Genomic DNA, 57671 nt, shown 5'->3' with positions numbered 1-57671 from the left:
CCTGTCGTCAAGGGCATATTGAAGGAGTTTTCCAAACGAATGCAGTGCCAGATATCCCTCGAGGGATCCTGACCGGAATCCTCCTGGCCCTGATAGCGGGATAAAATACGCTGATTGGGGATTTCCCACGTATAAACCGTCGTGTAGGGCACTTCGCCGCTAAAGAGAGGAAAAGTCACCGTCTCATTTCTCTTGCAGGTAAAATTTTCTACGGGGTAGTAGAACAAATCCTCCGTACGGACGGAATCGGAGGGATTCTGCCCGCCAAACCTCCCAGCCTCCGCAAAACCTTCCGGTAAAAAATTGGCCCTCAAATCCACCTGCTGCGCGGTCATGGGTATCGGCCGTCCGTTACCGAAACCGGCCAGTCCATTCAGGAATCCCTTCAAATCAAGTTTCATGGCGACCGGTGAAGGCAACGAGGGATATTTCAGAGTCGGTACTCCGGTAATCAGATCGAGTTTGACCCCGTCCAAATCCACCAATTCATTCATAACCGATGCCTTGACGGACATGATCGCTTTCCCGGGATTCGTCATATCCAGGTGGTAGGACGGAATCCAGGAAATCCCCGAAGAAATGCTGGTCGCCGTCAAAATGGCGCCGGGGACCGGTTTCTCCAGGGCCAATTCGACGCAAGGAGTCTTGACGTCACGCATGGGCAACAAAGCATTCAAGGAAGAGAACTCAATCTGTTTGATGCGATCCTGAGAAAGAACCACCAGGGTTCCGGCAGTCGTCTTGACTACCAGATACGACTCACCCTGATCATGATCCTCATCCCTTCCACCAATTAGATTGGGATTTGGAGCAGTTTCTTCATCCTTCTTCAGCCCCACAACCATGCCTTCGACAACACCGCTGTCGGTCACGACGCGAATCTGCTTGCCGGGATTGGCATTGGCTACATCCACCATACCGGCTCCCCTCACCAGGCGTTTCTCCGTCTTCTGGCTACTGACAAGGCAGGCAATTTTAGCTGGATGTGAAGCGGAAATCCAAAATGTTCCGAATGCCGGCACAGGCAGATTCTTCAGCTCCATGGCAGCCCCTTCTCCGGTTTTACCCCTCATCGTAATAAAGCCGTACCCATTCTTGAACAGAGAAACCCGCACTGGCTTCATTGTCACGGCATCCGCACTCTCCGCTTGCGCCATGCCTCCTCCCACGCCCAATGCAGACAGGAAAAGACCTGCCGCAACCAGTTTCTGAATTCGAGAATCTGTCATTCTCTTATCGTATGCGCTGAAAGGGTTCCGTCAACAGGTAAAATCGTCTTCGTCAGCCTTGGCACCGCAATTCATTCAGAAATAATCGCCACATTCCCCTCCGGGAGCCCCTGGCTTTTGGGGGTGGTCGATCTCACGATACGCAACAATCAGGCTTTCTCCATTCCACAGATTCCTCCGAGAATGGCATCGGCATCCAAATAGTCCTGACCATGAATCAGTTCTTCAAGGACAGGCACATCGACCATTTCCTCCAGCATGGCACGGTTCGTAATGCTGGCAGTATCCCATTCTTCCTGGACATTGTTGAAAATGATCCCGGCACAGCGAATCCCCTGTGCCTTCATGGCATTGACTGTCAAAACGGCATGATTCAAAACACCGAGCTTGTTGTTGACAACCAGCAAAACCGGCAAATGCAACTCACGAGCATAGTCACTGAAATTGACACCGGGAGCCATCGGTACCTCCCAGCCTCCGACTCCTTCCACCAGCACGCAGTCATGCTCGGCTGAAAGACGTTCATAAGCTTCATGGACAAGGTCAAAGTCGATCTCCGTATTCTCAAGCCGCGCGGCAACACAGGGAGATGTGGCATTCTTGAGATATACCGGGTTGATGCGCTCCAGCGTCAACGCCTCCAAACCGGAAGCAGCCCGGAGCTGGCGCGGATCCTCCCGGCTGCCGCAAGCAACCGGCTTGAATCCGGCAATATCGATGCCTTTCTCTCTGAGAGCTTTAATGATCAGGCAACTGACATAGGTCTTGCCCGCGTCGGTATCCGTACCGGTCACAATGAAATTCTGCATGGCGGCAATTTTGAAGGAAGAAAATTAGGGATGGGAACGACGGATTTCATCCCTGCGGTATCCGGGATCCTGGGAAACGTATTGCTGTTTGACGAGCGTCCAGACTCCAAGCGCCAACAGCAGGCACAACAATTTTGCCGGCCAGTTTTCAATGAGTATCTTGATGTTCCTGATCATGGGAAGTTTTCTTTTGAAGGAGGAGGGATTCGAGACGTTTTTTCAATATTTCCAAGTCGACGTTGCGTTCCAACTTTCCGCCGACGGCAATGGATACACTACCCGTTTCCTCGGAAACCACAACGACAACGCTATCCGTCTCATCCGTCATGCCGACACCGGCACGGTGGCGCAATCCCAGCGAACGGTCGGACATCTCCCGGGAAGTCACAGGAAACACGCAGCCGGCAGCCACCATGCGCTCGCCGGCAATCACCACTCCGCCATCGTGAAGCGGGGTTTTCGTATAAAAAATGGAAAGGGCCAGCTCCGGTGAAAACAGTGCATCGATAATGACCCCGGAATCTTCAATAGACTTCAGGCTGATACCACGTTCGAAAGCGAACAAAGCCCCCAAACGTTTATTGGAAAGCTGGGAAACTGCCTTGCAGAAGGTATCCAGGAAATCCACCCGCTGGATTTTAACATACTTGGACAGCAAGGGATGGCTACCCAGTTTAGCCAGCCCGCTACGCAGTTCCGGCTGGAAAATCACCACCAGAGCCACAGCCAAGCCCGGAGCCAGTACACGGGTAATCAGGAAGCCGATTACATTCAGATGGAAAAGATAGGTAACCAGCGTCAGAGCGACAAGACTGAGGATCAGCCCCACCATGATCCGCGCCCCGCGCGTCGCATGAAAGGCCCGGTAGATCTGGTAGAAAAGAGCCCACAGGATAATGATCTCAACGATGGCGCGCAGCACATCCTTGATATCTTCCTGATTCTCGACAATCCATTGCCACATGCGCGTAAAGTATAGGAATCTCTATCCGTTTGCAATAGCAGAGCCAGACCGTATTCATTCCTGTCGCTGCGCATCCCCCCTCCCGCCGTGTTGATCACACACCGCGGAAATGAGGAGAGCCGCCCATAAAAACAGCAGGATTCTTCAACACGATTGTCTCAATATCACTGCGCGACCATCCGCGCCGGGCAAGCTCCATACCCAGACGAGGTACCGCCAAGGGATCGGAATCCCCCCAGTCGCACGCGGAATTGACCCAGACACGGTCATGCCCGTATACTTCCAGCATGTCCGCGGCACGGGACAGCGTCAACTTGCTCGTCGGATACAGAGTCAGACCGGCCCAGTAACCAGCCTCCCGGACAAGCGGAAGGGTATGTTCCTCACAGTGATCCACCAAGACACGGTCCGGAGACAAATCGGGACGGTTCTTCAGCGCGGACAAAATAATGCGCGTCCCTTTCAGCTTGTCTTCCATGTGCGGCGTATGAATCAGCACCAGCTGACCTTCGGCAATAGCGAGATCCATGTGTTCTTCCATAATCTCAACCTCATGAGCCGTATTGCGGTTCAGTCCAATCTCACCGATACCCAGCACATTAGGTTTCTTCAGGAATTCGGGGATCATCGCCATCACCTCCCTCGCAAAAACGGGATCCTCCGCTTCCTTCGGATTCACGCAAATCCAACAATAGTGGTCCAGACCGAATTTGGATGCCCGGAGAGGCTCGTATTCTGTCAACTGCATGAAATAATCCCGGAATCCGTCCGGGGAACAACGGTCAAATCCAGCCCAGAAAGCAGGTTCGCCAATCGCGACGCAACCGGCCAAAGCCAGAGCCTTGTAATCATCCGTCGTCCGGCAAACAGGGTGTGCGTGAGGTTCGATAAATCTCATGGCTGTCAACAGGTTCAAGCATTCAAATCAGGGGCGCCACAAGCGGCCTTGCCAATAGCGGACTCAGTTGGCGTCTCGCCCGGGAAGGATAAAGCCTCCAGGATGCGTCGCGTCCTCTCCACTCCCGCATCCTCTAGCAAAGGCAGGGCATTCAACAACGCATCCCAGCGGAAATCACCCTCACCGCCGGCACGCTCAACCCGGTCCAAAAAAGCAGCCAAATCCAACAAACTCGCCCGAGCTGCTGCGAAATCGCGGTCCAGCACATCAGTTTTCCTATACATGCTGCATATTCTATGTTCTGTCTCAGCCAAGGCAAGATTCAATCCCGGATTAGAAAACAAAAGTTTGTCAAATCTAACTCAATATATTCCGACGGTAAGATAAAGCCCTCTGACACAACCATCACACCATGCCGATTTTGGCGTTTCTCCCTTGATCTTTTCTTGCCTCAATTCAAATTTCCAAATTCATTCCAATAAGTTCAACATTGACATCGCCGTTTCATACGGCTTATTCTATTCTGAACTTTTGTATCCTCATGAGAATAGCAATCATCGGTACCGGCTATGTGGGCCTTGTTTCCGGAGCCTGTTTTGCAGAAATGGGAGCCAGTGTCACCTGCCTGGACAAAGACGCCCATAAAATCAACCAGTTGAGGAACGGCATCATCCCCTTGTACGAACCGGGGTTAACGGCCATGGTAACACGCAATCTCTCTCAAGGCAGGCTCGCTTTTGAATCAAAACCGGAGCAGGTGCTCAATAACGCCGATATCTTCTTTATCGCAGTCGGCACCCCTTCCCAGCCCGACGGCCAAGCCGATCTTAGCAGCATCGAAGCCGTGGCGCGGCAAATCGGACAAAATTTGCAGCACGACACCGTCATCGTTGTCAAAAGCACCGTCCCTCCCGGAACCTGCCATCGCCTCAAGAAAATCATTGAAGAAGAGATCCGCCTTCGCGCCGGCGACGCAAGTTTTGAACTCGCCTTCAATCCGGAATTCCTCAAAGAAGGCTCCGCCATCAAGGACTTCATGAGCCCGGACCGCATCATCATCGGGGCAGATACATCCAAAGCCGTTCGCATATTACAAAAACTCTATGCTCCTTTTATGCTGAAAAACGACCGCCTTTTGGTCATGGATACGGTTTCGGCAGAAATGAGCAAATATGTCTCCAACTCCATGCTGGCCGCCCGCATTAGCCTCATGAACGAAATATCAAGACTCTGCGAAGCAGTCGGAGCAGATATTTGCCGAGTCAGGGAAGGAGTCGGCAGCGACACGCGTATTGGCAACAGCTTCCTCTACGCAGGATGCGGCTACGGAGGCTCGTGTTTTCCAAAAGATATCAGGGCATTGATCCGCACGGCAAACGAACACGGAGTGACCATGGACATTCTTGAAGCCGTCGAACAATGCAACCAGCAGCAAAAACGTTTCCTCATCGGCAAAGTCAAGAAAGCCGTCGCCCAAACCTCCCGTGACCAATCCTCTACCGTCGCCCTTTGGGGACTTTCCTTCAAACCGGAAACGGACGATATACGGGAAGCTCCAGCCATGGCGTTAATTGAGGAACTGCTCAAAGACGGCATCCGACTCCGCGTATACGACCCGGCAGCCATGGATTCAACCCACCAACGCTGGGGAGAAGCCCTCTACTATGCGGACGATATGTACGATGCGGCCTCCGGAGCCGATGTGCTTGTCCTCACAACAGAGTGGAAGGAATTCCGCCTTCCCGACTGGAAAAACGTCTACCGTTCCATGGCTTCCCGCCACATCGTCGATGGCCGTAATATCTATTGCCGCTCCGATCTGGAGGCTTGGGGGTTCACCTATCAGGGGATCGGTTGTTCCTCGACGGTTGACCTACCGTAATCCTGCCAGTTCCCAAGTGAAGGTATTCCTCTGCCCCCGGAAAATCCCACCAGTGAATGCGGAAGACTTCTTCCCCCTCCGAGGCTATACCGATTCCCCCGCCTGCAGGCGCCAGCTCCCCCAAATGCCCACGGTGGTTGATCCACCCCCGCTCCAGATCCAGCTCCACCGTATCTCTCCACCTCGGATGGATACACTCGAAAATGCTGTCCTTGTACGCCCGGCCCGGCAACTCCACATTCACGAGCAAATGTCCGGCTTCCCCCGCTTCCTCCAGCCGGTCCGGTTCAACACGGGGAGAAAAGAAGAGATAACGGCTCTGTTTTTTCCCCTCACAGTCCAGTTCAGTCTTTGTTTCCAATGAATCATAAACGCGTTTCAAAACGAATTCGTCGGCAGTCCGATCAAAATGTTTCCGGTCACAGCCTTCCCTGACATAAGCTTCCGTAAAGGCGGCAGCCCTCCACATCAGGGCTGGTTCGCCTCCGAAAAAACCGCCCGCCACATGCGCCCTCCACGGTACATTGATCAAAAACAACGCAGACGCCAGAAGCTCTCTCCCCGCATGGCGCGCAAAACACATATCCGCATCAATGAAGTAAACGTAATCGTAGTAACGGTATAAATCGTGTTCCTTCAAAAACCTGTCGATAAAAAGCATTTTGTTGAAGGCAGTAAACGGCCAGACCGTCTTCCGGGCCGGGTGGAAGAAAGCACCCCGCAATTCCAGATCCAAATCGCTGAAATAATGAAAATCCGTCTCCATGTCCGGAAAGAAAAATCTTTGGTTGAACGGCAAACTTATCCGGAGAAAATCATGGTAGCTATTTCCGAGAGCCAAAGTAAATAGAGCAATCCGGTGCATTGAGGTCGGGGGGCAAGATTCTTCATTCTTTTTGTGCCGGGCGGCATCTCACGCCAATCGGCATAAAACTAATTTTGTCCTTATACCATACACCTCTCCCGGAACAACGAGAAAAACATACGAGCCCCCCCATGTTCCCGGTACCTTTCCGGTTGCATCCATGGAAATTCTGGATTAGTCTGTGAAGATAGTCTTTCAAGTATTTCCTAGGCAGCAACACCATTTCTTTCTCCTACCTCCATGCCAGCGCCATCATTTAAAATACTCGTCGTCAGCCTTCCCGGCTCTCCCAAAAGGGATGTTATGAGACAGAGGCTTTCCGCGCAACACCTTACCTGGGAATGGGTCGATGGAGTTCGCATCGCCACGATGGAAGAAATACCATGGTGGGAACAGGAGGGGCTGGAGGCCTACTGCATCGCACGACTCAAAACAACTCCCGAGTACGTATGCCGGGCTGTCGGATGCAAGCGGGCGATGCGCAAAGCAATCGCCCTGGCAGAAACATGCAGTGAAGACTGGGTGCTGATCCTTCAAGATGACGCAGTCCTCGCTCCGGCCTTCCGGGATCGACTGGAAGGGCTGCTCTCCCTGGTGCCCTATGAAGCCGGCTGCGTCATGCTGCATCGGGGAGGCAGCCGCGTTGCTGAAATCGACGGCTGGCAACGTGTCACCGGCGACGTCCGCAGCATGACCGCCTTCGCCATCCGCCCATCTTTTGCCCTAATCATGTCCCGAGCCTTAGAGAACTGGAACAGTGAAACAGACCGCATCTGGGGCCACCTGGTTCGCCAGGGAGAAATCATTCTTTCCCCCATCCCCATGCTCGTCACCTGCTCCCAAAAACAAAGCGACATCATCGGCGGCATCCCGGAACTCCGATGGCTATGGAAATAACCCCCGTCATCTTCCGCCAGCCCCCTCTCCCCCTCGCACTGAAAACTCCGGCAAACAATCCTCCCCCCTCCTTACCCCGCTCCCACCTCATGCCCACCTCCGTCCCTCCCCCACTCCGATGCGTCTTCCTCCAGACTCAAGGCGAAATCCTTGAAGCAGCCGACAGCCTTGCCCAACTCGGTTACACGGCGGAAGCATACCCATCCACACAAGACATATCCTGCCTCAAAGACACCTACCCCAGAAAAATACTGGACTTTTTTTACCCCGGCTGGAAAGACCACACCCCGCCCTATGTTCAATCCTTGAGAAGCTCTTTTGCCGGAATGCTACTCGACGAACGCTTCATGGATGACGACTTGATCATCTTCGGAGAAAGCGATGCCGCTTCCGTCACAGAATCCGCCCTGCTCCGTAACGCTCTTGAACGTGAACTCCGGGAACACCCGGAGACCGATATCTTTCGCCTCTACCACCATACCATTCTCTCCCAGGGTCCTCCGCCGTCCCATCCGGAAGATTTCCAATTTGAACCGTTCCGGACAAGCTCCCGGACCAAAGGCTCCCGCTACGTATGGGGTTCCCACGCACTCGTCATCCCGGCATCCAAACGACAAAAAATCGCAACTCTTTTCCGGGAATGCGCCTACCCGATCGACAATGCCATTGAATTAGCCGCCTCCATGGGACATATCAATGTCCGCGTTGCCTCATTCAACCACTTCTACCAGCAACCCCGGACGCACTATCGGGACAAAACCGTCTCATTCGCATGGAAACAGCGGGAATTTGCACTTTGCCTTTCGGCATATTGCCCGGAACATCTGGACCGCCTGCTCACTTGGGCTTTGGCGGAACATTACCCCGGACTCCGCATCTTCGCAGCCGTCAAAGGCATAACCGAGCCGGTCTTTCACAAACTGATCCTGCCCCGATGGCAGGCCTCCATCGCCTCAGGCACAGTGTCATTACGGCTGTTTCCGAGTAAAAATCCGGCATCCGATGTACTCGACTCAGTTCGAGGCTTGGAAACAGGGCGTTTCGACCACTTCCTGATCATCCGGGAAACGGACATGCCTGCCCCCGGACTACTCCGCATCTTGAACGATTTCCACGCCACCATCCCCCAGCACGACTCCGTCTACTACAAGGGGAGCGTCTGGAAACATCAAAAAAACGCCCCCCGCCCATGGAAGGAAGAAGAAACCCCGCCGACATGCTTTTCACTGACGCAGGAAGCATTCGAAGCTTTCCGCCGACTTGAATCCAGCACCCCGCCGGAACCCTGCGGAGAATCCATCGACACGATTCTCTTCCCGCTCGTCTCCCGCCTGGGAAGCCGCAACATCTCCTCCGGACTCCCTCCGGACTTAAGGTCTGCATTCCTCTGGAGAGACACCCCGCCCTCCCTCCGAGGCCCGGAAACATACCGGAAAGCACATGCCGGCAGACTCCAGTACTATGCTCCGGCACCATCCCTGCAGGAACACGTACTGGAAATCCGCCACCCTTCATGGAACGATGCCTTTCGTATCATCGGCCACGACGGCTGGCGCACCCCAACCGGGGCTCACGCCACCATCCTCTCATACGATGAAGAAGAATTGAACATCAAATGGGATTCCTGGGGATACGAGCGATTCATTCGCGACGAAAAAGGGATTTTCCGTCTGGCGGCACCGGTCTCTCCTCCCGCAGAAAAGGATGTTCCTCAGCAAGCGGCCTCCCCTTCACAAACAAACGCACCCAACAACCGGGAGGATCTTCATCAGAACAACTCTCCGGACGCCCTCCCCCCGCTTCCCGAGCCCCCCGCATTGCGCTGGGGCGTTTGCGCCGTTGCCATCCTCCGGGAATCATATTATTGGCTGCAGGACTGGATTGAATTCCATCTGAGGGCCGGAGCCTCTCTCGTCGTCATCTACGACAACACAGGAAGCACCGCCAGCAAGGATCCCAACTCCAACCCGCGTTTTATCAATGGCTACTTCCAAATTCAACAAATCAGCAAGAGAGGAGAAGAATATGGACGCCTCACGGCTCACCTGACCGATGCCCAGATCCTGGAAGAAGCCCACGCCATCGCCAAACGATTCGGAGAAGAGCGCGTCCGTATTGTTCCCTGGCAACCCAGAGATCCGAAATCAGGGCGCATCATCCATGGACAAATCGAATCATACGAAGATTTTATCGCTCAATCGGGCCATGAAGTAGACTGGTGTGCATTTATCGACATTGACGAATACCTTTACTGCCCTCCGGGTCATTCCATCGGTAAAATCATCGAACAAACCGAACGGGAATCGCCCGACATCGGACGCTTCCTCATGAAAGGCTATCGGTTCCAGCAAAGATGGGGAACCGACGGACCGCTCAACATCGCTTCCTTCCGGCAGCATCTCCCCGTCACAAACGCCGCCAAAAAAAATCTGGTCCGTGTCCGGGATTCCGCCAAAGCATCCGTCCATTGGGACTGGAAAATGAAACCGGGAATCCGCACTCTGGAACCACCCGAATCCTATCTGGCCTACTGCCATTACAACGTTCCGGAAGATCAACTCATCAACACCCAAGCGCTGATAGATCCGAGAGGGTTCCTCAAATAATCAAACCCAAAACATCCAACCCTGTGGCCAAGTCTCTTTCACAGTCAATCGATGATTTCTTTCGGATAGCAGTTACGTCAAATCCAGTAAAGAACGCCACTTTTCTTGTTAAAACAGGGATAGCTCCATTCTTAGAATATTTTTCTGCATCCATTTCAATTCAATCCTTATAATAGAAATCATCTTTTTCTGAAAATGAAAACTCGGAATTGAATATCTTCATCCATTTTTTATAAAATTCAAAAGATCGCCTCGCCGAATCATCACGATCCATTATTTCTTTATACCATTCAGCTGAATCGGTAGCCATTGGAGAATACCAGAATGAATACGATTCCTTACCTATCACAAAATATAATATAATAAAATGACTATCAGGAATAAACACATCTCGAATCTTTTCTTCCTTTAACAATTTGAAGGATTCCACAAAATCATTTTCAAATTTGTTTTTATGAAAAAAGTGAATTCGTATTTCTCTATAACCATCTTGATAGGCGACATACCTACGTGCAGAATTACCTGTTTTTTGCGAAGATGATAAATAAGCAATCATTATCAATGCAACTATGATAAGGGATGTTCCTATTACAATGCTGCTAAAAATACTGCGCTTCATTATTTAGTATTCTTGGTTCCATGATCTGTTGCAAGGCAACGTTCAAGATTTTTTTTCGCTTCAGGATTCCCTTGCCGAGCTGCTTTTTTATACCATGCAAGAGCTTTTTTGATATTCGCAGGAACACCTATTCCGTGCTCATAGCATAATCCCAGTCGGTTTTGTGATGGACTATACCCACGCGTTGCCGATTTCAAGAACCATTGCGCGGCCAACCCGGCATCTGCCTCAACTCCATATCCATCTTCGTAGCAAATGCCAAGGTTATATTGAGAATCAACATTTCCCTGTTGCGCCGACTTGTTCCACCATTTCAGAGCCATGCCTTTATCCTCACAGGCCATGGCTCCCAACCCATTTTTATAGTAATGCCCCAGAACATTTTGCGCTACGGAATGCCCCTGCTCTGCTGCCTTTTGGAACCATCTTAGAGCTTCCTGATCGTTTCGAAGCACGCCTGTTCCTTTCAAATAGCGAACGGCAAGTTCAAACTGGGGATAAACATACCCGTTATTCGCAGCTTCCAACAATTCATTCATTGAAAAATTCGGGGACCTCACATCAGGCAATCTCTCATTACTGCTTCCACCCCTTCTTTGATCGCGATCATTGATAAGCTGATCAAAATCCTTCTTGAGCTTTCTGGTCGCAGCAGAAGTCGCCAAGGTCAATTTGACATTATTGTTCAATTCGCACATTAGCAAAGGAGCACTGACCAATTTTCCTTGGCTAACAATAGCCACACGAAGAGGACAAGCACTTGTCATGCTGGACAATTTCTTCGCTCCGCCTTCTTCGAAAACAAGCATTATACCCTCTTCATCCGGCAAATGTAATTGATTGATATTGCAAAAAACAGGATCAGCATTTCCCTGACTATAAAACATATACACATCCTTCACATCTGAAAAATCAATATAGGTTCCTTTCTTCTTCAAAACATCCCTCGATTCAAACCATATATTTTCATGCAAAATTTTCCCCGAGGTAGTTTCAAACGCATAATCGAGCTTTTCATATCCATCCTTTGGCATATCTCTCGACTGCTTAAAATCCAGAACAGGAAATATCTCAAATACATCATTGGAAATCTCCTGAGGCCACAATTGATGTGACACAAATAAACAACAAAAAATAATTGATAAAATTTCCATTTACACTCCTCTTTTCTCCATAAAAAAATCGAAAAATATCACACCAAACATTGTATAATTAATCTTCTTTGCGAATAGTTTCTTTTTTCGTTTTCTTTTCCTTCAGAACTACTTTTTCATTCAGCCATTTTTCAAAATTCTCGGACATTGCATCTGTAGACTTGCAATAACTGCTTGGCAGATAGTAAAGAGTTGTTCTCAGCAAATAAGTACTATCATCCAAAAGTTCATATTTTACATTCCCTCTTTTGAGTTCATTCAAACATTTTCCCCTAATATCCTTATCATATATTATGCTACATTCATTAACATTTTTTTCAAACTGAAGACTTTCCCGAATAATTTTGTTATCGATACAAATCCAATATGAAAACAATGTCCTCATTAAATCATAATATAAATATCCGCAATCGATATTTTCCCTATTGAGTGCCTTGGTGATACAATTTAATAGATCGATATATGATTTCAAAAAATAATTCTCATCAACAAATTTTTTCCTTGTTTTTATTTTAAGCGCATCATTGATTTCATTAAATTTCAGATCTTCCTTTTTTTGAATATATTCATTATATAAATCAAATCTAGGCGACTTTTTGAGTACATGAAAAAAGTCATCGATTACCCACGTACATATATAATCCTTATCCTTATAAAAATTGTAGATGTCGATTATGTTATTACCAATCAAGGAAATCATTTCCGTTTTCAATTCATCGCTGCGGCAAGGTAAATCCTTAGTTTTATTTTTATCCAAGGAAAAATTCGTATATCCCATCACAATAGAGTCTGGTATATAAAAATAATAAATCTTGAATTTACTCCAAAAAAAGTCGCTATATATTTCTTCTATTTCATCTTTATCCGAATATTTGAAATCATAATATTCGCTTTCTCCGAATAATTTAAGTCTAGTATATATAAGTAACTGATCCATCCCCGACGCATCAACCACAGAAATGAATACAAAACAAAAAAGTAATGACAAAATTTTCATTTTAATGAATTGCATATACCTAACCTTCTTTGCACATAGTCTCCTTTCTTTTTTCCTTCAGAACTACTTTTTCATTCAACCATTTTTCAAAATTCTCAAACATTGCACCTGTAGACTTACAATAACTGCTTGGCAGATAGTAAAGATTTGTTCTCAACAAATAAGTACTATTATCATCCAAAAGTTCATATTTTACATTTCCCTTTTTGAGTTCCTCCAAGCATTTTTTCCTAATATTCTCATCATATATTATAATACATTCATTAATAATATCTTCAAATTGAAGACTTTCCCGAATAATTTTGTTGTCGATACAAATCCAATATGAAAGCAATGTCCTCATTAAATCATAATACAAATATTCGCAATCAATATTCTCCTCATTGAGCGCATTAACAATGTACTTAAATGAATCAATATACAACCTTATTAAAAAATCCTCACCAACCAATTCATCTGTCTTTTTGGTTTCGAAAGAATCATTAATCTCCTCAACACTCAATCTCAATTTTCTTTGGATATATTTATTATATAAATTGATGTTCGACGACTTTTTTAGTCTTACAAAAAAATTATCTATCACCCAAGAAGGAATATTTTCCTTGTTTTTATAAAAATTAAATATTTTAACTACATTATCGCCAATTAATTTAATCATATTAATTTTCAATTCATGGCGACAATTATATATAGTCTGATTTTTAGATTTATCTAAAGAAAATTGCGTATGACCAAGCACAATGGATTCAGGGACAACAAAACAGAAAATAATCAATTTTCTCTCAAAAAAATTGGCGTATTCATGATTCATTTCATATTCATCTGATCCTCTAAATTCATAATATTCATACCCGCCTAAATATTTAATCTTATTATATATCCATATTTCAGAAATTTCAGATGCATTTAGATTGAAAATTAAAATAAGCAAAAAAGCGAATAATAAAATTTTCATTTACTCACAAACTAAACATTAATATTTACGTGTTCATCTTTATTATCACAGTTTATATCTCTCATTCTTTCCCCCAATTGTTTAGACATATCTTCTATTGCTCTTTCCAATCTTTTTGCTTCCTTACTGAGGGATCTATCTGAAGATGTTAATGGATCTAATATATAACTATTATTTTCTGTCACCTTCCCATTGATATCATAGACCTTATAACCACCTTTAGAATCACAACAACATATTTTCCCTTTGACTTCTATAACTATACTTCCTATATTACCTTGTTTTTTTATAGCACTCCCTACAGCTTCGATAGCTCTAATAGGTAGTTTAGCTCCATCGGCTACCATATCAAGAGTCGTTTCTAAAGTTTCTACAATTTTACCTTCTATTGTCTTTGTTATGATTTCTTTTGTTGAATCAAAAAATTGTTTAATTGGGTCAGATACTTTCAACTTTTCTTCATACATGCTATATAGATTAATGGAATAAGAAAAATCACCCTTATCACCTAATTTATCTTTATTGCATTCCATCAACCCTAGAAAATCATATTTTCCAATAGGGTTATTATAAATAATTTGATATAAATTGTATGAAAAATATATTTCTTTAACATAATCTCTATTAATCCACCTCCCATCTAAAGGATTTAGATATCGGTAATTATAATATATCATACCAAGTTCTTGATTCATTACTTCGCTTGAAAATCCAATGCAACCTAGTGCTAAATCGCCGGTTTCATTCATGATAGTCCCATACGGAGTATAGTCGAAACTTGCCTCAATACTGCCTGACGTGGTAACCCATTCCGTGATGTTCTTCACGAAGTCATGAACGGCGTAATAGAAGTTTCCATTCTTAATCTGCGCCAAAGGACGCGTGGCAACAGTTTCGGTAGGATTCCACAGAATAACGTGCTGCGTTTCGGTTCCACGGATCGCGGCCGTTTGGAGGTAGTCGTTATAGTGGTACATTTCATCGAATTCCAATTTGTCATTGCGTTTCAGAATTTTGTGCGTTCTTCTACCCATGTAGTCGTAGGTGCATTCGATCACAAGCGTACCGTCGGAACTTGAAAATCGCACGGGACGATTTTTAGCGTTATACACAACATCCCAGATTCCCGTTGTTGTCCGTACCCTTGTCTGGTTGCCGTCCGCATCGTAAGTGGGAATGAAGGCTGGTTCTTCCTCGGGATCAATGCTGGTGTACTGGTTCAGGTTATTGGAAAGATAGGATGTCATTTTGTCAAATTCTTCCGAATCCTTCCTGTTTCCGATATTATCGTAGCCGTAGTTAAAAGGAGTGCCTCCCAGATTGGCCCTGGTCAGCTCGTTGAGAGAATTATAAATAAATTGATCCTCCCTTGTTACTCCTTCCCGGATTTGAGTTCTCTCGGTCGGTCGTCCGAGTAGGTCACAAATTTGTGTTCGGTTACTGATCATGTTTTCCGCCGAGTTCCGGCACATAATACCCGATAATAGATCTCGTACAGGTTCGTAGGTATATTCCAACGAAACCGGGTCAGGGAAGTCAATCGACGACACAAAATGCGTCCCCGAGAGATAATTGAATTGAAATGCCCGTTCATCCTCCTGGCCGAGATTGTAGATATATCGGGACAATTGCCCCAGGTCGTTGTATTCCGTCGTGATCTCATAGGCTATCTCAGCCAACATGAAATTTCTCACAATTTGGAGAGTATCGAATTTGATTCGCCCATATTCATCATAGTGCCGAATATGGTAACATTCATCATTCCCTCGGAAATAGCATTCCAATTCAAGCTGGTTATATTCGTTATAGCCTCTTTGTTCGACGGGGATGCTATGCCCTTCCTGCGATATGCTCTGTATGCTTCCGAAACGGTCGTACTCAAATGAATAATCCGGTGTGGTGTCTCCATAGGATATCCCTGTCATGTCTCCTGTCAAAAGATCATAGGTATAGGTAATGACAATACCCCTTGCCAGGGTCTGCGTACTCTGGCGGTTCATAGCATCGTAGGTGTACACGAGCTGGGAGTTGTCCGCGTAGGTCTTCTTCAGTTGAAGTCCCGTCGCCTCATCATACGTCCAAGTGGTCGTATCTCCGTCGGTGCGGCTACTCGGATCTGTCGTGATCACGCTTCCCGGCACACGGAATGTCGTCAGACGAATCATATGATCCATCTCATCATAGCCGAAGACGGCGGGCTGGATGGCCGTACCGTATTCCGATATCTTGCGCCCCCGGATGTCGTAGGCATAGCATGTCGTGTTTCCCAGGGCATTGGTAATGCAGGAAGGCTGGTCGAAACGGGAGTCATAAGCTGTCGTCGTGACTGCTCCCGCCGCATCAGCCCAACCAACGGTCCTACCGATTCCATTATCAAAAACGGAGTCATCTGGCTTTCCTCCATGGCCAACAAACACATTCTCAGAATTGCCAAGCAACATTTCCCTTCATCGCTCCCTCTAAAATCGAAGAGAGGGCGTCCCTTTTCGGGTCGCCCTCACTGTTGATAACAATCAAAATAATACTTAGAACCCGGGAATTTCTTCTGGAGTCAATCCAGGCAACTCAGAAATCGAATAAGTACCATCTGCGTGTACTGTAAGCGAGTGGTGCACCTTTGCAGAAGAATATTGACCGCTCTTATTGTTGTGCTTCCACCAAATCACAGTAAGAACCTGCATACTTCCTTCTGGACGAGCCGATGAGGCATCCCCTTCAAACAACTTGGGTAGCACAGACTTCAGAATCTCGGCGTCTTCATCGGAAAATCCCGTTCCTTCAGCTAATTGTGGACTGATAGCACCACAGAAGTAATACACACCACCATCAACGCGGTGCTTCATACCCATGGTATCAGAGGATTTTTTGCTACCATCGCCATCGCTACTGACACTTTTTGTAATCTGAGTACTGGTCACGTTGACGTTCTCGACACTGAAGGCAGGATGTACAGACACCGGGCCACGAATACCAATCGAAACCCCATCTCCTGTTTTACCCTTGGCAAACGCAAATACCTGACCGAAAGCACGGACATCGTACCACGCCTGACATGCTTTGGCCGCCTGATCCTTGGGGTCGGATTTCCCTTTAAGATCCAAAACCTTATCAGCTCTCTCCTTCAGCGTCTTGCAATCATCTACACTTTTGTCGGACGACTGCACAAACACCGAAACACTGGCATCCATAAGCCTGTCCCGGATTTTTCTCTTCACACAAACGTCAGACACTTCACCCATCCCCTCCAAAGTAGTTCTGGGGCGGTTTCCATTCAATGGGTCTCCATTGGGATTTGCATTCTTCACCGAAAAAATAACGGCAAAATCAATTTTATTATTCAAGCTCATGATATTTAATTTGTTTGTTTGTTGGAAAATTATTCTTCACCAGATCCCTCGGCGCCGTCATCAGGCGTTACATCGTCTTCTTTCTTTTTCCTATATAATTCAACCTTCTGGCAGTGGTATCCGAGAAGATAGGCACCATCCAATGGTTCATTATTTTCGAAATCCTCAGCAGCAAAAATATTCATAATAGAATCAATTACAGAATCATAGTAGTTCTTGAGGCCTTTCATATTTTTCTTTAAGATTAGCTGATATGGCTGAAGGCAGTTCGATTCCATTAAGGTCCACGTTTCAAATGGTCGTGTCTGAAAACGTTGCATCAATCTTTCCGCATTGGTCGGCCGCGATGTTTTAGTAACATCCAATGCCGTTTTTTCCAATACTTCCGCGACTGCCCACAGACGGCCGTATAAGTAATTGCGATTTTTTCGTTCAGTATCTAGGCTCATAGTATAATGATTCCCTTCTTCTTGGTTATGGTTGTAAATATAAATGGAACAGGCAACACCAAGTGTCATTTCCCATTCATTCCATGGGAGTGAGTTCTTTTGTGATGCTCGCACAAAACATTGCTTTTCGATGTCTGCCGGGATTTTATTTCGAAGCAAAATTGATGGAAGAATTCTGGATACTGCATATCGCCGAAGTTTTTCATCGACATCCTTCCCATACGCAGCAGTTACAATCATACGAGGAGATGGAGAACCCAAAAATTCTTTTTTGGAATCTTCATGCGAAATCCACATATTGGACTGCAACCATTTACTGTGATTATACCAGTGAAGGAGATTAGCGAAATAATCAGACAAGCTAAACTCCAGATACCTAGTAATAGAAAGGCGGCCAGGTGAAGCTGCATCAAGAGAAAGAAGCATCACCTTCTGGTCTCGTAAATCCTGATCCAATACATCCCATACTTTATCCCCCTTGATTCCCGAATGAATCATTTCAGAAAAACGAACGGCAATCTGATCAGAAGTATTATCTACTTCTTCAGAGTCGCCATAATTATTCCATTCGATACTTGATTCACAGGGGGAAGGAACCGTCAATAATTCCGGAGACCAAATCAAAATGGCTTGTTCTCCATCAAAATACCCCTGACGGGATAACAACCATCTCAATGCGCTATGAGCCTTTTGACTCACCTCGGCACTTAATCCAAAAGATTCTTCTGCCTCGATGAAGCGACCGCGGAATGTGTAGCCATCCTTATCATTTGATGAAATAATTTTGGCATTATCACCTGCGTTCCTGATCCGCTTAGGGAACTTGCCAGATAATTGCTGATCTTCGCCTGAAATGTAGCACAGCCCTTTCAATGGCAATAATGTAGGAGCATAACACATCCACGATTGATACATATCATGACTCAGATATACTTCTTGGCAATCGTAGTTACCAACTACCTCCCATCGAATGAAAGCACTTTCCTGAGAAGCTGGTTTCAGTACTCCAAAAATGGATGGCTGTTCTTTAGGATCTCCTTTCCAGGATTCAGCCAAATGCTCCTCATCATCAAGAAAAAGAACCTCCATTTCGACTAAATCTTGAATCAAGGTGCCTTTTTCAACATACGCAAGAATTGCCTGGAGAGGGATATTATCAGGGGCAAATTTTACCCATTTCCTGATTTGTGCAAGATACGCTTTATAAGATTCTTCTAATTTCTTCAACTGTTCATCACGTTTTTTTTCAGGTTGAAAAAATCGAATATTATCACCTGCTACATACTGCAATTTATCACACAGAGGATAGGGAGCCAGGCCGCTGCTCCGACTCTCCGAATCTTCCGTCACGGGAATAATAGTCGGAAGTTCAGTTTCAGAATTTACTCTGGCGTATTTAATATTGCCCGTTCCATCCAAGGTTATGGTAATATGGGAATTTTGAATCCCGTGAAACAAAGGAAGCAAGGGCGTCACTGTACGCTGTGACTCATTCTTACTCCCCTTTCTGACGATCTTAGTCTTGTACACACCTACTCTGTGTAAATGATTTTCGTAGGTCTTATATAATGCCTCTATCCAATTCATATCAATCCTCCCTTTAATCAAATAAGCTCTCATCATCAATACCCAAGGTAGGTGGATGGATAGCCGAAGTCTTTCGGACTTGTTTTAAAATTGTACATTCAGATGGCCTTAAAAAATGAATGATTCCATTATTCATTTCAGGTTTCCAAAATCGAATACTCATTTCTGGATCTCCCGTTTCACTGGGATAATTAAAACCATGGTACATCAACCCAAATGTCAATAACCCTTGATCATCGTAAAACCCATCTCCTTCTCCGAAGCAACAAGGTTCAACATATGCCTGACATTCGCGAGAGCCAAGGCATACATCACGGCGCCCCCCTCTCTCCAACATCCTGCAAGCAATCTGATAATGCTTACCCTCGACTCTGTCTCCTTCCAAATCCTTCCTCTCCATATTCCATTCGAAATGAGCCCTCACCTGGTATTCGACATCAGTAAGATAGGTAAAGACCGATAAACCTGCAATGTCCTTATGATACTGTCGGAGTTTAATATTCTGAGGATCCATTCGAATTTGTTTCATAACCCGAACGTCATCAATCACCCAAATCAGCGTCGGCTTCCAATAAATAGCCTGCGTAATACCCTTCAACGCTTCATATGTAGGAATTTGGTAGGAACACTTCTCTCCTCCGACACGAGTCAATGGATCGGAGAACAAAGCTCTCCTTCCATATACTTTAAATTCAATTTGATTTTTCATCATCGATACACGATCAAAACATTATAAATATCATACAGTCAGCAATTCCACCCCGTTAGGCAATATACCCAACGTTTCACTATATTTACCTTTAGGAATGGCATACAGCTTCATTTTCTCACTAATAGCATAAATTGTTCCCTCCCGCAAGTATTCACTAACTTTATTTTCACGAATAGAGACAGAATAGGGGCGGAGCTTACTCAATTTGTCTTTCCAGCTATCCCAATCTCCCGTCGTAAATGGATCATCATCGCTTAACTCCCCTATCAATGTTTCACCTTCTTCATAAGGGCTAAAAATGGCTATCGTATCGTCATCAATAGGCTTGTAGTTGGATGCAGCTAAATCAAAAGCTTGAAACAGACTGAACTTCTCATATCTATCGCTCTTTTTGAATAAATTAGAATTGCAAGAATAAAGATCTACCAGATTTGATACAATTTTTCCTACATGCGTTATGTAACTTGTATAGCCACTTTTCTCTATATGCAAGATTTGTTGATATCGTTCGAAATAATTATTCACATTTTCCATATCGAGCATTCTGGAGCAGTCGTCCATCGTAAGAATCGCCTTTGTAGATTCCTGTACCGCTTTATTCAGTGCCCATAATTGATCTATCTTTTCAAGTTCATCGGATGGATTGAGGACAATAACACGGCCTTTATATCTTGAGGCATCCCTGTTACATCGTCCTGCAGCCTGCATACATGAATCGAGTCCTGCAACAGTCCGAATTACCACATCAAAGTCAACATCTACTCCAGCTTCAATGAGTTGCGTGCTAATACATATTAAAGGCTTTTTCTCCTGTCTTGCTTTTTCCAAAGCTTCTTTACTAATATGATTATTGACAATATGCAGCCGATGAGCAGGACACATATTGGTACTCAAGTGGTAGCATAAGGCCTCCGGCAAGCATTCTTGACACTTTTTAAATAACCTCGCCGCCAGTGACTTGGTATTGACGATAGTAAGAACTGTACAATCCTTTTCTGCCGCTTCGACAATCAGATCCACCATAGCTTCCAATGTCCATTTCCTCCTCCGGCAAGATACCTCACATTGAACTTCCACATTCCGGAATTGTTCAAAGCGGGCAAAATATACTTTACAGTTAGGAACAATTTCTCCTCTTTCCAAATTGTTTCCTCCCTTCCCACAAACGGATTTTTGTTCCTTTGATTTCGGTTGCGTTGCTGTACATTTCAAAAGAGTTGAACCACCTGCAAGAGCCCAAAACTCCAGAGACTTTTCGAAAAGAACCTTGGATGACCAGGGAATTGCCTGCACTTCGTCAAAAATAATAACAGAGCGCATCAATGAATTCATGCGTCTCACATGCTGCTTACCGGCAGCATAACATGCATTCAGGTATTGAACAGATGTAGTCAAAACAATTGGAATATCCCAGGTCTGGCAAATTTCCATATACCAATTCTTCCGTTCCGTACTCCACTCTTCCTTGCTGCCATCCGCATCTTTGTCCTCCATCACAAAATTGGAGTGATGCACAAGAACAAGTTGTTTAAACAAATCCTGCCCCAAGACTTTTTCCAAACTTGCAGAAGTCTGATCTAGAATAGTGGTATAGGGAATAACATAAACGATGCGAGATAACTTATATTTACGGGCATGAGCCAAGGCAAAACGTAGACTGGCTAATGTTTTCCCGGCTCCTGTCGGCAGCGTTAGAGACCAAATGCCCTGAGAACCTTGTGCGGCCTTCAAGCAAGCTTCCGACATTTCAGCTCGACACTGGTTCAATTCCGAATCAGCCTTAAACTGTTTCATGTACTCCTCCACTTTGCTTTGCATCAATGCCCAATCGGGAACGGTATTCTGAAGAAGAAACCCTCTCCCGGAGGAACTCATGTAATCGGCCGAAATCAAAGCACTAAACATCAAACGAGCCAACATGCCAAAATTAAATAAGCAAGATTTTTTATCTCTCCCATTTATTATCGTATGATAAATATCTTTAAATTCTTTTTCTAGTTCATCCCGATTGAGAAGTTCTTCGAAAACTCTCTTCTCATGATTTGAAAGCTTCCCGACAATTTCAGTATAATGAGTATCCTTATACGCCTTTTTCAATCGTTGAATTAAAATATCATCTTCAACTGAATCGCCTCTCCAACAATCAATCAACGAATGATGATGATGAGAAGCTACACACAACACCATCATTTGCCTTAAAAAGGAGAGAGCAGAATATTGCATCTCCTTCTCAACTTGTAATTGCTCCCAAATAAACTGAGCTCCGGAAGTAGAATGATCTACACTTCCACGTTTACCACGATCAAATTGTTCGGGACATTTCAAAGCATCGGCTAAATATGAAGCATAGTCATCGCTCAGCTTCCCGAAATCATGCAACCATCCCAATGCACGCCCCAACTTTGGCAATCCAATCTGCGCCAAAAGTACAGCAACAGTCTTTGCACATTCGCTCATATGCTCAAAAAGGGACTGCCCCTCATGGGCCAAATACTGGGATAAATTTTCGCAATCTTTCTGGGAGATGTCCATTTCAAACACATCCTCATCTATGACACCAAATCTACAGAAAACAATCTTTTTTACACATATCTCTCCTATATATGCCTATAGATGTATGATGGATTTTGAGGATATAAAGGTACGGTTTCAAGTCATGAGCCTGCGCAACAACTGATCTTTTCATCATTGATCTGGCACAAAGGAAGACCAGTCTATCAATACCACGTAAAAGTGAAAATCAAAAGAAAGGAACGACATGCCTCTCCCAGATCAGTCAGGAGTTGAACAAAAATCTCTCTTGCGAAACCGTCGTTTTCAAGCTCGCTTCTTCCGCCTCCAACGTGAATATTCTGCACAATGTCAGCTCCAAATAAAGCCTATCCCGCCCCTCTGACCAATAGTTTTCCATTACTTCTTTATGCAAGATTCCCTACCAGGAGCTCAAAAAGCATGGCGAAAAAAATGTCAGTGCCTGCTCGGAAACACAATAATGTGGTTTCTCCCAAAACCAAGCCTTGACTTGACAGCCGCCCGGACGTAACAAAAGGAAATCCCTCTTGTCTGGTTCGTGCCGGGGCCGGGTATTTTTGACTGGAATTCTGCAAATGGACACCTTCTTCACTAAGGCTCTTCTTTTGCTACTTCTAGGACACTAAGTCCGAGAAGCTCATCCCCTATGCACCGGTGTCCTGCCGTTCCGGTGCGTTCTTGAATCAAAACGGCATTGTTTTATGGACGCTATGTCTTGACCACTTTTCCTCCTTCCAGTGGAGTATTCTTTCCCGGGAGGGGCCACACACTTCCATTCCCACCTTTTCATTAATTATGAACCAAAATCATATAGATATTTTCGACACCACGCTGCGCGACGGAGAACAATGCCCGGGAGCCAGCATGACCATGGAACAAAAAGTCCGGATCGCCCATCAGTTGGAACACCTGGGCGTTAATATCATCGAAGCCGGCTTTCCCGTCATCTCCCCGGGAGATTTCAACTCCGTAGAAACGATTGCCCGGGAAACCTCCGCCAGCCGGATTGCCGGATTGGCCAGATGCGTCACCAAGGATATCGATGCTGCAGCCCGAGCACTGGCCCCTGCCGGAGAACGAGCCAGAATCCACCTGGTTCTGGCCACCTCGCCCATTCACCGCCAATACAAGCTCAACAAAAACCGCAATGAAGTGCTTGCCATGGCACGTAGCGCCGTCTCCATGGCCTCAGATCTGGCTGGCGAGGTTCAATTCTCGGCAGAGGATGCCTCCCGGACAGAACCGGATTTTCTTGCCGAAGTCACGGAAACCGTTATTGATGCAGGAGCACGCATCGTCAATATCCCCGATACCGTCGGCTATGCCATGCCGGACGAATACGGTCACTTGATCAGCCACCTGGTCCGCAATGTTTCCAACATTGACCGAGCCGTCCTCTCCGTCCACTGCCACGACGACCTGGGAATGGCCGTCGCCAATTCTCTGGCAGCCATCCGCGCCGGGGCACGCCAGGTAGAAGGCACCATCAACGGCATTGGTGAACGGGCCGGCAATACGGCGCTGGAGGAAGTCATCATGGCTCTGCGCATGCGTTCCGCATTCTTCAACAATGCCGTCACCAGCATCAATACTCCGGAACTTCTGCACACTAGCAAAATCATCGCCCGGGAAAGCGGCATGCCAGTGCCCCGCTCCAAGGCCATTGTCGGAGCCAACGCCTTTGCTCACGGTTCCGGCATTCATCAGGATGGCATGTTGAAAAACAAGACCACCTACGAAGTCATGCGCCCGGAAGATGTCGGATGGTCGGAAACGGAATACCCCCTGACCAAACACTCCGGGAGGCACGCCGTCCGCATCAAACTGGAAAGATTGGGGATCTCTCCCACCGATCACGAGATGAACGCATTTTTTCCTATTTTCAAAAAAGCCGGCGATCAATGTAAATTCATCGACGATCAGGAGCTGATCCATTTGTTCCATCATGGGGTTATCATCTCCCCTGTATCATAAAAAAATGTCATCTTTTTCTGGCCTTCCAGCATGAAATACTCTAATAATTATCACTGATTCCATAACATAATCCATCTCCGGAACCATGGCACATCCGCTTCTTGCGTCTCAGCGGGCCATGATTCCGGAGATGTTTTTAACTTATAGCTTGTTATGGAACTTAACCCGCCCCGGACCAGGCGTTTAAAGAATCAGTCCCCTATATTTTTCCATGAGGGAACGGGCAGTCTCCGTCGCATCCGGAGATTCCCGCCGAACGGGAAGTTCGTCTTGTTCCACCCATTCCTGTTCGAGATCCAAGATTTTTTGCAAACAAGACTTCTCATCAAATTTCCGGTCCTGCTCGACAGCCAGACAGACCTGGTCGATGAAATAGTTCCACCGCTTGCCGTAATAACTCTCCATCATGCCGGCAAGAGACCGGTTGGCATAGTCGTTCAAACTCTGCCCCTGCTCACCCCATGTGGAAATCAGGCACCGTGCATTCTGGCGGAAATAGGCCTGCTCCCCGGCATCCGAACTGATTCTGGAGGCATCGGAAAGCCAGCGATCCAGGGAAAACACAGGATGGCATGATAGCAGCAGGTTCATGTCGCGGAGAATACCGCTCATTATTTCCCCGTTTTTACGCAACGCCTCTTTATCCTTCTTCGAATACGCCTCTGCAAAACGATCCCGGACAGTGAGGAAGTAATTGCCCAGCACCTGCCTGCCAATATTCACCACGTCAAAGCCATAGGCATCCCTCCCGGTTCCTTCCGCACTCAACATGGTCTCCCAAATGCGGAAAAGATCCTCATTTTTGTACGATATCCCCGGATTGGTCGTCCAGTTGCCGTGCCCTTTCAGGCAAGGACGGGCATTAGTCAACGTACCTTGCCCCAGTTGGGCCGTTTTCACATAGATCCTGTCCAGCAGATCCGCCCAAGCCTTGCGAACCCGGGGATCCGCCTTGCCGGCGCGGCGATCGGCCCACGCCCGGATCCATTCGTCATCGCTCACGGGGCGGTTCCAGGCCTTCTCGAACACATATTCGTACATGAACGGGTTGACATCGAGCCCCTCGAGCGTCGAACCGAGACCGTTCATATTGGCACCGCCGCGGGCAAAGGCATTTTCGATCCTTTTGCCCGTCTCCCGGAGATTGCCAGCCAGCATCGTATTACCGCCGAAGTTACCCAGGTAGCACCACAAAAAGGGTTGTCCGAAATAACTTTCCGTCATCTTCCATACCTCCGTGTTCTCGGCAAAATAATCCAGAAGAATCATCCTGCCCTTCGGAACGGCGTTGACAAAAGCGTCAATGCGGGGATTCGTCCAATCCTTGCGGTCAAAATAGAACAGCCACGTCATCTGCAACCATGTCGCCTTAGGATCGCACTGCGTCATCGTTCCATAAATCTGGCGGGCTACCCGGGCCAGATATTCGGGTTCCCAGCTCGGCGGTGTGATTTCATTGAACGGATCTACTCCGTAGATATGATCCGTGCCGTACAGCCGTTCCTGCTCTTTCAGGAAGGCAGACTGGATTTTGGAGAAAAGGGGATCCAGCGGATCCAGGAAATAACTGCGGAATTCATCTCGGAAACCTCCCCAAGAACTCATCCTGGAAATTTTGGCATCCTTGTACAGCCTCTTCAATTCCGGTGGAACATGCCCGGCAAAAGCAGGCAGGACAGGAGTCATATTCAGAGCCCGTTCCCGGGCGACAATCTTTTTCTGCAATTCTGCCTGGTGATCCAGCCAGGAATGCGGCAAAGGCCCCCCCCAACGATCGAAATTCGTCATGCGATGCCACGGAAGATGAGCCGGTCCCGTAAAATAATTGCGGATTTCCCGATCATCCAGTCCCATCTCCCGCCACACTTTGTACCACACAGCCTCCTGGCCCGTAATAGCCAACGGCATATTAACCCCATTCATGGCCATCCAGTCAATGAACCTTTCCCACTCATCCCACTGCCACCAAGGCATGGAATAGCCGAATGTACAATAATTCAGGAAAAAACGCTTGTCCGTCCGGGCGACAATCCGTTCCTTTTCCGGTACGGGCGGCAAACGGTCGGGCAGTTCCACCGGGTCGTCCAGATACCAGGACACCGAGGTCTTGCAATAATATTTCAGGTAATGATTCAACCCCACAGCCATGGAATTGGAGGAATTGCCGCGGATGAAAATCTTATCTCCCTGCGACTCCAACTCATACACATCCCTGCCTTGTTCCGCCGGGATCATTTCAAAAGAAAATCGTCCGGCCTCCCGGGGTACCACGCGCGCCGCCAAAGCACGTGCTTCGATAACATCGTCCACAGCCCCACATGCTATCTGGGCCCAAAAGCATGCGATACCGAAGAACAACGGAATGAAAAACCTGTTTATTCTATTTCTATTCATTGTATTAACCATGAAATACGTTATCCGAAGGTTGGAAAATTCATTTTTGATGTTTTTTCCAATTCCGCTTTGATTCACAAGTCCAATCCATATCGAGAGCCCCGTCAATACATCCAGTATCCCGCGGCTCCGGTCAGCAACATCAACAGAATGGGGTTCAAGCGCCACTTTCTGAGCATATACAACGACACCACGAAGAGTACAACGCTCGGCATATCCACAGAATCTACTGCATACCAGTTGAAAGTATTGCAAAATGTCAGCATCAGGATCGTACCGCCTGCCGACATAATCAGCCCGACGGAAGCCGCCTTCAATCCTTCCAGCACGCCGGATACACAGGCAGAATGACGGTGACGCTGAAAAAAAAGATATAACAACAGGGCAATCGCAACACCGGGGATGACGCATCCCATCGTCGCCGCAACCGCTCCGGGAAGCCCGGCTATTTGCAGTCCAACGAAGGTAGATGTATTGAGAGCCAGCGGCCCGGGCGTCATCTGAGACAGCGTAATAATGTCGGTGAACATCCTCTGGGATATCCATCCCTGCTGGATAACCACCTGGTCACGAATCATCGGGATAACAGCATACCCTCCTCCGATACTGAACATGCCGATCTGCAAAAAGACCGAAAAAAGCTGCCATACTCCCTGCATCATTCCGCCCCCCCTTCCCGCTTCCGCAACTCCACACGAATACGCCACAAGCTCAACACACAACAAACGGCCAGAATGAGGGCAATGTTCACCTGAAATACAAAACTCGCCAGAAAAGTTCCCGGCACCATCACACTCAACCACCAAGACTTTTTCCGAAGAATCATCCGCCACATATCGACCACAATATCCACAATCAACGCCGCTACTCCGGCCTGCATCCCTCGCAATACCGCTTCCACCGAAGGATTCGCACAAAAAGCCTCATACCAAACCGCCACAACCGACAGAATCACCAGCGGAGGCAAAATCGCCCCCAGACAACTCACCAGCACCCCCCATAAACCTGCTGCACGGAACCCGGCAAGAGCAGACAAATTGACGGCAATCGCCCCAGGTGCGGACTGTGCTACCGCCGCCATCCCCAACAGTTCTTCCTTGGAAAACAACTGCTTCCCCCGGACGTAGTACTTCTGGATCATCGGCACCACAATGTAGCCTCCCCCAAAGGTGAAAGCCCCAATGAACAAGTTGATCCAGAACAGCCAGAGGCACGTTTTTACTTTTTCTCCTGTCATATTACCTAAATAATCCTGTCCATCGCCGAAAAATCCACTGTCCACCGAAGACAAAAGAATTTTCAAACCTTCAGGCAATGTCTCTATCATATATGTTTTTCATAAAAAAGCCACATGATTACACAAAAAGCATCAACACAACAACTCACTGAAAAGTGAACCAACCATCACAAATTTATTTGAAAATAAATACAATATATCGATTTATCCCGTCTCCCCTGTATGTTCCTTCCCATACATGGGTAAAGAGTTGTTACATCATAGAATATGATATTTTCTTATCGAAAGAAATCACACATAACTACGATCTCTCAAAGCTAGACAATCGCAATAACCAAAGGAAAAGATAATCAACACTACTATCAGCCGTACAAAATTTTAACAGAAAAACGCCAATACGGCATCAATGATGCGCTGCATGTCTTCTTCGGTATAGCGCTGGTCGATGGGAAGAGGCAGAAGGTTAAGGGCCAAGCGGTGTTCCAAACCAGTGGAAGGAGCCGAGTCGAGGATTTCCGGCCACAGAGTGGGGATAAGAATGCGTCTGTCGATCAACTCATTGCGCAAATCAGTCATACTACTCCACAAAGGATAACAGGAGGGTACGGATACTGAGGATTCGTCGATTTTCAGACGGTTAAGTCCTCCCAGACGTTCATGAAGGAAACGGAAATTGGCAAGCCTGCGTTGTCGGGCATGATCGTAATCGATCCCCCGCATCAGTTTTTCCGTCAAGAGGGACATGGCAAGCATACCGGTATTGTGCAAGCGTTCTTCGCTGGCTTCGCAAAGAGCGGAGGCGGCTTCGGCTCCCAACTCCGCGCTCACGAAGAGAAAAGAAGCCCACGTTGCGGACTCATCGCGGGTTGGCCGGGGAACCATCGGAGCATCCAGCACCGCAATGCCTCCGTCCGGCAATCCGGAAAACTTCCTCGGGCTGTAGAAGGCGGGAACGCCCGTACGCAATGGGGAATACAGTGCCAGAGATTGATCCAAAATCAAATGATCCGGACGGAAGGAACACAGGGAATCGACCGTTTTCTCTTTGATCCCAAAGTAATTGGTATACAGCAGCCAATCATCCTCCGCCAGCCCGGACAAAAAACTTTCTGCCGGTTCTAAATGCTCATCAACCGTGTAAAATGCATACGGAATGCCCAGGCGTACGAGCGGTTCCAGCACTGTGGGACACGTATAGTACGGTACCCATATGCAGTCAATATCTTCCCGGGAACGCAAAATATACTCGAAGGCGGAACGCCCGGAGTTCAACAAAATGCCCATACCGCCGCATCCCTGGGGGCAGTTGTCGTACTCCGGCATCTCAAGTCCGAAGAATCCACCGATATCCCTGTCCCGGCTATTCGGTTCCGGCATCATCACCCTTTCCGTCCGGACAGGTTTTTCCGGTACGCCATCAAGTACACACCGGAAACCAAAACAGCACCTCCGACGATATTGCCTAGCGTCACAGGGAGGAGATTCCCCGCAAAGAAAGCATCCCAGGATGCCGTCAACGCCGGAGACTTGCCGGAGCCTACATACGCCAGATACCGTTCGTCCGTACCCGTCCAAATCCCGAGGGGAATGAAAAACATGTTAGCAATACAGTGTTCCATTCCTAAAGCGACAAAGGCCATCGTCGGGAACCAAAGGGCAACAATCTTCCCCATTACATCCTCGGCGGCAAGCGCCGCGTACACTGCCAGGCACACCAGCCAGTTACAACCGACGCCACGCCAGAAGGCCTCCGCAAATCCCAGATGGCACTTGGCGTTGGCGAGATTCACAACCGACTCGGCATAAGGCATCGTTTTCGCCTGTCCCACGACAGCCGTATCAAAGATCAACCCGGTCGCATATGCCATAAACCAGGCAACGAACAAGGCTCCTACGAAATTGCCGCACCACGACACCGCACCACACCGCACGCCCTGCACCAGGGATATCCGGCGACAGGAACAGGCACTCGCCAGCAACATGCAATTTCCCGTAAACAAATCCGCTCCGCAAACCACCACCAGCATCAGTCCCAGCGGGAACACCGATGCAAACGCCAGCTTCCCGGCATTCCCCCATAAATCGGACGGGAAAAAGGCCCCTGCCCTCACGGCCAAAAAACCGCCCAGAGCAATATAGGCTCCGGCCAGGAACGTCAATCCCATGGCAGTCAACGGCCCGCTCGCACATTTCGCCCTGCCGCCCAGTGCAGTCTCTTCAAAAAGTTCAAACGATTTTTTACTAGCCATACCCTGACATGCCACCATAAAGGATTCCATCCGGGAAGGAAGCAAAAAATCGTATCGTACTTTCATAGGGATTGCCTCTCTTCATATGACCGCCTATAGTCCTGCAACTATGGGTCGATCCGGCAATATACGCGCACTGGAGGAGGAACCGATCTTTCGCCTCCTCATCAAATATTCCCTTCCCGCCATCGCCGGCATGGTCGTCATGTCCCTGTACAACATTGTAGACAGTATCTTCATCGGACACGGCATCGGAGACCTCGCCCTGTCGGGCATGGCCATCACCTTCCCGATCATGAATCTGTCCATCGCCATCAGCACTTTGATCGGCCTCGGCGGAGCCACCGTCTCTTCCCTGAAACTGGGCGCCCAAAAAACGCGCTCCGCCCAGAAAGTGCTGGGGAACGTCATCATGCTGGGTTTCATCACCGGCCTCCTGATCGGTCCGGTGACTGTCTTTTTCCTGAAGGATATCCTGCTTCTCTTCGGCGCCAGCGAACAGACGCTGCCCTACGCCTACGACTTCATGAGGATCATTCTTCTGGGCATGCCCATCACCCATTCCTTTTTCAACCTCAACAACGTCATGCGCTCGACGGGATACCCCCAGAAGGCGATGTACTCCATGATGTTGACGGTTGTCATCAACTTCATCCTGGCCCCGCTCTTCATCTTTGTCTTCCAATGGGGAATGACAGGTGCAGCCTCCGCCACCCTCATTTCGCAAATCGTCGGTTTGGCATGGGTTATCCTCCACTTCTGCAAGCCAAACAGCACCGTCCACTTCCGGGCCGGAATCTACCGTCTGCGATGGAGCATCATTCTGCCCATCCTCTCCATCGGCATGGCGCCCTTCCTGGTAAACGCTTGTGCCTGCGCCGTCGCCATCATTGTCAACCGCAGCCTCCTGAGTACCGGAGGCGACCTTGCCGTGGGCGCGTTCGGTATCATCAACCGCGTCCTGATCCTTTTCATCATGCTCACTATCGGTATCACCCAGGGCATGCAGCCCATCGTCGGCTACAACTATGGAGCCCGTCACTTCGATCGCGTCCGGCAAGCCCTCAAATACGCCATTCTGGGAGGTACCGTCTTCACCACGGCCGGCTTCCTGGTCAGCCAGATCTTCCCCCACTTGATTGCCTCCCTGTTCAACGCCAAGGGAGAACTGGCCATTTTCACCATCACGGGACTCCATCTGACCACTCTGGCCTATCCTCTTGTAGGAGGACAGATCGTTATCGGCAACTTTTTCCAGGCCATCGGCAAGGCCCGCATTTCCGTTTTTCTCTCCACGACGCGCCAATTGATCTTCCTCATCCCCGCCCTGTTCATCCTGCCGAAGTACTGGGGCTATTCGGGAGTCTGGTACAGCTTCCCCACGGCGGATGTCCTCTCCGTCCTCGTCACGATCGCCGTTTTCATCCGGTTTTCGCAGCGTAACAAATGGATCAGGAAGCTACCTCAATCATGACACGAGAGGAAGTTTTCCCCTATTTCCTTCCTGATCCGAATCAGGCAGAATATTGTTCCCGAAAAATCAACTCCCCCCCATCGGCATGGACATTACGTACAAGGATCATAAAAAATTCAACCGTGCGGAACTGGAAGAACTTTTCCTCTCCGTCAACTGGTCCTCCGGTCACTACCCTGACTTGCTTGTCGAAGCGCTGAGAAACTACGGTTCCGTCTTTTCCGCTTGGGACGGCGACAAACTCGTCGGACTGGCTGCTTCCATGGACGACAAAACCATGACCGCCTACATCCACTACATGCTTGTCCATTCCTCCTATCAAAACCGGGGAATCGGACAGAAACTCCTGGAAATGGCGAAGGACCACTACAAGGACTACCTCCGCGTCGTCCTCATCACGTACACGCCCGGCAAAACCTTCTACGAACGTAATGGCTTCGTCCCGGACGAAGGCCTATACGCCATGAACCTGACCACGCTGTACGATTAAAGCAAAGGGCAAATCCTCCATCGGGACACGGGAAAAAGGCATCTGCCTCCCACCGTAACAGATTACCCTTTCCCAGCCCGCACACGGAAACCTCCGTACCGGAGAGGAAAGTTTCCATTCCAACAATCACAATAGACGGAAGGCTCCGCCCCATCCTATAAGATGAGGCGGAGCCTAGCTTTATCCCAGTCAGGGAAGAGGAAGAAATCGTTACTTAGCTTTCTTCTTATCCTTGGAAACCTTCGCGGCCTTGGCCGGTTTTTTCGGAGCTTCGTTGACGGCTCCCCAGGCCCAATCCCAGGAATCCATGCCGACGAGAGCGGCAGCAAGCAAGTCCGAGCAGGCATCGACGTCTTCCTTGTTCGCCATTTCAATCACCTGGTGCATATTGCGCAGGGGAATGGAAAGAGCCCCGGTAATGGAGCCGCTGGCCGTGAACTTCTGCATGGCACCGGCATCCGTGCCGCCGGCAGGCAGCATTTCGTACTGGAACTTGATCTTCTTCGATTCGGCAGTTGCCGTCAGGTAGTCTACCATGCGACGGTCGCAGATCACCGAACCGTCGTACAGCTTGATCGCGGCGCCATCGCCCAGCTTGGAGACATATTCCACTTCCGAAGCGCCGGGAGTATCGAACGCAATCGTCACGTCCAGGGCAATGGAGAAATCCGGCTGGATTTCCAGCGTGCTGGCCTGGGCTCCGCGGAGGCCCACTTCTTCCTGAACCGTAAAGACAGCCGCCACATTGAAAGCGGGTTTCTTTTTACCCTTGCTGATCTGGCGAAGGGCTTCCAGCAGGACGAAACATCCGGCGCGATTGTCCATGGACTTGGAATTGACGCAATCGCCCATTTCGATCAGATCGCGTTCACGCGTTACACAATCGCCCACTTTCACGTACTTCTTCACCTCGTCCTTGCTCATGCCAAGGTCGATATAGTAATCGCCGAGTTCGGGCATCTTCGCGCGTTCGGCGGCCGTCATCACATGGATAGGCTTCACACCCATAACGCCGACGAGATCCTTCTTGCCATGTACAATCACCCGCTGGGCGGTCAGCGTCTTCGGATCGAAGCCACCCAGAGGCAGGAACTTGATGAAGCCCCTGTCGTCAATGTGGCGCACCATAAAACCGATTTCGTCCATGTGGGCGGCCACCATTACCGTCTTAGTCGTGTCCTTACCTTCGACATAGGCAATGACATTGCCGATATTGTCTACCCGAATGGAATCAACGAGAGGTTCCACTTCATCAATCAGCAAATCACGGATGGCATGTTCAAATCCCGGTGCTCCCGGAGCCTCGCATACGCGGCGCAACAAATCTACGTTCATAATGTCATGACCAGTACATCACGCAAGCCTGCGTGGCGAGTCCATAATCCATTCAGGACACAAATTTCACCAGTTTGCGATATCTTTTTCAAAAGATATAGGCAAAATATGAAAAGGATTGTCCTCCCTCCATGACTCTGGAATAGAGACAAACTTTCTTTCAGAGACAGTTACCCCCGATTGGGCAATCAGTCCAGACTCGCAACAAAACCAAATCAAATGTCCGCAGGCAGTTCCGTCTGCGTCTCTTCGTCGGTAAGGTAGCACCCGGGATCCGAACCGTACCAATGCCCATTAGCAAAGGCGGCACGCGTGCGGAAACCGCCGCCGCAGAGGGCAAAGTGACGGCAGGTATGGCAACGTCCCTGGATATTTTTCTGGCGTTCCAACGGATCATCCGAAGCCCGCAATTCGGGCAAGATGTCCACAGCGGCTCCGGCACGGGCTTCCCATATATCGGAGAATTTGTCGTTTTTAACGCACCCGAGGGTCACGGACTGCCAGAATTGGTCGGGATGGACGAGGCCCTGAGTGTCGATGTTGGCAATGCCGCGGCCGGAACTATTGGAACCGCCGCCATTCCAACGCAAAAGCCGAAGTGTTTCGGCAACACGAGGAGAACCTTCCCTGAGCTGGCGCAAGAGCAGATAAATACCGTCGGCAGGCTGGGTCACCGTAAGCACTTCGCGCGTTTTGCCTTCCGACTTCCACTGTTCGACACGACGAATCAGGGAATCCATGGCATTGCGGGCTTCATCGGGATGGAGGGTCTGTACTTCCACACCGCGTCCGGTCGGAACGAGGTGATAGAAGCAGACACGCTGGATGTCCTGCTCGTCGATAAAGTCCAGGATTTGTTCCATGCACTGGACATTGTTGCGCGTCAGAGTCAGACGCAGGCCGGTCTTCTGCCCGGCTTCGCTGCACAGGCGGAACCCGCGGACAGCTTGTTCGAAGCTACCCTTCACGCCGCGAAACTGGTCATGCACTTCGCCGATGCCGTCCAGGGAAATGCCAACATAGGCGGTATTGAGCTCCTTAAGGCGGGCAGCGATTTCAGGAGTAATTCTCGTACCATTCGTCGAAATGGTCACTTTGAGTCCCTTGCCGGTGGCACGCTCGACAAGGTCGAGGAAACGGGGATGAACCATCGGCTCACCGCCGGAGAACAACAGGGCATTGACCTGGTACTCGGCCAGGTCGTCAATGACGGAACAACATTGATCCCAGTCCAGTTCACCGTCAAACTTGTTAGCGGAGGCATCGGCATAGCAATGGACGCAACGGAGGTTGCAGGTGCGGGTGACGTTCCAGACGACAATCGGTTTGCGGCTCCGGGAGGATGTGGGCGAACACCCTTCCGCCGCACCTCCTGCGGCGCGGCCGGCACCGTGACCGGAACCGTATCTCAAATGGTCCGCAGGCTGTTCGGAGCCTGTCCAAAGTCGTGTAATATTAATCATGGGAAGAAGTTTTTTTGACGGGTTGGTAACAGCAAAGATTATCCTCGGCAAAGGCATCCCCAAACACAGCGTAGGCACGGGAACGCGAACCACCGCAAACCGTCCTGTACTCACAACGCCCGCATTTGCCGGTCAGGGCATTGTCGTCGCGCAGTTTCCGAAAAAGCGGGTGGTTGCGGTACACGTCTGCCACATTGTCGGAACGCACGTTCCCGGTCGTTACCGGCAAAAAGCCGGAGGGCTGGATCTCACCCGTGTGGGAAATAAACAGAATCCCTTTGCCATCGCGGGTAGGCACGGCACGGCGGGCCGGTTTTTCACCATGCGCCCGGGCTTCCTGCAGGGCAACACGACGAAAGTGATGGCCTTCCGTCGTCTTGACACCGAACGGTACTTCCTTGCTGACCTGCGCCAGCCTGTGCCACACTTCCTCGACCTGTTCGGCCGTCGGCATCTGGTCAAGAATCGCACGGCCCGTCGGTACCAAAAGAAACACGCTCCACATGTCGGGCCGTATTTCCTTCACCAGCTCGACAAAGGCATCGAACTCCGCCAGCGTACTCCTGGTAATCGTCGTGTTAACTTGAAGATGGATCCCTGCCTCACGAGCGCGGCGAGCCGCTTCCAGAGTCCGTTCAAAGGTATGGGGAATTCCCCGGAAGGCATCATGCGTCGCCTCAGTAGCTCCGTCCAGACTCAGGGACATACTCTTCACGCCGGATTCCTTCAGGGCTGCAAAGTCCTCATGCAACAGGCGGGCCGTAGCCGCCGGACTCAAGGCCACATGCAGCCCCTTCCCGGCTGCCGCCCGGATGATGTCGTGGATGTCGCGGCGCATCACCGGATCTCCGCCGGTAAGAACCAGCATCGCGGGATTGAGACCTACCAGGTCATCGACCAGTTTCAGAGCTTCCGCACTGTTCAACTCATCGGGGTGTGCATGCGGCTGGGCCGTCGCCCGGCAATGCTTGCAAGCAAGGGCGCAGGCACGGGTCACCTCCCAGAACACGAGGAGGGGGCGTTCATGCAAATTGATTTCATGAAGATTAGGACGCATGACAGTGTGGCGCGATGCTAGGACGAAATCATGACTCCGGCGAGCAAAAAGGGCGGCCTATTGAATATTTTTTTAACCATTCCATTTTCCGAATTCCCGGATTCCTCCGGTACATCAGCGGCGAAAACGTTCCAACTCGCCCAATCCCAGGATTTCATCAACTGCCATAGCACCGGCTCCGATCAGCCCTGCCTCGGAGCCGAACCTTGCAGGGAGCAAGACAAGTTCCTGCTTGTGCAGGAAGAAAAGTTGTTCTTCCAGAGATCGCCGCAGCGGAGCAAAGAGCAGATCCCCTGCCTTGGCAACACCTCCCCCGATAATAAAAGCTTCCGGAACAAAAGCGTACATCATATTCATGATCAGACAGGCCAGCTTATCCGCACAATCCTCCCAGATACCCAGGGCAATGGGGCAGCCCTCCCGGGCGGAACGCTCCAATTCACGCGGCGTACAATCTGCCGGGAGTTTAAAAATACCCGCCTCGGCATACCGGGCAACAGCATCCGCAGCCAATTCGTTATTACCAATGTATTCCTCAATGGCCCCTTTGTTACCAAACGGTCCCCGGCGCCCCTGATAGTCGATACTCGTCTGCCCCAATTCCGCGGCAGACACCCTTCTGCCTCTCACCATGCGGTCAAACATGACCATACCGCCGCCAATCCCCGTCCCCATCGTCAGGCAGACCAGGCTCTGCAAGCCCTTGCCCGCACCCATCTTCCACTCCGCGTAAGCCATGCAATTGGCATCGTTATCCAGCACGGCAGGGAGCTTCAGAGCCTCCTCCATCATCTGAAGAACGGGAACTTCGTGATCCCACACCGGAACATTCGTCAACTGGTAGAGGATACCACGATGGTAATCGCACCAGCCCGGCATCCCCATGCCGATAGCGGCTACATCCGGACAATTATTCCTCAACTCCCGCGCCGTTGCAATCATCGCCTCAATAATTGCCTGAGGGCTGCCGAACGCCCCTGTCGGAATAGGAGGGGCAACGGTTACCAATTCTTCACCGCGGGTCACTCCCATCTTGATGGAAGTTCCTCCGAAATCGATCGCAATCGCGCTGGGCTTGTCATTCGTCATGCCGGGACATCATGCCCAATCGCCGCATACTGAAAAGTAAAAACTGCTGCTTGATCCCGGAATGATGAATCCGCATGATAGGTGCACATGAGTTTTTCCATCGAACTTCCCGGCTCCGACGAATGGTTCATGCGCCAGGCCATGCGCGAATCCCGAAAAGCCCTGGCCAAAGGCGAGGTTCCCATCGGTGCCGTCATCGTCAAGGACGGACACGTCATCGCCCGCGGATGGAACCAGGTAGAAACGCTTAAGGATGCTACAGCCCACGCGGAAATGATCGCCCTGACAGCCGCCCAGGAAGCCATCGGCGACTGGAGGCTTGACGGTTGCACGCTTTACGTCACCAAGGAACCCTGCCCCATGTGCGCAGGAGCCATCGTCCACTGCCGTCCGTCACGGGTTGTTTTCGGATGTCCCGATGCGAAGGCGGGAGCCGCCGGAGGATGGATCAACCTCCTTGATGCCAACCCTCCGCTCAATCACAAATGTGAAGTTATTCCCGGTGTCCTCGGACAAGAATGCCTGGACGACATCCAGCAATTTTTCCGGGCAGCCCGGCGCACGGCCAAAGAACGAAAGTTAGCCGCCCGCGAAACGTCCGAAGAAAACGACGACGAATAATATTCACCCTGTCTGCCCACACGCCAAAAGCGAAGATATGCCATACATATCGGCGAAATTCGCTGCTATTTGCATTTGCATTACCGGCGCACTCAAGGCAATCTAATCCCTGCTATGGGATGCAACTCACACCACGACGAAGATTCGGCCATGGAACGCAAGCCCTCCTGGATCAAGGTCAAATTACCCAGTGGCCAAGAGTTCTGGGATGTCAAACACCTGATTGAAGGTAAAAAGCTCTTCACCGTCTGTGAAGAAGCCCACTGCCCGAACCGGTACGAATGCTGGAGCCAGAAAACAGCTACTTTCATGATCGCCGGAGATCGTTGTACACGCGCCTGCGGCTTCTGTGCTACCAAAACAGCCAAGCCCCTGCCCCTGGATCCTGAAGAACCCTCCCATGTCGCCGATGCCATCGTCCATATGCAGCTCAAGCACGCCGTGATCACTATGGTCACGCGCGACGATTTGCCCGATGGAGCCGCAACCCACTTCGCCAATGTCGTCCGAGCCATCCGCAAAGCCAGCCCATCGACGGTCATCGAAGTGCTCACCTCCGATTTCAACGAAAAGGAATCTTCCCTGCGCACCATGATGGATTCCCGTCCGCACATCTTCGGGCACAACCTGGAAACCGTCGAACGCCTCTCTCCCCTCGTCCGCTTCCGTGCCCAGTACCGCCGCTCCCTGCGCGTCCTGCAACGAGCCAAGGAAATGGTTGACGGCAAAGTCTCCACCAAAAGCGGCATCATGCTCGGTCTCGGAGAAACCGAAGACGAAATTTTCAAAACCATGGACGATCTTCTCACTCACGGTGTCACCGTCCTCACCATGGGACAATATCTCCGCCCGACGAAAAATCACTTGCCTGTCGTCCGATTCGTCCACCCGGATGATTTCGCCCGTTACGAACAAATCGCCCGAGACAAAGGATTCCGGCACGTCGCCTCCGGCCCTCTCGTCAGAAGCTCCTATCACGCAGCCAGCTTCCACCCCGAAGCCGACGTCATGGATGCCATCAATGAAGATCTCAAAAAAGCGGGAGAAATTTAAAAACGTTCTTGATTTTACCATGATCAGTCCTAGGTTAAACCTACACCGCAACCCTTACCCTACCGAATGATGAACAAGCTTTGCAGCCTCTCTAAATCAGTATTGATCGCCGGAGGAACCTTCGTTGTATCCGCAGCCTTGTCTCCCCTGCTGATTCCGGGATCGCCCTCTCCCCAAAAACTGTCTCCCGCCCAGGCCAAGGCTCTCGTGGAAGCTACATTGAAGAACAAATGTTCGGAATGCCATGTTCCCGGTTATACCAAACTGGGGCTCCTCAACACGCTTTCCGGCGGATTGCAGGCACGCCACATCCGCAATGGCATCCGTGCTTTCGACATGTCACAGCCCATGACGGAAGTAACATGGGCCAAGTTGGAACACGCCATTTCCTCCGGTTCCATGCCGCCACCTTCCTTTACGGCTGTCCATTGGGGTTCTACCTTGAAGCCACAGGAAAAAGACGCCATCCTGAACTGGATTCGCGACACCCGCGTTTCCAAATACGCAGGAAGCCCGGTGGCTCCCCAATTCAAGACGGAACCGATCCAACCCATCCCGGACGCTCTCCCTGTCGATGCCAGGAAAGTAGCTCTCGGAGAGAAACTCTTCCACGACAAACGCCTCTCCATTGACAATACGGTTGCCTGTTCCACCTGCCACGTCCTCGACAAGGCCGGTACAGACAATCTCCCCGTCTCCGAAGGCGTCAAAGGACAAAAAGGCGGCATCAATGCCCCGACCGTTTTCAATGCAGCCTTCCACTTCATCCAGTTCTGGGACGGACGTGCCAAAAATCTGGAAGAACAAGCTGGCGGCCCCCCCCTCAATCCTGTCGAAATGGGTTATGCCCATCCTGAAGACTGGAATGCCATCGCCAATAAACTGAAGCAGGACGAGCCTCTGACCAAAGAATTCCTCGCCGTCTATCCTGAAGGCTACAGTGCCAAGACGATCACTAATGCCATCGCCGAATACGAGAAGACCCTCATCACCCCCAACAGTCCCTTCGACCGTTACCTCAAGGGAGATGAAAACGCCATCAGTAAGGAAGCCAAGGAAGGTTATGCCCTCTTTAAGAAGAACGGCTGCCAAGTCTGCCATGTCGGCGTTGCCATGGGGGGACAATCCTTCGAATTTGCCGATCTCAAAGGTAATTTCTTCGGTAATCGTCCGCTGACCCAGGATGACAATGGGCGCATGAACTTCACCAAGTCCCAAAGCGACATCCACAAATTCCGTGTTCCTACCCTGCGTAACGTTGCACTAACTTGGCCGTACATGCACGACGCCTCCGCCAAAACTCTGGCAGAAGCCGTTGATAAAATGTTCAATTACCAGATTGGTCAGCCCAAGCCCACCAAGGAAGAAGTCAGCAAGATCGTAGCCTTCCTCAATACATTGACCGGAGAATACAACGGCAAGCCCCTCCGGGGACAACCTGCCATGGATGCTCAGTAAAAAGCATCTCTCCTTCCCGATCTTACAAGAAAGGGCTGCCCGCCAAGCTTCAAAATCACAGCGGGTAGCCTTTTCGTTTTTTATCTTCTTCAGGAAATACGCCCGTCACGCATTTTTTTCAGCGGCAAGACAGGCATCTTCGACACCTCGGATCAGTGCGTAAAATAGGGCTCTCAGTTCCTGCTCGTTAATGCACAGGGGAGGCATGACAACGATAGTATCCACAATCGGACGAGTCAGGAGGCCATAGGGTCTCATGGCAAGACAAGCATTCATCCCCATTCCCCATTCCTTGGGATAAGGGGAACCGTCCGGACGGGAAACATCAATACCCATCACCATGCCGGCTTGGCGGAAACCACTCAAAAAAACAGACTTTTGGCAGGCATCCTCTGCCAGTTCTCGCATCAAGGCGATCTTGGAGGGCAAGGACTCCAGCACTGCTTCATCCCGGAACACGTCCAGACTGGCCATAGCCGTCGCACATCCCAATTGGTGGGCTGTGAAAGTATGACCATAGAAAAAAGCTCTGCGTTCTTCTCCCAGGAAAGCATTGTAGATTTCCTCCCGGGTTAGCGTTGCTGCCATAGGAGTATAGCCGGACGTCAGTCCTTTGGCCGTACAAAGGAAATCCGGTACGACACCTTCCTTGAGACAGGCAAACATATGGCCCGTACGTCCATATCCGGTCATCACCTCATCAAGAATCAGGTGTATCCCGTTCTCCTCCGTCCAGGCACGAAGTTCGCGCAACATCCCTTCCGGCCATACGTTAATCCTGTTGACTCCTTGTACGACAGGCTCGATCACCACTGCTGCCGTACCGGTAATTACAGAAGCCGGGAGGCTACGCAATTCCTCCATGCAGCGAACATGCCTCACATCAAACCCCGCTGCACGAAAACGGTCGAAGTACAAGCTTACTCCCCCGAGGGCGGCGGCCCCCATCGTATCCCCATGGTAACAGTTATCGAAAGCGATAAATCCCTGGCGTCCTTCCTGCCCCATTTGGATGCGGTACTGACGTTCCATTTTGATGGCAGACTCCAATGCCGTCGATCCATCATCAGAGTAAAATACGCGAGACAACGTCCCTTCAGGAAAAAACGCACACAGACGTTCCGCCAACTCCGATGCCAGGGGATGGGCGAATCCGAGGTAGGATGTCTGGCACACCTTATCCAACTGAGCTTTCATCGCCGCAATGATGGACGGATGCCCATGACCATGGATATTGCACCAAATAGAGCTGTTGCCATCGATATAACGGCGTCCTTCGCTATCTTCCAGCCAAACGCCCTGACCGGAGACCAGCATCAAGGGTTCAAAGTCCGGGTCACACCATTGCGATTGCGCCGTAAAAGGGTGCCAGCAGTGTTTCTTGTCCTGTTCAATCCAGCGTCGGGTATCCGTATTCACGGAGCGGATTATGCCCACCGCCGAACAGGGAAACAAGTGGAATCAGGACAGCGATCCTTATTCTTCGGGATCATGTTCGTCGCGTTCCCGGGTGGTAAACCGCATCAATTCCGCTTCGAAATGCAATGGGACATCTCCCGTAGCACCGTTACGGTTCTTTGCCAAATACAAATTGGCACGCCCGCCGAATTTCTGCCGATCTTCTTCATCCTCAGCATAATAAGCAGACCGATACAAAAGCCCGATCATATCGGCATCCTGTTCGATAGCACCGGATTCACGCAAGTCCGACATTTGGGGCACACCCTTGCTTTTACCCGTGCGGTTTTCCGGACCACGGTTCAACTGGGCCAACACGATGACTGGCACATTCAACTCTTTGGCAAGTGATTTGAGACCGGCGGAAATTTCAGCAATTTCACGTTCGCGGCTATTCTGAGCCTGCTTGGAGTGGGATCTCATCAACTGCAGATAGTCGATTCCAATCACATCCAGTCCATCCAAATCGCGCATCACACGGCGAGCTTTGGCTCTCAATTCGTTAATGGAAATAGCCGCTGTGTCGTCGATCACAAAGCTGGACTCCTTCAACTCTTTGACCACCAATTGGAAGCGTTGCATTTGACCACGACTGAAGCCTTTACCCGACTTCAAATCATAACGTTTGACTCCGGAGCGTGCAAACAACAAGCGCTCCACAATTTGAACAGAAGGCATTTCACAAGAAAACATCAAGGTTTTCTGCTTCTTGTCCAATGCCATATGCTCGATAATATTCAGCAAAAACGATGTTTTACCCATCGACGGACGGGCTGCCACAACAAACATGTCACCGCCTTTCAGACCATTGCTCATGCCATCCAAAACATCGAAACCGGTACTCAACCCTGTGATTTCACCCTTGCTAGCCAGCATAACCTCCAATCGATCCACTGCATCGTCAATCACTTTTACCAAAGACTTCTCGTCTTCCTTGCCCAAGCGTTCCCGGATTCTGAAAATGGATGATTCGACGGAATCAAGTAACTTGGGAACATCCTCTTCATGCCAGGAATAGGCCGCTTCGATAGAATCGGTTGATACGGCTATAATCGAACGAAGAACGTATTTGTCGCGTAAGATCCCGATATGATATTGGAAAAACGCTCCTGTCGTCGTAAACGAGTAAATTTCGGCCAATCCCGGGATGCCGCCGACAGATTCCAATTCGTTCTTATCCTGCAGCCGCTGTGTGACGGAAATAATATCGACCGGCTCGTTTTTCGTATATCGTTCGCTGAAAATCTTCCATAGGAGCTGGTGTGCAGGCAAATAAAAATACTCCTCGGTAACCCCCATCGTAATACAGCTGCCGATATAAGTTGCAGGATCCGTAGCCATTAATGCCAAAACACTTTTTTCTACGTCGATGGCTTTAGGAACGCTCCGGATTTCCTTGTCGTAATTTCGTTCCGGCGAAGCAGTCAGCTTCACATTTTTTGCCGAGTCCTGATCCTGTTCTTTCGCTTCACCCATGTTGGACGATTTTTTCTAATGATACACACAATGGCGCCGTGTCGGTAGAACCAGACACAATCTCGATTGCAATCCACGTGCCTGTGAAGGCACGGCTCAGTTTACTTGAGTTTTTCAGAGTAGCAAGAACGTTTCAATTGAAGTGTCTGTGAACGTGTCGACTCATGAGCCGCTACGAAGCCTCATCTTCAACCGATCAAAACCTTGACAAAAGCGCCATTTCCGTGTTTTCTCACCCTTGCCGTCGGGAACCAGCAGAGGTACGACTAGCAAACCCCGCCAGGACCGAGAGGTAGCAACGGTAGCTTGTTCGTGTCTGCTGCTCCAGTTCCCGGCGGTATTTTTTCACCCACCGGAAATTTTGGAATCAGGGAGGGGGTCATAACTTTCCGTAGACTTCGATTTCCGAAACCTTAAGACCGTCTCCCGAAGGAAGATCTGAAAAGGAAACTTTAAGAAACCGTCCGGTTTCTGTACCGGAAGCTTGGACACGCAATTGATCGGTCTCCGGAATAATTTCCTTCCAGGTAGTACCGTCTTCGGAAATTGCAACGGAATAGGTGACGGAATCACGGTCAACGAGTTTTAGCACGACTTCCCTGACGGTAATGAGGCGTTCCAGATCAATTTTGATCCAATCGGCATTTTGTTGACCGGATGGCTGCCAGTAGGTTGCTTCCATGCCGTCATTGACCATACGGGCCGTGTGTCCTGGACGTTCACTGCTGGCATTGGTCGGGCCAAGTTTGGCACGATTGATCAGGGAAAAATCGGCATTGTCCCTGCTCTTTTCAAAACGGACATAAGGTCTATTCTTCGTTTCGACACTTTTTCCGGGCACGTAGGCGGGACCACTGCTAAACTCCAGGCTCAAGGAGGCATCTTTCAAACCCGGAGACGTAGCACGGACGCTGGCTCTTCCAGAGTAGTAGGAACGCAGTTCGATGGCAGCCTTTCCATCTCGAATGACGATGTCTGAGTTCTGAGATCCGGATGGAGGAGTAAACACAATACTCTTTCCGGTTGGAAATTCCCCGGGACCGGATTCCACCGACAAAGTCACAGGCACATTATTGCTCAGCGGCGTTCCGGCAGCATCCACAACCTGCACGGTCAGGTGAACATCATCCGTGCCATCAGAAAGGATAGGACCGATCTTATCAGCCTGAATCTTCAACCCCGCCGGACAGCCTTCCTGCGGCCATTCGGGAGGGGCAATACCCCGGTAGGCATTCCTGTACCAATACCACTGCCGCTTGGGAATACGGAAGTAATCCACGACGCCCATGCAGCCGAAATGTCCGCCAAGACTACCATGATCAAAACCGCACCAAATAGCTTCTCCACTGCGCCACGGATACCTCCACGGGTAGGTTTTCTGAGGATCCTGCTCTTTTCCCTCCGGTAAATTGCCCCAGCCGGGAACATACGGCCCAGGCCTATCCGCAATTGTCGAACCATATTCAGAGACGACACTGGGGACGCCCGGCTCCATGAACAGGCGCGCACCATCGCCATTGTACCCGGCAATATCACCCAAATGATCGATATCGCCGCGCTGGCAGCCACCAATGGCAATCGGACGATCAGGATCCAGACGATGGGCAAGGGACACGCATTCCTTCAACAGGTTGCGGACAGACTCCATGGTGGATGGGTGAGTAAAGAAGCTTTCATTGCCCGTACTCCAGGCAATAATGGAAGGATGGTTGCGATGGATACGGATCATTTCCGCCAGTGTCTTTTTCACGCTTTCTTCAAATCCCCTGGCATATTTTTCTTCCGGAGGATAGGCACTTCCACCCCAGGGGCTGTCGAACGGTCCTGTTCCCCAGAAGCAGTTCTCCGACCAGAAGAGCATTCCCTGTTCATCACAGGCCTTGGAAAAAGCCGGAGAGTGCGGATAGTGCGAACCGCGGATCATATTGAACCCGGCATCCTTCATCATGCGTACATCACGAGCGGAACCGGTATCCGTCACGGCATCCCCCCATCCGGCATGATCCTGATGCACATTAGCACCGGTAAAATACAAGTGCTTCCCATTCAGGAAGAATCCCTGGTCGGCCGTCCATTTAAACCAGCGAAATCCAAAATCCGTTTCAAAGCGGTCCACCAGCTTGCCGTCCTTGTAGAGCAAAGAGACGGCCTTGTACATGTTCGGGTGTTCGTTGGACCATAGTTCGGGATCCTTCACAGGAGGAGTCGTCTGATCGAATTCCACCTTGCTCCGGGCACCCACTTCCTTCGTCGACCTGATATGAGCCACCACCTTTCCCCCGGCATTTACAATATCTGTCTGCAATTCCAAAGAAACCGGCCGGCTTTTGCTGTTAACCACTTCCGTCCGGACGCGCACAGGAGATGATTTGCCTGCGCTGGCTTCCAATCCCGGCGTCGTCACCCATGTACCATACCAGGCGATATGAACCGGAGCCTTCATAACCAAACGGACATTGCGGTAAATCCCTCCGCTAAACACATGTTCCCCGGCTCGGGGGGCCACATCCGGACGCCATTCATTGTTGACTCGGACGGCAATGGAGTTGTTCCCCTCTTTCACGAATGGCGTTATGTCCACGGAAAAGCCCGTATAGCCGCCGATATGGCCTCCAGCCTTACTGCCGTTGACAAAAATCTCGGCCTCCTGAAAGACGCCGTCAAACTCCAGAGAAACAACTTTCTCTCCTCTTCCCTTATCCAATGTGAAATCCTTGCGGTACCACCCGTAGCCTACATAAAACTCCTTGGACAGGAAGTAGGGCAAGCTGAATGAATGGGGGATGCCGACATCCTCCCAGGCGGAGACATCGAATCCGATGCGTTCGGCACCGGGAATATCCCCCTGTCGGTACTTCCAAGCGCGGTTCAGAAGAACTGTTTCACGAGGAGCGGAAAAGGCAACTTCCGTCCCAAAGAACAAAAAGACAAAAGCACTCAGCAAAAATAAAATCGGGCGAAACATCGCCTGATTTATTGAATGAAATCTTGCCTCAGGGCAAGGATAGAATGCGAATTAAGCTTTATTTTTAGCCGCACGCTGCCGTTCATTAGCGTCCAAAATACGCTTACGAAGACGAATAAAGTGAGGGGTAGCCTCCACCAACTCGTCCGCTTCGATATATTCAATGGCACGTTCCAAAGAGAACCTGATAGGCGGAGAAAGCTGGATGCCATCCCCCTTCGTCGCCGAACGGATATTATTCAAATGTTTTTCCTTGCACGGATTGACGGGTAAATCCATCGCACGGGGATTTTCCCCAACGATCTGTCCGGCATAAATATCTTCCTGGGCACCGACAAACAAACGGCCACGATCTTCCAATGCAGCCAAGGCAAAGGGAGTAGACACACCCGTTTCCATCGAAACCAAGGTTCCGGTCTGGCGCGTCGTAATTTCTCCTGCATACAAGTCGTATTGGCGGAACAAATGGGAGAAAATACCATGACCGGACGTCAAGTTCACCAATTCGAATTCAAAGCCGATAATGCCGCGAGTCGGAATATAGGCCTGAATGTAGGTGTGGCCCGTTCCATCCTTGCTCTGCATTTCTTCCAACTGCCCTTTGCGAGACGTAAGAATGCGGACAACACCATTGGAAAATTCATCCGGTACTTCCACAAAAATCGTTTCATAGGGCTCCGTCACACGGTCTTTTTCATCACGCTTGGTAATAACGGTCGGACGGGAAACGCACACTTCGTAGTTCTCACGGCGCATCGTTTCCACCAAAACGGCAATCTGCATGGCTCCCCGGGCAGCTACGCGGAATACGCCGGCCTTGTCCGTATCTTCCACCTGGATGGAGATGTTCGTCCGGGTTTCCCGCATCAAACGATCACGAATCACACGCGACGTTACGTTCTTGCCATCCCGTCCACCGAAAGGTCCATTATTGATGGAGAATTCCATCGAAATCGTGGGGGGATCAATCGCGACAAAAGGAAGAGCATCCAACTCAGCCGTACCATTAAGAGTTTCACCGATATTGACATCTTCAAACCCGGCAAGCCCGATGATGTTGCCGGCTTCGCCGACAGCGGAATCCTGAGATCCCAGGCCGGAATACTCAAACATACGCGTCACTTTGCCCGCAACACGCATCCCGTCTTCACGCACGCGGTAGACGGTATCTCCCTTTTTGACGCTACCCGACGTGATGCGTCCGACAGCTACACGCCCCACGTAATCGTCCCAGTCGATATTGGACACCAGCATCTGGAAATCTCCTTCGGGATTGGCATCCGGAGAAGGAATATACTCAATGATCTTGTTGAGCAACGGCGTACAATCCACCGGAGGCTCCCCTTCCAAGGCATCCATGAAATAACCGTCACGGGCGGAACCGTACACAAAAGGAGCATTGAACTGCTCATCTGTCGCCCCCAATTCCAGGAAAAGTTCCAACACCTTTTCGCGCACCGCTTCGGCGTCGGCGTGGGGGCGGTCGATCTTGTTAATGACAACGATGGGCATCAGATTCTCCTGCAAAGCCTTGCGCAACACAAAGCGCGTCTGTGCCTGCGGCCCCTCAAAAGCGTCCACAACAAGGAGGACTCCATCCACCATCTTCATGACGCGTTCCACTTCACCGCCAAAATCGGCGTGACCGGGAGTATCAACGATATTGACCGTATAACCATTCCAATGGATTGACGTATTCTTGGCTTTGATCGTAATGCCTTTTTCACGTTCGAGATCCATCGAATCCATCGCCCGCTCCTGGACAGCCTGGTTGGCCCGGTAGGTACCTCCTGCTTGAAGCAATTGGTCCACGAGGGTCGTCTTTCCGTGGTCAACATGAGCAATAATGGCGAGGTTGCGAAAATGCGACGGATCTGTCATAAGGGGGCGAGCTAATAACGTGGCGGCCCTCAAGTCAAGCCTGAGGAATATTTTTTTGTGTCGTTCCCCTCTTCAATTCATTCAATCTGCCACTCTTCCACGAGATTGGAAGGCCATTCATCGAGGAACCGGGAGGGCATTTGGGAGTATGCTCCGCCATAGACCTTTGAGTTCCAGCGAGGGTAAGTTAGATACAGCTGGTCCTTCGCCCTCGTGATGCCAACGTAAAAAAGACGGCGTTCTTCCTCCAACGCATTGAGATTTCCTTCCTCCAGAGAGCGTTGATGGGGAAACATGCCGTCACACAATCCAATCAGAAACACAACGCGCCATTCCAGCCCCTTGGCCTGATGGATCGTGGATAAAGTCACCGAACCAGACCTCCCGGCTTCATCCGCAGCCTGATCCGTATTACCCAGAAGGGACATTTGCGCCAGGAATTCGTCCGTCGATTCAAACCGGTCTGCAAAAGAAGAAAGCTGGTTGAGATCCTGGCACCGTTGGTCATAGTTGTCGAACGAGGCTTGCATATACTCATCGTACATAGCCTCCACAACAGAAAAAATCATGGATGAAGGCTTAACAACTAAGCCCTCGGGAGTCAGTTCATCCAGCGTCAAGCCAAGCTGATCCCATGCTTTTCGCGCCTTGGACGGTACGGTAAACCCTGCAAGAATTCCGGATATCCTTTCGTAATCCCCGTCAGTAACAGGCTCTTCCAAATGAGCGACCCATTGTTTCCACAATCTATTGCAAGAAGCCGGCCCTATCCCCGGCAATAGAGAAACCATCCTCTTAAACGACAATTCATCACGTCCATTGACGGCAAAACGCAAAAAAGACAGAACATCCTTCACATGCGCCTGTTCGAAAAAGCGCAATCCGCTCGTAATGAGAAACGGCACATGCCGGCGCGTCAGTTCCATTTGCACATCCATGCTGTGGAAGTGAGCCCGGTACAATACGGCAATTTCCGAAGCCTCCACGCCGGATTCCATCAATTCCCCAATTCGTTGGACAACGAACATCGCCTCCATCCGAGTATCATTCAGAGCAACCAAAGCCGGAGGCATACTGCTCGCCGGACGAACGGAACGCAATTCCTTCTCGATCCGGTTCTCATTGGCGGCAATCGCCGCATTGGAAAGGTTCAGAATCTCAGGCACACTTCGGTAATTCGTCTCGATCTTGTATGTCCTGGCCGTCGGATGCTTGATCGTAAAATTCAAAATATGCCTCATATCCGCACCGCGCCAGGAATAGATGCTCTGGGCATCGTCTCCCACCACCATCATGTTGCCATCCCCATCGGCCAGCAAATCAATCATTCTATCCTGAAGGGCATTCGTATCCTGAAACTCGTCCACAAGGATATGGCGAAACTTGTTCCTATACAAATCGCGGATAAAGGAGTCCTTCTCCAACAACTCCACGGCATGGAGCAGCAAATCGTCGAAGTCCATGGAATTCGCCTCGCGTTTTCTTCGGTCGTATTCCTCTCGGATATTTAAAATTGCCTCTAAATATGGGGAATGATACGGATAATCGCATTCGACAATGTGCTTGATCCCCTCGCCCGTATTGTCCGCAAGACTGAAAATCGAGGCAATCACCTCAGCCTTTGGAAAGCGTTTATCCTTATCGCCCAAATCCAAGGATTTAATCACGGCTTTCAGCATGGATTTGCGATCATCCGAATCCATGATCGAAAAAGAACGAGTAAACCCGATTTTGTCGGCATGACGACGCAACAGACGGTTCGCAATAGAGTGGAACGTCCCTCCCCACAACGCGCTTAGATCAACGGGGACAAGTTCGCGGACACGTTCCAGCATCTCCCGCGACGCCTTGTTCGTAAACGTTAACAGAAGAATCTGACCGGGGTCAATCCCATGGTCGATCAACCATGCCACACGATACGTCAGCGTCCGCGTCTTACCGGCGCCAGCCCCTGCTATCACAAGGGCGGGCCCCGGAGGAGCCATCACGGCAGCAAGCTGCTGTTCATTGAGTTCGGAGGCATAATCAATGCCGGATATTGAGTGGGAACCATCCCCTTCCCCATTCAGCACATAACGTCTTACCATGTCAGCCTAGTCCCTCTATCCCAGCTTAAAAGTCGAGGTACATTTCAGCTCTCCTGTTTTCACTGCGCACCTCGTCGATTGTCCGGATATCCGTCCCAGGGGAATATGTCCTCCGGGGATGAGACTTCCCGAAGCCTTTAGTAGAAATCTTGTCCGGCGACACGCCGCGCTCCACAAGAATCTTCTTCACCGCCAGCGCACGGCGCTCGGATAGAGAATTGTTATAGGCATCACTGCCGACATCATCGGTGTGGCCGCTGATCTCCAATTTCTTGTTCCCTTCCATCATAATCACTTCCGCCACAATTTCCAACTGCCGCACGGAGCGCGGCGTCAATGTGTCCTCATTAAACCCGAAAAACAGAGCGATGGAATCACCACCCTTGGGATTCTTGACCAATGGAAAGTACACGGAGTCCCCATCGGAAAACCTCTTGGCATAATCATCCAGAAGACTATCCAACGCCACTTCCGTTACCATCCACTTTCCGGAAGAATTCTTTTGCATCGTCAATCCCATGTTGCCGGAGGCATCCCCTTGCGGATTGGCCAGATAGACAAGAAATCCGGCATTCGAAGTATTCGAGAACATTCCACGGATTGGCATCTTCTGGCGCAGGTGGTAATTCCCGTCTTCAAACAGGATGCAAAGCCCCGCAATCGTTGCGTCGCTCACCTTCTCCGGATCGGAGAGTTTTCTGACCATTCTGTAATCCGCTTTGAGAGAAGCACGAACAAAGTCATAGGCAACGCCCAGAGGATCGGACAACGCAATTCCCCCTCCCTTGCCATCCTGTAATTCTTCGGCAGACGGCAGATTCACATCCGAAACCACCCACTTGCCGTCTTTCCCCTGAACTAAGTCTACAATTCCTTTCGCTCCATTACGGAAGTTGAGCAGATAACGCACCTTGCCATTATCGCTACCGATTTCCGTCACCGGGGTTCCCGGATTAAGAGGCACATGCCCTTTGGATAAAGCCTTGTTAAACTCGGCGGCAGCTTCTTCACTCATGATGGAGTGCGCCACGAAATCCTCCGTCGTCATCGCCTCGCCTCCTTCGAGGACGCGCATCAGAGCATGAATCAGGTTGGACGAACTCTTCTGGATGCGGGCACTTTCAAAACGGGGGGCATTGACTTTGCCATCGTCCTGTTTGGAAGGGTTATCCACATCGACTACCGGCTGGGACAAGACACGTGGAGGCTCTTCATTTTCAACAGGTTGAGATGCAGGAATCGGTATATATCCTTTTGGTTCCGCCCGTTTCCAAGTAAACAAGGCGACCAGGCTTCCTACAACGATAAAGCTGATAACAAATGCGATAATGGTAGATTTTTGGTTCACGGCAGAACTCCCCTTTAATGGAATACTATGATCTTATGATCTCTCTTTCAACGATTGAAGAATTTTTTCATGAATACCCTCAAATCCGCCGTTACTCATGACAAGTACGACGTCACCCGTTTGGGCTTTTTCCTTCACAAAATTGACAATGGCATCAGCCTTCGCTCCCACATAGGAGATTTTTCCAGTAGCAGCCAAATCGGCGGCGAGCATCTCTTCATCCAGTCTTTCCTCCTTAGCCACCTTTTCAGGATGGTCTACTGCCGCCACGACCGGCACGTCCGCACAAGCCATAGCTTCGGCCAGTTCCTTCTGGAAGATATTCCTGCGAGACGTATTGGAGCGCGGTTCGAACAACGCCCAAATACGGGACTGAGGATAGCGCTGGCGCAATGCCTCAATGGACTTCCGTATGGCCGTCGGATGATGGGCAAAGTCGTCAATGACGGCAATTCCGTCCACTACGCCACGTTCCTCCTGCCTCCGGGCCACGCCTAAAAACTGTTTCATTCCTTCCCGGAGCACACTCGGTTCAAGACCGGCAAACCGCGCAGCTGTCAGAGCCATGGCTGCATTATACACATTGCATTCCCCAACCATCGGCACAAAATACCTTTCTCCATCCAGAGTGAAAAACGAGCCTTCTTTCCTGCAATCGACATCTTCAATCCTCATATCGGACTGCTCGGAAAAACCAAGCGTCTTGACAGGACACGGAGGATGATCCCTCACAACTTCCATGCAATTCTTGTCATCGGCATTCACAATGGCCAGCCCATTGCGGGGAACAACACGAAGAAGACGCTTAAAACTCGTCATGATCTCCTTCTCGCTCTCATAGATATCCGCATGATCGAACTCAATGTTGTTCATGATCACCAACTCGGGCAAATAATGCAGAAACTTCGACCGCTTGTCGAAAAATGCCGTATCGTATTCATCCCCTTCCAAAACGCAAAATTCGGATTCGGTAAAGCGTCCTCCCCTCTTGAGGTTGCGGGAAATCCCCCCGATCATGAATCCCGGATTCAGACCGGCATACTCCATCAGCCAGGCCAGCATTGAAGTCGTCGTCGTCTTGCCGTGCGTTCCTGTTACCACATAGTTCCTTTTACCGCGCAGGAAATATTCCTTCATCGTCTCCGGCAGGGAGAGATAGCGTCTTCTGCTCTCCAGAACGGCTTCCACTTCATCATTGCCACGGCTCATTGCATTGCCAATCACGATCACATCCGCAGAATCCGGGACATTGTCCCCCTTGTAGCCTTCAAAAATCGTAATTCCTTCCGATTCCAGAAACGTTGACATAGGAGGATAGACCTTTTCATCCGTGCCCGTTACTTTATACCCCTTCCTGGCCATCGCTGCCGCAACCGCCCCCATGGCCGTACCACATATCCCTAAAAAGTGAAAATGCTGATTCATATATCTATAAAAAATTAACTCACTGAATTGTTAAAATTGAATGGAAGTTCCCCGGGCATCCTCCTGTTCCCGGGTTCGACGGCGCACGATACCGTCGGCTATATCGGATACGAGAGCGCCCAAAATACGGCTCAAATGGCTATCCGGACGATAATCCGCAGGAGCCATAAAATTAACCCGGTCTGATGAAGAACTCAGATTGTAACACTTGCGGAAGCTCAATCCGGACTCGTCATCGGGATTGTATACGGCTATTGCATGCCCGCCGTTATGGCGCATCACCGTAAAACACGGTACGTCCGTCGGCCCGTCTCCCACGTAAATCATATTGCGGAACGGCACAGGGCGCATGTCCTCCGCCATATGGTCGTTGACGTCCTGGCTGTAATCGAGAAGCCCCTTGTTGATACGGAAAAGGAATTGCGTCTTCGTCGTATGGGAAATAACACGCTTGGGAAAATCGATCGCTCCGTTGCTCTCGCTGAATTCGCATCCGAATACCGCCTTGAAATACGGACGAATCGCTGCGCCGTCAATCAAGGCTTTCAATCCGGACGATATGATATAATACTCCAGTTTAATTCCCATCTCCCGGTGCTTTTCCGTCAAGGCCACTTCTGGAAGCCATTTGAAAAAATCCGGCAATCCCGGATAAAATGTCAGGCGTTGTCCCAAGTTCTCCAGCATGGCGTTACTGACTTGGTCCAGGCTCAATGCATCAAGCAACGCCTTCAGATATCCGAGTTCTCCATCCCATTGTTCGCGGGAAACGAATTCGTTGCAATTCTTCCAGAATTCACGAGCACTGATACCGAATTCAGGAAAGATCGCTTCGTCCTGCATGTAATGAGGACTCAACGTCTGGTCGTAGTCGAAAACGAGAGCAATAGTATTCTGGGGAACCGACATGGAGGGAGTAGAAAACATGGGGGTTACATCCGGAATTGTTCGCCAAGATACTGTTTGCGGGCTATCGGGTCATTGGCGATTTCCGAAGACGTCCCGTGCTTGATCACCCTGCCTTCAAACAGAATGTACGCCCGGTCGACAATATGAAGAGTCTCCCGGACATTGTGATCGGTGATCAGGATGGACAATCCGTCCTTCTCCCTCAATTCCATGACGATTTTCTGGATGTCCGACACGGCAATCGGATCTACACCACTGAAAGGTTCGTCCAGCATCAACAGACAAGGATTGCTCGCCAAGGCACGCGCTATGGTCAATCGGCGCTTTTCACCACCGGACAACTGGATAGCCATCGATTCGCGGATCTTGGTAATCCCGAAACGGTCCATTAATTCATCAGCCCGCAACTTACGCTGGGCAGGAGTTAAATCCTTACGCGTCTCCAAAATAGCCATCAGATTGTCCTCCACGGACAATTTGCGGAAAATCGACTCTTCCTGCGGCAAATATCCCATCCCACGCCTGGCCCGCAGATGCATCGGAAGCATGGTGATGTCTTCCCCTTGGAAGACAACCTTGCCTTCATCCGGCCTCACTAATCCCGCCACCATATAAAACGACGTCGTCTTGCCGGCACCGTTGGGACCAAGCAATCCGACAATTTCTCCCGGACCGACCGTCAAACAAACATTGTCGACAACTTTGCGGGTCTTGTACGTTTTGCACAAACCGGATGCTTCGAGGAGATAATCGGGAGAATCGCTGTTCACAGAGTTATTTCCGGTTTGGTTTGTGATCTGACGAACCGAATCCGGATTTCTGATCCCGGATATTGCGTAATTTCGTCGTCCATTTACCGACGAACACCACGGCTCCGTTTTCCGTTACGCGTATGTAGGCATTGGGATCATTCGTTACCGAGTTATGCGTCATGTACTGTACCATCATCGGCAACCCCGTCATCAGGATTTCACCGGTCAGGGCATTATAGGTAGCTCGTTGTGCACGCGCCCAATAAACCTCTCCTTTGTCATCCTTGCTGTTCATGACCACATTGCCTTCCGCCGTCATCTTTTTAATCCCGTCAAAATTGACATTCAACGTATCCGCCGGAGTTTTGGGAGACAAATGCTTGCTCTCTTGACCCTTCTCCGTTCCGTCTCGGGATTCGTCTTCCTTTTTGGGTTCACCGCCTTTTTTCTCTTGAGGGGGACCTTCATGAAGGTAAACCTTAAGCTGCCGGTCGCAATCCAGATTGAGACGCGGATCACGGACTTTGACATTACCTATGTAAACAACCAATCCCTGCGACGAGTCGAAATAGATCCCTTTGTCGCAGTCAATCAACATATCCTCTGCCGAATTGATTGGCTTATCTTCCACAGCAATTGCCGGACGAGCATGCACGGCCAGAGAAATTTCAATTCCTTGCTCCTTGCAAAAATCCAGAACATCTTTGTCGATGCGGGCCGCTTCTTGTTTCAGGGATTCGTCAAGCCGTACGGTATCGTCGACAAGTTTTCCAAATGGCTTGGCATCAAATCCGGTTTCCTTTTCCAGAGCAGCTCGTTCGCCAGCCGTCAACACCCGAATATCGGAGGCCGGATAATCAACTTTTCCCGGTTCCTCCAGTTCCGTCTTGGTCGGCGCGTTCTTTTCCAGTTCCACCAAATAATCCGGGTCACCTGCAGCAAAGGACGACAGGCACATCCCGATCAAACAGGTCGTCGTTAAACTCTTTTTCATCATTGGGAATCCTTCTTCATTTTGCCCATTCGTATCCGCGATTTCACCGGTCCTTTAAGGAACCCGACATTGCGTCCGGAATGGAATCTCAATCCCGTGCCTTCCGCACGGAACCGTTCATCGTCAATAATTGTCTTTTGATCCGATACAAGGCATTCCGTATCGAAAAAATAGGAAGCGTTCAGCGTAAACATCCGGGTCATCTCATGACCGTCATCGGCAAACAGGTAGACATTCACCTTGTCTCCCGATAATTCCGTCTCGCTGATCACCTTCATCAACACCGAAGTAATCAAAGCCGTCTTACGGCGGTTCTCATACTGCGGTATACTCACGTTCGTCAACTCGCTACCCGGGGGCAGAAGATCCAATGCCGGAAATTTTTTGTCCACCGGCACCAAAGGACCGTTGTCCATAAATGGAGACGGCGTATCATTCGACAGGGAAATTCCCCCGGCGGCAACGAGCATGATAACAGTTCTGGCAACACTCTTTACCATGGTCGCGCAGCTTTGCGGATAGCTTCCAATCGAACAAGCACCCCCTCCAAAAGACGCAGGGGAATTTGGTTCGGTCCATCGGACAAGGCATGTTCAGGATCTTTGTGCACTTCCATGAACACACCGTCAATTCCCACTGCCATCGCAGCAGAAGCCAGAACGGGAGCAAGTTCACTGTCTCCTCCCGTCGTCCCGCCAAGTCCGCCGGGTCTCTGTACGGAATGCGTTGCATCAAACACGACAGGAAAACCTTCCTGGCGCATCCAGTACAATCCGCGCATATCCACAACCAAATTATTATAACCGAACGTCGTACCGCGTTCGCATATCATGAATTGCTCACACCCGAAAGCGCGCATCTTGCCAGCAATATTCACCGTATCCCACGGAGCCAGGAACTGTCCCTTCTTGATATTTACGGCCCGGCCTGTCTTGGCGCACGCTTCCAGCAAATCCGTCTGGCGGCAGAGAAAAGCCGGGACTTGGAGCATATCGACATATTCTGCGGCAATTTCCGCCTCACGGGAAGTATGAACATCCGTCACGACGGGAATATTGAGTTCTTTCCCGATTTCACTCAGGATCCGACACCCTTCATGCACACCGGGACCCCGGAATGACGATACGGATGTCCGGTTGGCCTTATCGTAAGAAGCTTTAAATACAAGCGGGATATCCACACGGTCGGAGATTTCCTTGATGGCGCGGGCCATCTCCCAAACGAACGGTTCGGATTCGAGAGAGCAAGGGCCAAGAATGTAAAAGGGACGTTCTCCGCCTATTTCGACGGATTGAATGGAAAAGGGATTCATGCAGACAATAAATCTTCTTTCCATATCATGCCGAGATATCCCCCCCCGGTCAAGCAGAGATGCCGTCCCGTGGCTGATTCCACGAAACGGCATCCCCGGCTTTAATTTGTTCCCGACTGCGTTAGAAGTTGTAACGATAGCCGATGCTGCCGCTCGCCGACGTCATACGGCTGCGGATGTCTGCCGTAGCATCCACGAATATCGTCCCGTTTTCGCCGGACGGCAGGCTCAACCCGGCTCCGAACTGGAGCCCCGTCGTCCCCGCCTTGCTTCCCTTCACCTGCCGGCTGAACCCGGGATTGGACAGGAATCCTACGTTGCCTTCGCTGCGCGTGTCGCCCAGGTCCTGCGCCACCTGCACCCGGAGTTCCCCAAGCGATTCGCGGCCGAACACGTTCCCGCCGATGATCCCCATCAGGCGACCGCCCACGGACACCGTTGCCGACGTCCCTTCAAGACCGCTCACCCGAAGCCCCGCGTTGCCGGCTCCCGTCTCATTGTAGTCGTCCACTTCATTGCGCATCACGCTCACGTTGACCAGCGGCTGGAAGATCGCATTGTTCTCTTCGTTCAAGGCAATGTCGTAGGTCGCTTCGTACATCGCTCCATACGTGGAACCGCTCGTCGAGCCGTGTCCCGTGTAGCTGCCTTCTCCGTAGTTGACGGTA

47 protein-coding genes and 1 other RNA gene (1 of these 48 running past the window's edge) are annotated in these 57671 nt (G+C 50.0%); 10 read left to right on the top strand and 38 right to left on the bottom strand.

All coding sequences use genetic code 11. The features are described 5' to 3' along the window. From QET40_RS07990 to QET40_RS07965, 6 genes are all read right to left on the bottom strand, one after another. Positions 1 to 1229 carry the 5' portion of a hypothetical protein gene (locus QET40_RS07990; RefSeq protein WP_280126644.1) on the bottom strand. It extends 406 nt beyond the left edge of the window, so the window shows 1229 of its 1635 coding nt (coding positions 1–1229); the start codon lies at positions 1227 to 1229; its stop codon lies off the left edge, out of view. Positions 1230 to 1378: 149 nt separating this feature from the next. Continuing rightward, entirely contained in the window at positions 1379 to 2038 is a 660-nt protein-coding gene (gene bioD / locus QET40_RS07985; RefSeq protein ID WP_280126643.1) for a dethiobiotin synthase, read from the bottom strand. A gap of 24 nt (positions 2039 to 2062) precedes the next feature. Beyond that, the gene (locus tag QET40_RS07980; RefSeq protein WP_280126642.1) at positions 2063 to 2215 is read right to left on the bottom strand and encodes a hypothetical protein; all 153 of its coding nucleotides are present in this window, start codon (positions 2213 to 2215) and stop codon (positions 2063 to 2065) included. After that, positions 2187 to 3002: a diadenylate cyclase CdaA gene (gene cdaA, locus QET40_RS07975; protein ID WP_280126641.1), complete on the bottom strand. Its 816-nt coding sequence runs from the start codon at positions 3000 to 3002 to the stop codon at positions 2187 to 2189. Before cdaA ends, QET40_RS07980 begins: the two co-directional genes overlap by 29 nt. Positions 3003 to 3096: 94 nt before the next feature. Further along, positions 3097 to 3900, bottom strand: coding sequence for a TatD family hydrolase (locus tag QET40_RS07970; RefSeq protein ID WP_280126640.1), 804 nt, complete (start codon positions 3898 to 3900; stop codon positions 3097 to 3099). 14 nt (positions 3901 to 3914) lie between these two features. Beyond that, the gene (locus tag QET40_RS07965; protein ID WP_280126639.1) at positions 3915 to 4184 is read right to left on the bottom strand and encodes a hypothetical protein; all 270 of its coding nucleotides are present in this window, start codon (positions 4182 to 4184) and stop codon (positions 3915 to 3917) included. A 257-nt stretch (positions 4185 to 4441) separates the two neighbouring features. On the opposite strand from QET40_RS07965, the gene QET40_RS07960 reads away from it, so the two are divergent. Further along, positions 4442 to 5782 (top strand): UDP-glucose/GDP-mannose dehydrogenase family protein, encoded by a 1341-nt coding sequence (locus tag QET40_RS07960; protein ID WP_280126638.1) that lies wholly within the window; start codon positions 4442 to 4444, stop codon positions 5780 to 5782. Here the strand turns inward: QET40_RS07960 and QET40_RS07955 are convergent. Then, positions 5736 to 6548 carry a hypothetical protein gene (locus QET40_RS07955; RefSeq protein WP_280126637.1) on the bottom strand — a complete coding sequence of 271 codons (813 nt, stop codon included), beginning with the start codon at positions 6546 to 6548 and terminating at the stop codon, positions 5736 to 5738. The two genes, QET40_RS07960 and QET40_RS07955, sit on opposite strands and share 47 nt — an antisense overlap. Before the next feature lie 339 nt (positions 6549 to 6887). Between QET40_RS07955 and QET40_RS07950 the strand changes: the two genes are divergently transcribed. Both QET40_RS07950 and QET40_RS07945 read left to right on the top strand, forming a co-directional pair. Further along, a complete protein-coding gene (locus QET40_RS07950) occupies positions 6888 to 7544 on the top strand; it encodes a hypothetical protein (protein WP_280126636.1) in 657 nt (218 codons plus the stop codon). Further along, positions 7535 to 10150: a glycosyltransferase family 92 protein gene (locus QET40_RS07945; RefSeq protein ID WP_280126635.1), complete on the top strand. Its 2616-nt coding sequence runs from the start codon at positions 7535 to 7537 to the stop codon at positions 10148 to 10150. The genes QET40_RS07950 and QET40_RS07945 overlap by 10 nt, the downstream gene beginning before the upstream one ends. A gap of 160 nt (positions 10151 to 10310) precedes the next feature. Here QET40_RS07945 and QET40_RS07940 read toward each other — a convergent pair whose 3' ends face one another. The 9 genes from QET40_RS07940 to cas3 all read right to left on the bottom strand — a co-directional run bounded on the left by QET40_RS07940 (position 10311) and on the right by cas3 (position 22502). Beyond that, a complete protein-coding gene (locus QET40_RS07940) occupies positions 10311 to 10769 on the bottom strand; it encodes a hypothetical protein (RefSeq protein ID WP_280126634.1) in 459 nt (152 codons plus the stop codon). Next, positions 10769 to 11923 carry a tetratricopeptide repeat protein gene (locus QET40_RS07935; RefSeq protein WP_280126633.1) on the bottom strand — a complete coding sequence of 385 codons (1155 nt, stop codon included), beginning with the start codon at positions 11921 to 11923 and terminating at the stop codon, positions 10769 to 10771. The genes QET40_RS07940 and QET40_RS07935 overlap by 1 nt, the downstream gene beginning before the upstream one ends. Before the next feature lie 58 nt (positions 11924 to 11981). Then, positions 11982 to 12935 carry a hypothetical protein gene (locus QET40_RS07930; protein WP_280126632.1) on the bottom strand — a complete coding sequence of 318 codons (954 nt, stop codon included), beginning with the start codon at positions 12933 to 12935 and terminating at the stop codon, positions 11982 to 11984. Between the two features lie 4 nt (positions 12936 to 12939). Further along, complete coding sequence (locus QET40_RS07925) at positions 12940 to 13875, bottom strand: hypothetical protein (RefSeq protein WP_280126631.1); 936 nt, start codon at positions 13873 to 13875, stop codon at positions 12940 to 12942. A gap of 11 nt (positions 13876 to 13886) precedes the next feature. Further along, complete coding sequence (locus QET40_RS07920; protein WP_280126630.1) at positions 13887 to 16316, bottom strand: RHS repeat-associated core domain-containing protein; 2430 nt, start codon at positions 16314 to 16316, stop codon at positions 13887 to 13889. Between the two features lie 84 nt (positions 16317 to 16400). Further along, complete coding sequence (cas7c, locus tag QET40_RS07915) at positions 16401 to 17222, bottom strand: type I-C CRISPR-associated protein Cas7/Csd2 (protein WP_280126629.1); 822 nt, start codon at positions 17220 to 17222, stop codon at positions 16401 to 16403. A 29-nt stretch (positions 17223 to 17251) separates the two neighbouring features. Continuing rightward, the gene (gene cas8c, locus QET40_RS07910) at positions 17252 to 19294 is read right to left on the bottom strand and encodes a type I-C CRISPR-associated protein Cas8c/Csd1 (protein ID WP_280126628.1); all 2043 of its coding nucleotides are present in this window, start codon (positions 19292 to 19294) and stop codon (positions 17252 to 17254) included. Continuing rightward, entirely contained in the window at positions 19272 to 19967 is a 696-nt protein-coding gene (cas5c, locus tag QET40_RS07905; RefSeq protein WP_345783065.1) for a type I-C CRISPR-associated protein Cas5c, read from the bottom strand. Before cas5c ends, cas8c begins: the two co-directional genes overlap by 23 nt. 30 nt (positions 19968 to 19997) lie before the next feature. Next, positions 19998 to 22502, bottom strand: coding sequence for a CRISPR-associated helicase Cas3' (gene cas3 / locus QET40_RS07900; protein WP_280126888.1), 2505 nt, complete (start codon positions 22500 to 22502; stop codon positions 19998 to 20000). A gap of 795 nt (positions 22503 to 23297) precedes the next feature. Here cas3 and QET40_RS07895 point away from each other — a divergent pair. Further along, positions 23298 to 24476, top strand: a complete 1179-nt coding sequence (locus QET40_RS07895) for a 2-isopropylmalate synthase (RefSeq protein WP_280126626.1) — start codon at positions 23298 to 23300, stop codon at positions 24474 to 24476. 183 nt (positions 24477 to 24659) lie between these two features. Here the strand turns inward: QET40_RS07895 and QET40_RS07890 are convergent, their stop codons facing one another. From QET40_RS07890 to QET40_RS07870, 5 genes are all read right to left on the bottom strand, one after another. Then, positions 24660 to 26786 (bottom strand): alpha-N-acetylglucosaminidase, encoded by a 2127-nt coding sequence (locus tag QET40_RS07890; RefSeq protein ID WP_280126625.1) that lies wholly within the window; start codon positions 26784 to 26786, stop codon positions 24660 to 24662. A gap of 188 nt (positions 26787 to 26974) precedes the next feature. Beyond that, positions 26975 to 27529, bottom strand: a complete 555-nt coding sequence (locus tag QET40_RS07885; RefSeq protein WP_280126887.1) for a chromate transporter — start codon at positions 27527 to 27529, stop codon at positions 26975 to 26977. Next, positions 27529 to 28107 carry a chromate transporter gene (locus QET40_RS07880; protein WP_322190046.1) on the bottom strand — a complete coding sequence of 193 codons (579 nt, stop codon included), beginning with the start codon at positions 28105 to 28107 and terminating at the stop codon, positions 27529 to 27531. The genes QET40_RS07885 and QET40_RS07880 overlap by 1 nt, the downstream gene beginning before the upstream one ends. Positions 28108 to 28485: 378 nt before the next feature. Beyond that, positions 28486 to 29487 carry a hypothetical protein gene (locus QET40_RS07875; RefSeq protein ID WP_280126623.1) on the bottom strand — a complete coding sequence of 334 codons (1002 nt, stop codon included), beginning with the start codon at positions 29485 to 29487 and terminating at the stop codon, positions 28486 to 28488. After that, on the bottom strand, positions 29487 to 30356 hold the full coding sequence (locus tag QET40_RS07870; protein WP_280126622.1) for a formate/nitrite transporter family protein: 870 nt from the start codon (positions 30354 to 30356) through the stop codon (positions 29487 to 29489). The genes QET40_RS07875 and QET40_RS07870 overlap by 1 nt, the downstream gene beginning before the upstream one ends. Positions 30357 to 30465: 109 nt before the next feature. Here QET40_RS07870 and QET40_RS07865 point away from each other — a divergent pair, with 109 nt between their 5' ends. Both QET40_RS07865 and QET40_RS07860 read left to right on the top strand, forming a co-directional pair. Next, positions 30466 to 31830 carry an MATE family efflux transporter gene (locus QET40_RS07865; RefSeq protein ID WP_280126621.1) on the top strand — a complete coding sequence of 455 codons (1365 nt, stop codon included), beginning with the start codon at positions 30466 to 30468 and terminating at the stop codon, positions 31828 to 31830. Positions 31831 to 31915: 85 nt separating this feature from the next. Next, complete coding sequence (locus QET40_RS07860; protein ID WP_280126620.1) at positions 31916 to 32320, top strand: GNAT family N-acetyltransferase; 405 nt, start codon at positions 31916 to 31918, stop codon at positions 32318 to 32320. A gap of 210 nt (positions 32321 to 32530) precedes the next feature. On the opposite strand, the gene QET40_RS07855 is transcribed toward QET40_RS07860, so the two are convergent. From QET40_RS07855 to QET40_RS07840, 4 genes are all read right to left on the bottom strand, one after another. Then, on the bottom strand, positions 32531 to 33655 hold the full coding sequence (locus tag QET40_RS07855; RefSeq protein ID WP_280126619.1) for a M42 family metallopeptidase: 1125 nt from the start codon (positions 33653 to 33655) through the stop codon (positions 32531 to 32533). A gap of 215 nt (positions 33656 to 33870) precedes the next feature. Further along, a complete protein-coding gene (locus QET40_RS07850; protein ID WP_280126618.1) occupies positions 33871 to 35118 on the bottom strand; it encodes a radical SAM protein in 1248 nt (415 codons plus the stop codon). Then, positions 35111 to 36175 carry a radical SAM protein gene (locus tag QET40_RS07845; protein ID WP_280126617.1) on the bottom strand — a complete coding sequence of 355 codons (1065 nt, stop codon included), beginning with the start codon at positions 36173 to 36175 and terminating at the stop codon, positions 35111 to 35113. The genes QET40_RS07850 and QET40_RS07845 overlap by 8 nt, the downstream gene beginning before the upstream one ends. A gap of 114 nt (positions 36176 to 36289) precedes the next feature. Further along, the gene (locus QET40_RS07840; protein WP_280126616.1) at positions 36290 to 37264 is read right to left on the bottom strand and encodes an ROK family protein; all 975 of its coding nucleotides are present in this window, start codon (positions 37262 to 37264) and stop codon (positions 36290 to 36292) included. Positions 37265 to 37351: 87 nt separating this feature from the next. Between QET40_RS07840 and tadA the strand changes: the two genes are divergently transcribed. The 3 genes from tadA to QET40_RS07825 all read left to right on the top strand — a co-directional run bounded on the left by tadA (position 37352) and on the right by QET40_RS07825 (position 40396). Beyond that, on the top strand, positions 37352 to 37885 hold the full coding sequence (gene tadA / locus QET40_RS07835; protein WP_280126615.1) for a tRNA adenosine(34) deaminase TadA: 534 nt from the start codon (positions 37352 to 37354) through the stop codon (positions 37883 to 37885). 114 nt (positions 37886 to 37999) lie between these two features. Next, entirely contained in the window at positions 38000 to 38938 is a 939-nt protein-coding gene (lipA, locus tag QET40_RS07830) for a lipoyl synthase (protein WP_280126614.1), read from the top strand. A gap of 66 nt (positions 38939 to 39004) precedes the next feature. Continuing rightward, positions 39005 to 40396 (top strand): cytochrome c peroxidase, encoded by a 1392-nt coding sequence (locus QET40_RS07825; RefSeq protein ID WP_280126613.1) that lies wholly within the window; start codon positions 39005 to 39007, stop codon positions 40394 to 40396. Positions 40397 to 40501: 105 nt separating this feature from the next. Here the strand turns inward: QET40_RS07825 and QET40_RS07820 are convergent, their stop codons facing one another. Continuing rightward, positions 40502 to 41815 carry an aminotransferase class III-fold pyridoxal phosphate-dependent enzyme gene (locus QET40_RS07820; protein ID WP_280126612.1) on the bottom strand — a complete coding sequence of 438 codons (1314 nt, stop codon included), beginning with the start codon at positions 41813 to 41815 and terminating at the stop codon, positions 40502 to 40504. A gap of 57 nt (positions 41816 to 41872) precedes the next feature. After that, positions 41873 to 43330: a replicative DNA helicase gene (gene dnaB / locus QET40_RS07815; RefSeq protein ID WP_280126611.1), complete on the bottom strand. Its 1458-nt coding sequence runs from the start codon at positions 43328 to 43330 to the stop codon at positions 41873 to 41875. 244 nt (positions 43331 to 43574) lie between these two features. Between dnaB and ffs the strand changes: the two genes are divergently transcribed. After that, positions 43575 to 43668, top strand: an RNA gene (gene ffs / locus QET40_RS07810) — signal recognition particle sRNA small type. Between the two features lie 41 nt (positions 43669 to 43709). On the opposite strand, the gene QET40_RS07805 is transcribed toward ffs, so the two are convergent. The 11 genes from QET40_RS07805 to QET40_RS07755 all read right to left on the bottom strand — a co-directional run. After that, on the bottom strand, positions 43710 to 46295 hold the full coding sequence (locus QET40_RS07805; protein ID WP_280126610.1) for a glycoside hydrolase family 2 TIM barrel-domain containing protein: 2586 nt from the start codon (positions 46293 to 46295) through the stop codon (positions 43710 to 43712). Positions 46296 to 46346: 51 nt separating this feature from the next. Then, positions 46347 to 48176 carry a translational GTPase TypA gene (gene typA, locus QET40_RS07800; RefSeq protein ID WP_280126609.1) on the bottom strand — a complete coding sequence of 610 codons (1830 nt, stop codon included), beginning with the start codon at positions 48174 to 48176 and terminating at the stop codon, positions 46347 to 46349. 77 nt (positions 48177 to 48253) lie between these two features. Further along, a complete protein-coding gene (locus QET40_RS07795; protein ID WP_280126608.1) occupies positions 48254 to 50263 on the bottom strand; it encodes an ATP-dependent helicase in 2010 nt (669 codons plus the stop codon). A gap of 25 nt (positions 50264 to 50288) precedes the next feature. Beyond that, positions 50289 to 51611 (bottom strand): OmpA family protein, encoded by a 1323-nt coding sequence (locus QET40_RS07790; RefSeq protein WP_280126607.1) that lies wholly within the window; start codon positions 51609 to 51611, stop codon positions 50289 to 50291. Positions 51612 to 51644: 33 nt separating this feature from the next. Further along, positions 51645 to 53036 carry a UDP-N-acetylmuramate:L-alanyl-gamma-D-glutamyl-meso-diaminopimelate ligase gene (mpl, locus tag QET40_RS07785; RefSeq protein ID WP_280126606.1) on the bottom strand — a complete coding sequence of 464 codons (1392 nt, stop codon included), beginning with the start codon at positions 53034 to 53036 and terminating at the stop codon, positions 51645 to 51647. 30 nt (positions 53037 to 53066) lie between these two features. Next, entirely contained in the window at positions 53067 to 53963 is an 897-nt protein-coding gene (locus QET40_RS07780; RefSeq protein ID WP_280126605.1) for a haloacid dehalogenase-like hydrolase, read from the bottom strand. Between the two features lie 5 nt (positions 53964 to 53968). Next, a complete protein-coding gene (gene lptB, locus QET40_RS07775; protein WP_280126604.1) occupies positions 53969 to 54715 on the bottom strand; it encodes an LPS export ABC transporter ATP-binding protein in 747 nt (248 codons plus the stop codon). A 4-nt stretch (positions 54716 to 54719) separates the two neighbouring features. After that, positions 54720 to 55691, bottom strand: coding sequence for an LptA/OstA family protein (locus QET40_RS07770; protein WP_280126603.1), 972 nt, complete (start codon positions 55689 to 55691; stop codon positions 54720 to 54722). Next, positions 55691 to 56191, bottom strand: coding sequence for an LPS export ABC transporter periplasmic protein LptC (lptC, locus tag QET40_RS07765; protein ID WP_280126602.1), 501 nt, complete (start codon positions 56189 to 56191; stop codon positions 55691 to 55693). Before lptC ends, QET40_RS07770 begins: the two co-directional genes overlap by 1 nt. Further along, complete coding sequence (gene kdsA, locus QET40_RS07760; protein ID WP_280126601.1) at positions 56185 to 57003, bottom strand: 3-deoxy-8-phosphooctulonate synthase; 819 nt, start codon at positions 57001 to 57003, stop codon at positions 56185 to 56187. The genes lptC and kdsA overlap by 7 nt, the downstream gene beginning before the upstream one ends. Before the next feature lie 121 nt (positions 57004 to 57124). Continuing rightward, positions 57125 to 57671: autotransporter outer membrane beta-barrel domain-containing protein (locus QET40_RS07755; protein WP_280126600.1), on the bottom strand; the 547-nt coding region annotated here is incomplete at its 5' end.

The sequence above is a fragment of the Akkermansia sp. N21169 genome (assembly GCF_029854675.1).
Classification (GTDB): Bacteria; Verrucomicrobiota; Verrucomicrobiia; order Verrucomicrobiales; family Akkermansiaceae; genus Akkermansia.
This window is presented reverse-complemented; position numbering and strand designations above follow the sequence as displayed.

Coding starts and splice junctions, on each gene's coding strand:
- QET40_RS07870 (WP_280126622.1), bottom strand. CDS start 30,356: ATGGCTAGTAAAAAATCGTTTGAACTTTTTGAAGAGACTGCACTGGGC.
- QET40_RS07875 (WP_280126623.1), bottom strand. CDS start 29,487: ATGATGCCGGAACCGAATAGCCGGGACAGGGATATCGGTGGATTCTTC.
- QET40_RS07885 (WP_280126887.1), bottom strand. CDS start 27,529: ATGCAGGGAGTATGGCAGCTTTTTTCGGTCTTTTTGCAGATCGGCATG.
- QET40_RS07840 (WP_280126616.1), bottom strand. CDS start 37,264: ATGACGAATGACAAGCCCAGCGCGATTGCGATCGATTTCGGAGGAACT.
- QET40_RS07805 (WP_280126610.1), bottom strand. CDS start 46,295: ATGTTTCGCCCGATTTTATTTTTGCTGAGTGCTTTTGTCTTTTTGTTC.
- QET40_RS07825 (WP_280126613.1), top strand. CDS start 39,005: ATGATGAACAAGCTTTGCAGCCTCTCTAAATCAGTATTGATCGCCGGA.
- cas7c (WP_280126629.1), bottom strand. CDS start 17,222: ATGAGCTTGAATAATAAAATTGATTTTGCCGTTATTTTTTCGGTGAAG.
- QET40_RS07950 (WP_280126636.1), top strand. CDS start 6,888: ATGCCAGCGCCATCATTTAAAATACTCGTCGTCAGCCTTCCCGGCTCT.
- tadA (WP_280126615.1), top strand. CDS start 37,352: ATGAGTTTTTCCATCGAACTTCCCGGCTCCGACGAATGGTTCATGCGC.
- QET40_RS07970 (WP_280126640.1), bottom strand. CDS start 3,900: ATGAGATTTATCGAACCTCACGCACACCCTGTTTGCCGGACGACGGAT.
- QET40_RS07940 (WP_280126634.1), bottom strand. CDS start 10,769: ATGAAGCGCAGTATTTTTAGCAGCATTGTAATAGGAACATCCCTTATC.
- QET40_RS07930 (WP_280126632.1), bottom strand. CDS start 12,935: ATGCAATTCATTAAAATGAAAATTTTGTCATTACTTTTTTGTTTTGTA.
- QET40_RS07850 (WP_280126618.1), bottom strand. CDS start 35,118: ATGATTAATATTACACGACTTTGGACAGGCTCCGAACAGCCTGCGGAC.
- bioD (WP_280126643.1), bottom strand. CDS start 2,038: ATGCAGAATTTCATTGTGACCGGTACGGATACCGACGCGGGCAAGACC.
- cdaA (WP_280126641.1), bottom strand. CDS start 3,002: ATGTGGCAATGGATTGTCGAGAATCAGGAAGATATCAAGGATGTGCTG.
- cas5c (WP_345783065.1), bottom strand. CDS start 19,967: ATGAAAAATCAAATTGAATTTAAAGTATATGGAAGGAGAGCTTTGTTC.
- mpl (WP_280126606.1), bottom strand. CDS start 53,036: ATGAATCAGCATTTTCACTTTTTAGGGATATGTGGTACGGCCATGGGG.
- QET40_RS07955 (WP_280126637.1), bottom strand. CDS start 6,548: ATGGAGACGGATTTTCATTATTTCAGCGATTTGGATCTGGAATTGCGG.
- QET40_RS07865 (WP_280126621.1), top strand. CDS start 30,466: ATGGGTCGATCCGGCAATATACGCGCACTGGAGGAGGAACCGATCTTT.
- QET40_RS07925 (WP_280126631.1), bottom strand. CDS start 13,875: ATGAAAATTTTATTATTCGCTTTTTTGCTTATTTTAATTTTCAATCTA.
- QET40_RS07855 (WP_280126619.1), bottom strand. CDS start 33,655: ATGAACGTAGATTTGTTGCGCCGCGTATGCGAGGCTCCGGGAGCACCG.
- QET40_RS07780 (WP_280126605.1), bottom strand. CDS start 53,963: ATGTTTTCTACTCCCTCCATGTCGGTTCCCCAGAATACTATTGCTCTC.
- lptC (WP_280126602.1), bottom strand. CDS start 56,191: ATGGTAAAGAGTGTTGCCAGAACTGTTATCATGCTCGTTGCCGCCGGG.
- dnaB (WP_280126611.1), bottom strand. CDS start 43,330: ATGGGTGAAGCGAAAGAACAGGATCAGGACTCGGCAAAAAATGTGAAG.
- QET40_RS07860 (WP_280126620.1), top strand. CDS start 31,916: ATGGACATTACGTACAAGGATCATAAAAAATTCAACCGTGCGGAACTG.
- lipA (WP_280126614.1), top strand. CDS start 38,000: ATGGGATGCAACTCACACCACGACGAAGATTCGGCCATGGAACGCAAG.
- QET40_RS07980 (WP_280126642.1), bottom strand. CDS start 2,215: ATGATCAGGAACATCAAGATACTCATTGAAAACTGGCCGGCAAAATTG.
- QET40_RS07770 (WP_280126603.1), bottom strand. CDS start 55,691: ATGAAAAAGAGTTTAACGACGACCTGTTTGATCGGGATGTGCCTGTCG.
- QET40_RS07960 (WP_280126638.1), top strand. CDS start 4,442: ATGAGAATAGCAATCATCGGTACCGGCTATGTGGGCCTTGTTTCCGGA.
- kdsA (WP_280126601.1), bottom strand. CDS start 57,003: ATGAATCCCTTTTCCATTCAATCCGTCGAAATAGGCGGAGAACGTCCC.
- cas3 (WP_280126888.1), bottom strand. CDS start 22,502: ATGGACATCTCCCAGAAAGATTGCGAAAATTTATCCCAGTATTTGGCC.
- QET40_RS07965 (WP_280126639.1), bottom strand. CDS start 4,184: ATGTATAGGAAAACTGATGTGCTGGACCGCGATTTCGCAGCAGCTCGG.
- QET40_RS07845 (WP_280126617.1), bottom strand. CDS start 36,175: ATGCGTCCTAATCTTCATGAAATCAATTTGCATGAACGCCCCCTCCTC.
- typA (WP_280126609.1), bottom strand. CDS start 48,176: ATGACAGATCCGTCGCATTTTCGCAACCTCGCCATTATTGCTCATGTT.
- cas8c (WP_280126628.1), bottom strand. CDS start 19,294: ATGATGAGAGCTTATTTGATTAAAGGGAGGATTGATATGAATTGGATA.
- QET40_RS07920 (WP_280126630.1), bottom strand. CDS start 16,316: ATGTTGCTTGGCAATTCTGAGAATGTGTTTGTTGGCCATGGAGGAAAG.
- QET40_RS07880 (WP_322190046.1), bottom strand. CDS start 28,107: ATGACAGGAGAAAAAGTAAAAACGTGCCTCTGGCTGTTCTGGATCAAC.
- QET40_RS07795 (WP_280126608.1), bottom strand. CDS start 50,263: ATGGTAAGACGTTATGTGCTGAATGGGGAAGGGGATGGTTCCCACTCA.
- QET40_RS07945 (WP_280126635.1), top strand. CDS start 7,535: ATGGAAATAACCCCCGTCATCTTCCGCCAGCCCCCTCTCCCCCTCGCA.
- QET40_RS07895 (WP_280126626.1), top strand. CDS start 23,298: ATGAACCAAAATCATATAGATATTTTCGACACCACGCTGCGCGACGGA.
- QET40_RS07935 (WP_280126633.1), bottom strand. CDS start 11,923: ATGGAAATTTTATCAATTATTTTTTGTTGTTTATTTGTGTCACATCAA.